This window comes from Gordonia soli NBRC 108243 (assembly GCF_000334455.1).
GTDB classification, from domain to species: domain Bacteria; phylum Actinomycetota; class Actinomycetes; order Mycobacteriales; family Mycobacteriaceae; genus Gordonia; species Gordonia soli.
Window position 1 is genome coordinate 1 of record NZ_BANX01000011.1, and the last position, 55,073, is coordinate 55,073.

At 67.3% G+C, this 55,073-nt stretch carries 62 protein-coding genes and 1 pseudogene (1 of these 63 running past the window's edge); 14 read left to right on the forward strand and 49 right to left on the reverse strand.

Annotation, left to right across the window (positions count from 1 at the left end):
- Both GS4_RS07675 and GS4_RS07680 read right to left on the reverse strand, forming a co-directional pair.
- A pseudogene (locus tag GS4_RS07675) lies at positions 1–323 on the reverse strand (hypothetical protein); the annotation flags it as partial.
- 295 nt (positions 324–618) lie between these two features.
- A complete protein-coding gene (locus GS4_RS07680; RefSeq protein ID WP_007619213.1) occupies positions 619–1,530 on the reverse strand; it encodes a glycosyltransferase family 2 protein in 912 nt (303 codons plus the stop codon).
- 374 nt (positions 1,531–1,904) lie between these two features.
- On the opposite strand from GS4_RS07680, the gene GS4_RS07685 reads away from it, so the two are divergent.
- Positions 1,905–2,261: a GNAT family N-acetyltransferase gene (locus tag GS4_RS07685; protein WP_040509978.1), complete on the forward strand. Its 357-nt coding sequence runs from the start codon at positions 1,905–1,907 to the stop codon at positions 2,259–2,261.
- A gap of 34 nt (positions 2,262–2,295) precedes the next feature.
- Here the strand turns inward: GS4_RS07685 and GS4_RS07690 are convergent, their stop codons facing one another.
- Together GS4_RS07690 and GS4_RS07695 are read right to left on the reverse strand one after the other, a co-directional pair.
- On the reverse strand, positions 2,296–3,387 hold the full coding sequence (locus GS4_RS07690) for a DUF8320 family protein (protein ID WP_007619215.1): 1,092 nt from the start codon (positions 3,385–3,387) through the stop codon (positions 2,296–2,298).
- Positions 3,384–4,643, reverse strand: coding sequence for a sensor histidine kinase (locus tag GS4_RS07695; protein WP_007619216.1), 1,260 nt, complete (start codon positions 4,641–4,643; stop codon positions 3,384–3,386). The genes GS4_RS07690 and GS4_RS07695 overlap by 4 nt, the downstream gene beginning before the upstream one ends.
- 306 nt (positions 4,644–4,949) lie before the next feature.
- On the opposite strand from GS4_RS07695, the gene GS4_RS07700 reads away from it, so the two are divergent.
- Positions 4,950–5,693, forward strand: a complete 744-nt coding sequence (locus GS4_RS07700; protein ID WP_007619217.1) for a glycosyltransferase family protein — start codon at positions 4,950–4,952, stop codon at positions 5,691–5,693.
- A gap of 248 nt (positions 5,694–5,941) precedes the next feature.
- Here GS4_RS07700 and rpsQ read toward each other — a convergent pair whose 3' ends face one another.
- The 12 genes from rpsQ to GS4_RS07760 all read right to left on the reverse strand — a co-directional run bounded on the left by rpsQ (position 5,942) and on the right by GS4_RS07760 (position 12,022).
- On the reverse strand, positions 5,942–6,229 hold the full coding sequence (gene rpsQ / locus GS4_RS07705; protein ID WP_007619218.1) for a 30S ribosomal protein S17: 288 nt from the start codon (positions 6,227–6,229) through the stop codon (positions 5,942–5,944).
- Positions 6,226–6,459 (reverse strand): 50S ribosomal protein L29, encoded by a 234-nt coding sequence (gene rpmC / locus GS4_RS07710; RefSeq protein WP_007619220.1) that lies wholly within the window; start codon positions 6,457–6,459, stop codon positions 6,226–6,228. Before rpmC ends, rpsQ begins: the two co-directional genes overlap by 4 nt.
- On the reverse strand, positions 6,459–6,875 hold the full coding sequence (gene rplP / locus GS4_RS07715) for a 50S ribosomal protein L16 (RefSeq protein ID WP_007619221.1): 417 nt from the start codon (positions 6,873–6,875) through the stop codon (positions 6,459–6,461). Before rplP ends, rpmC begins: the two co-directional genes overlap by 1 nt.
- Positions 6,876–6,878: 3 nt before the next feature.
- Positions 6,879–7,712 (reverse strand): 30S ribosomal protein S3, encoded by an 834-nt coding sequence (rpsC, locus tag GS4_RS07720; protein ID WP_007619223.1) that lies wholly within the window; start codon positions 7,710–7,712, stop codon positions 6,879–6,881.
- Between the two features lie 2 nt (positions 7,713–7,714).
- Entirely contained in the window at positions 7,715–8,122 is a 408-nt protein-coding gene (gene rplV / locus GS4_RS07725; protein WP_007619225.1) for a 50S ribosomal protein L22, read from the reverse strand.
- 2 nt (positions 8,123–8,124) lie between these two features.
- On the reverse strand, positions 8,125–8,406 hold the full coding sequence (gene rpsS, locus GS4_RS07730; protein ID WP_005203946.1) for a 30S ribosomal protein S19: 282 nt from the start codon (positions 8,404–8,406) through the stop codon (positions 8,125–8,127).
- Positions 8,407–8,424: 18 nt separating this feature from the next.
- Entirely contained in the window at positions 8,425–9,261 is an 837-nt protein-coding gene (gene rplB, locus GS4_RS07735) for a 50S ribosomal protein L2 (RefSeq protein WP_007619234.1), read from the reverse strand.
- A 33-nt stretch (positions 9,262–9,294) separates the two neighbouring features.
- Positions 9,295–9,600 (reverse strand): 50S ribosomal protein L23, encoded by a 306-nt coding sequence (gene rplW, locus GS4_RS07740; RefSeq protein WP_007619236.1) that lies wholly within the window; start codon positions 9,598–9,600, stop codon positions 9,295–9,297.
- Positions 9,597–10,259, reverse strand: coding sequence for a 50S ribosomal protein L4 (rplD, locus tag GS4_RS07745; RefSeq protein ID WP_007619238.1), 663 nt, complete (start codon positions 10,257–10,259; stop codon positions 9,597–9,599). The genes rplW and rplD overlap by 4 nt, the downstream gene beginning before the upstream one ends.
- On the reverse strand, positions 10,256–10,930 hold the full coding sequence (gene rplC, locus GS4_RS07750; RefSeq protein ID WP_007619240.1) for a 50S ribosomal protein L3: 675 nt from the start codon (positions 10,928–10,930) through the stop codon (positions 10,256–10,258). Before rplC ends, rplD begins: the two co-directional genes overlap by 4 nt.
- Positions 10,931–10,946: 16 nt before the next feature.
- Positions 10,947–11,252 carry a 30S ribosomal protein S10 gene (rpsJ, locus tag GS4_RS07755; protein ID WP_003938093.1) on the reverse strand — a complete coding sequence of 102 codons (306 nt, stop codon included), beginning with the start codon at positions 11,250–11,252 and terminating at the stop codon, positions 10,947–10,949.
- Positions 11,253–11,764: 512 nt separating this feature from the next.
- The gene (locus GS4_RS07760) at positions 11,765–12,022 is read right to left on the reverse strand and encodes a hypothetical protein (protein WP_040509899.1); all 258 of its coding nucleotides are present in this window, start codon (positions 12,020–12,022) and stop codon (positions 11,765–11,767) included.
- A gap of 275 nt (positions 12,023–12,297) precedes the next feature.
- On the opposite strand from GS4_RS07760, the gene GS4_RS07765 reads away from it, so the two are divergent.
- The 5 genes from GS4_RS07765 (at position 12,298) to GS4_RS07785 (ending at position 17,032) form a co-directional block, all read left to right on the forward strand.
- Entirely contained in the window at positions 12,298–12,786 is a 489-nt protein-coding gene (locus tag GS4_RS07765; protein ID WP_007619246.1) for a hotdog fold domain-containing protein, read from the forward strand.
- A 68-nt stretch (positions 12,787–12,854) separates the two neighbouring features.
- Positions 12,855–13,571: a GntR family transcriptional regulator gene (locus tag GS4_RS07770; RefSeq protein ID WP_245555596.1), complete on the forward strand. Its 717-nt coding sequence runs from the start codon at positions 12,855–12,857 to the stop codon at positions 13,569–13,571.
- 115 nt (positions 13,572–13,686) lie between these two features.
- A complete protein-coding gene (locus GS4_RS07775) occupies positions 13,687–15,258 on the forward strand; it encodes an NCS1 family nucleobase:cation symporter-1 (protein WP_007619250.1) in 1,572 nt (523 codons plus the stop codon).
- Positions 15,259–15,485: 227 nt separating this feature from the next.
- Complete coding sequence (locus tag GS4_RS07780) at positions 15,486–15,890, forward strand: YciI family protein (RefSeq protein WP_007619252.1); 405 nt, start codon at positions 15,486–15,488, stop codon at positions 15,888–15,890.
- Complete coding sequence (locus GS4_RS07785; RefSeq protein WP_007619254.1) at positions 15,887–17,032, forward strand: RNA polymerase sigma factor; 1,146 nt, start codon at positions 15,887–15,889, stop codon at positions 17,030–17,032. The genes GS4_RS07780 and GS4_RS07785 overlap by 4 nt, the downstream gene beginning before the upstream one ends.
- A 63-nt stretch (positions 17,033–17,095) precedes the next feature.
- On the opposite strand, the gene GS4_RS07790 is transcribed toward GS4_RS07785, so the two are convergent.
- From GS4_RS07790 to mftE, 6 genes are all read right to left on the reverse strand, one after another.
- Positions 17,096–18,313 (reverse strand): CynX/NimT family MFS transporter, encoded by a 1,218-nt coding sequence (locus GS4_RS07790; protein WP_007619255.1) that lies wholly within the window; start codon positions 18,311–18,313, stop codon positions 17,096–17,098.
- Positions 18,310–18,987 (reverse strand): FadR/GntR family transcriptional regulator, encoded by a 678-nt coding sequence (locus GS4_RS07795; RefSeq protein WP_007619257.1) that lies wholly within the window; start codon positions 18,985–18,987, stop codon positions 18,310–18,312. The genes GS4_RS07790 and GS4_RS07795 overlap by 4 nt, the downstream gene beginning before the upstream one ends.
- 89 nt (positions 18,988–19,076) lie before the next feature.
- Complete coding sequence (locus GS4_RS07800) at positions 19,077–19,502, reverse strand: PPOX class F420-dependent oxidoreductase (RefSeq protein WP_007619259.1); 426 nt, start codon at positions 19,500–19,502, stop codon at positions 19,077–19,079.
- Positions 19,503–19,526: 24 nt separating this feature from the next.
- Positions 19,527–20,852, reverse strand: coding sequence for a mycofactocin system GMC family oxidoreductase MftG (gene mftG, locus GS4_RS07805; protein WP_007619261.1), 1,326 nt, complete (start codon positions 20,850–20,852; stop codon positions 19,527–19,529).
- Positions 20,852–22,291, reverse strand: coding sequence for a mycofactocin biosynthesis glycosyltransferase MftF (mftF, locus tag GS4_RS07810; RefSeq protein ID WP_007619262.1), 1,440 nt, complete (start codon positions 22,289–22,291; stop codon positions 20,852–20,854). The genes mftG and mftF overlap by 1 nt, the downstream gene beginning before the upstream one ends.
- Entirely contained in the window at positions 22,288–23,046 is a 759-nt protein-coding gene (gene mftE / locus GS4_RS07815; protein ID WP_007619263.1) for a mycofactocin biosynthesis peptidyl-dipeptidase MftE, read from the reverse strand. The genes mftF and mftE overlap by 4 nt, the downstream gene beginning before the upstream one ends.
- A 182-nt stretch (positions 23,047–23,228) precedes the next feature.
- On the opposite strand from mftE, the gene GS4_RS07820 reads away from it, so the two are divergent.
- The gene (locus GS4_RS07820) at positions 23,229–24,353 is read left to right on the forward strand and encodes a CaiB/BaiF CoA transferase family protein (protein WP_007619269.1); all 1,125 of its coding nucleotides are present in this window, start codon (positions 23,229–23,231) and stop codon (positions 24,351–24,353) included.
- A gap of 113 nt (positions 24,354–24,466) precedes the next feature.
- Here the strand turns inward: GS4_RS07820 and GS4_RS07825 are convergent, their stop codons facing one another.
- From GS4_RS07825 to mftA, 6 genes are all read right to left on the reverse strand, one after another.
- Positions 24,467–25,330, reverse strand: coding sequence for a glycosyltransferase family 2 protein (locus GS4_RS07825; RefSeq protein WP_157226553.1), 864 nt, complete (start codon positions 25,328–25,330; stop codon positions 24,467–24,469).
- A 214-nt stretch (positions 25,331–25,544) separates the two neighbouring features.
- Positions 25,545–26,363, reverse strand: coding sequence for a mycofactocin-coupled SDR family oxidoreductase (locus GS4_RS07830; RefSeq protein WP_007619273.1), 819 nt, complete (start codon positions 26,361–26,363; stop codon positions 25,545–25,547).
- A 130-nt stretch (positions 26,364–26,493) separates the two neighbouring features.
- Positions 26,494–27,693, reverse strand: a complete 1,200-nt coding sequence (gene mftD, locus GS4_RS07835) for a pre-mycofactocin synthase MftD (protein WP_007619275.1) — start codon at positions 27,691–27,693, stop codon at positions 26,494–26,496.
- A 121-nt stretch (positions 27,694–27,814) separates the two neighbouring features.
- Positions 27,815–29,125 carry a mycofactocin radical SAM maturase gene (gene mftC, locus GS4_RS07840; RefSeq protein ID WP_007619277.1) on the reverse strand — a complete coding sequence of 437 codons (1,311 nt, stop codon included), beginning with the start codon at positions 29,123–29,125 and terminating at the stop codon, positions 27,815–27,817.
- A gap of 76 nt (positions 29,126–29,201) precedes the next feature.
- On the reverse strand, positions 29,202–29,537 hold the full coding sequence (gene mftB / locus GS4_RS07845; protein ID WP_007619279.1) for a mycofactocin biosynthesis chaperone MftB: 336 nt from the start codon (positions 29,535–29,537) through the stop codon (positions 29,202–29,204).
- The gene (gene mftA, locus GS4_RS25140; RefSeq protein WP_007619281.1) at positions 29,537–29,662 is read right to left on the reverse strand and encodes a mycofactocin precursor MftA; all 126 of its coding nucleotides are present in this window, start codon (positions 29,660–29,662) and stop codon (positions 29,537–29,539) included. The genes mftB and mftA overlap by 1 nt, the downstream gene beginning before the upstream one ends.
- A gap of 118 nt (positions 29,663–29,780) precedes the next feature.
- On the opposite strand from mftA, the gene mftR reads away from it, so the two are divergent.
- From mftR to GS4_RS07860, 3 genes are all read left to right on the forward strand, one after another.
- Positions 29,781–30,416, forward strand: a complete 636-nt coding sequence (gene mftR / locus GS4_RS07850; RefSeq protein ID WP_040509902.1) for a mycofactocin system transcriptional regulator MftR — start codon at positions 29,781–29,783, stop codon at positions 30,414–30,416.
- Between the two features lie 114 nt (positions 30,417–30,530).
- A complete protein-coding gene (locus GS4_RS07855) occupies positions 30,531–31,586 on the forward strand; it encodes a ferredoxin--NADP reductase (RefSeq protein WP_007619289.1) in 1,056 nt (351 codons plus the stop codon).
- A gap of 46 nt (positions 31,587–31,632) precedes the next feature.
- A complete protein-coding gene (locus tag GS4_RS07860; protein ID WP_007619294.1) occupies positions 31,633–32,040 on the forward strand; it encodes a DoxX family protein in 408 nt (135 codons plus the stop codon).
- Here GS4_RS07860 and GS4_RS07865 read toward each other — a convergent pair.
- The 10 genes from GS4_RS07865 to GS4_RS07910 form a co-directional block, all read right to left on the reverse strand.
- Positions 32,022–32,720, reverse strand: coding sequence for a DNA alkylation repair protein (locus GS4_RS07865; protein WP_007619296.1), 699 nt, complete (start codon positions 32,718–32,720; stop codon positions 32,022–32,024). The two genes, GS4_RS07860 and GS4_RS07865, sit on opposite strands and share 19 nt — an antisense overlap.
- Positions 32,721–32,787: 67 nt before the next feature.
- On the reverse strand, positions 32,788–34,035 hold the full coding sequence (locus GS4_RS07870; protein WP_007619298.1) for an NAD(P)/FAD-dependent oxidoreductase: 1,248 nt from the start codon (positions 34,033–34,035) through the stop codon (positions 32,788–32,790).
- Positions 34,036–34,212: 177 nt separating this feature from the next.
- Complete coding sequence (locus tag GS4_RS07875; protein WP_007619299.1) at positions 34,213–34,785, reverse strand: hypothetical protein; 573 nt, start codon at positions 34,783–34,785, stop codon at positions 34,213–34,215.
- Positions 34,782–35,414, reverse strand: coding sequence for a hypothetical protein (locus tag GS4_RS07880; RefSeq protein WP_007619300.1), 633 nt, complete (start codon positions 35,412–35,414; stop codon positions 34,782–34,784). The genes GS4_RS07875 and GS4_RS07880 overlap by 4 nt, the downstream gene beginning before the upstream one ends.
- Positions 35,411–35,941, reverse strand: coding sequence for a hypothetical protein (locus GS4_RS07885; protein ID WP_051989661.1), 531 nt, complete (start codon positions 35,939–35,941; stop codon positions 35,411–35,413). The genes GS4_RS07880 and GS4_RS07885 overlap by 4 nt, the downstream gene beginning before the upstream one ends.
- The gene (locus GS4_RS07890; RefSeq protein WP_007619302.1) at positions 35,938–36,528 is read right to left on the reverse strand and encodes an Rv1363c family protein; all 591 of its coding nucleotides are present in this window, start codon (positions 36,526–36,528) and stop codon (positions 35,938–35,940) included. Before GS4_RS07890 ends, GS4_RS07885 begins: the two co-directional genes overlap by 4 nt.
- Before the next feature lie 203 nt (positions 36,529–36,731).
- Positions 36,732–37,598 carry an SDR family oxidoreductase gene (locus GS4_RS07895; RefSeq protein ID WP_007619304.1) on the reverse strand — a complete coding sequence of 289 codons (867 nt, stop codon included), beginning with the start codon at positions 37,596–37,598 and terminating at the stop codon, positions 36,732–36,734.
- A gap of 68 nt (positions 37,599–37,666) precedes the next feature.
- Positions 37,667–38,275, reverse strand: a complete 609-nt coding sequence (locus tag GS4_RS07900) for a TetR/AcrR family transcriptional regulator (RefSeq protein ID WP_007619310.1) — start codon at positions 38,273–38,275, stop codon at positions 37,667–37,669.
- A complete protein-coding gene (locus GS4_RS07905; RefSeq protein ID WP_007619311.1) occupies positions 38,272–39,612 on the reverse strand; it encodes a cytochrome P450 in 1,341 nt (446 codons plus the stop codon). Before GS4_RS07905 ends, GS4_RS07900 begins: the two co-directional genes overlap by 4 nt.
- A gap of 61 nt (positions 39,613–39,673) precedes the next feature.
- On the reverse strand, positions 39,674–40,702 hold the full coding sequence (locus GS4_RS07910) for an o-succinylbenzoate synthase (protein ID WP_007619312.1): 1,029 nt from the start codon (positions 40,700–40,702) through the stop codon (positions 39,674–39,676).
- A gap of 108 nt (positions 40,703–40,810) precedes the next feature.
- Between GS4_RS07910 and GS4_RS07915 the strand changes: the two genes are divergently transcribed.
- Positions 40,811–41,749, forward strand: coding sequence for an oxygenase MpaB family protein (locus tag GS4_RS07915; protein WP_007619313.1), 939 nt, complete (start codon positions 40,811–40,813; stop codon positions 41,747–41,749).
- A 30-nt stretch (positions 41,750–41,779) separates the two neighbouring features.
- On the opposite strand, the gene GS4_RS07920 is transcribed toward GS4_RS07915, so the two are convergent.
- Both GS4_RS07920 and GS4_RS07925 read right to left on the reverse strand, forming a co-directional pair.
- Entirely contained in the window at positions 41,780–42,547 is a 768-nt protein-coding gene (locus tag GS4_RS07920) for an alpha/beta fold hydrolase (RefSeq protein WP_007619314.1), read from the reverse strand.
- 67 nt (positions 42,548–42,614) lie between these two features.
- A complete protein-coding gene (locus GS4_RS07925) occupies positions 42,615–43,517 on the reverse strand; it encodes an SHOCT domain-containing protein (RefSeq protein ID WP_157226554.1) in 903 nt (300 codons plus the stop codon).
- A 132-nt stretch (positions 43,518–43,649) separates the two neighbouring features.
- On the opposite strand from GS4_RS07925, the gene GS4_RS07930 reads away from it, so the two are divergent.
- Positions 43,650–44,507 (forward strand): CDP-diacylglycerol diphosphatase, encoded by an 858-nt coding sequence (locus GS4_RS07930; RefSeq protein ID WP_040509904.1) that lies wholly within the window; start codon positions 43,650–43,652, stop codon positions 44,505–44,507.
- A 291-nt stretch (positions 44,508–44,798) separates the two neighbouring features.
- On the opposite strand, the gene tuf is transcribed toward GS4_RS07930, so the two are convergent.
- From tuf to GS4_RS07955, 5 genes are all read right to left on the reverse strand, one after another.
- Positions 44,799–45,989: an elongation factor Tu gene (tuf, locus tag GS4_RS07935; protein ID WP_007619320.1), complete on the reverse strand. Its 1,191-nt coding sequence runs from the start codon at positions 45,987–45,989 to the stop codon at positions 44,799–44,801.
- Positions 45,990–46,173: 184 nt separating this feature from the next.
- Positions 46,174–48,279: an elongation factor G gene (gene fusA, locus GS4_RS07940; protein ID WP_007619322.1), complete on the reverse strand. Its 2,106-nt coding sequence runs from the start codon at positions 48,277–48,279 to the stop codon at positions 46,174–46,176.
- An 88-nt stretch (positions 48,280–48,367) separates the two neighbouring features.
- Positions 48,368–48,838, reverse strand: a complete 471-nt coding sequence (gene rpsG / locus GS4_RS07945) for a 30S ribosomal protein S7 (RefSeq protein ID WP_007619324.1) — start codon at positions 48,836–48,838, stop codon at positions 48,368–48,370.
- Between the two features lie 6 nt (positions 48,839–48,844).
- Positions 48,845–49,216 carry a 30S ribosomal protein S12 gene (gene rpsL, locus GS4_RS07950; RefSeq protein ID WP_007619326.1) on the reverse strand — a complete coding sequence of 124 codons (372 nt, stop codon included), beginning with the start codon at positions 49,214–49,216 and terminating at the stop codon, positions 48,845–48,847.
- A 509-nt stretch (positions 49,217–49,725) separates the two neighbouring features.
- Positions 49,726–50,607, reverse strand: coding sequence for an exodeoxyribonuclease III (locus tag GS4_RS07955; protein WP_007619328.1), 882 nt, complete (start codon positions 50,605–50,607; stop codon positions 49,726–49,728).
- Between the two features lie 250 nt (positions 50,608–50,857).
- On the opposite strand from GS4_RS07955, the gene GS4_RS07960 reads away from it, so the two are divergent.
- On the forward strand, positions 50,858–51,862 hold the full coding sequence (locus GS4_RS07960) for an alpha/beta hydrolase (protein ID WP_007619330.1): 1,005 nt from the start codon (positions 50,858–50,860) through the stop codon (positions 51,860–51,862).
- Positions 51,863–51,891: 29 nt separating this feature from the next.
- Here GS4_RS07960 and GS4_RS07965 read toward each other — a convergent pair whose 3' ends face one another.
- The 4 genes in view from GS4_RS07965 to GS4_RS07980 are tightly spaced (at most 13 nt apart) and all read right to left on the reverse strand, a layout consistent with a single transcriptional unit that may run on beyond the window.
- Positions 51,892–52,497 (reverse strand): TetR/AcrR family transcriptional regulator, encoded by a 606-nt coding sequence (locus GS4_RS07965; protein WP_007619332.1) that lies wholly within the window; start codon positions 52,495–52,497, stop codon positions 51,892–51,894.
- Positions 52,494–53,294, reverse strand: a complete 801-nt coding sequence (locus tag GS4_RS07970) for an enoyl-CoA hydratase family protein (RefSeq protein WP_007619335.1) — start codon at positions 53,292–53,294, stop codon at positions 52,494–52,496. Before GS4_RS07970 ends, GS4_RS07965 begins: the two co-directional genes overlap by 4 nt.
- Positions 53,295–53,307: 13 nt before the next feature.
- Complete coding sequence (locus GS4_RS07975) at positions 53,308–54,465, reverse strand: acyl-CoA dehydrogenase family protein (RefSeq protein ID WP_007619337.1); 1,158 nt, start codon at positions 54,463–54,465, stop codon at positions 53,308–53,310.
- Positions 54,462–55,073, reverse strand: the 3' portion of a protein-coding gene (locus GS4_RS07980) for an acetyl/propionyl/methylcrotonyl-CoA carboxylase subunit alpha (protein ID WP_007619350.1). Its footprint extends 1,482 nt past the window's final position; only the last 612 of its 2,094 coding nucleotides appear in the window; the start codon falls outside the window, past its right edge; it ends in the stop codon at positions 54,462–54,464. The genes GS4_RS07975 and GS4_RS07980 overlap by 4 nt, the downstream gene beginning before the upstream one ends.

Genomic DNA, 55,073 nt, shown 5'->3' on the forward strand with positions numbered 1-55,073 from the left:
GGCGGGTGGGCGGCCGGCGGGTGGGCGGCCGGCGGGGCCGGGATCTGCGTGTCTGCGGACTTCTGAGCCGGTGGCCGTGGTTCGGCGACTGCCTCGGCCGGTGGGGAATCGACCTCGGCCGGCTGTGCGTCGACCTCGGCCGACCGGACAGCCGACCCGACGGACTCGTCGTCACCCGCCTGCTCGGTTCCCGACTGCTGGTCTGCCTCGGATTGCCAGCGCTTCAACTTCTCGGCGAAGCGCTCTCCCTCGCCGTCACCGCGCCGTCGATGGCGCGGCTGATATGTGGCATCGCGGGAGGGTTGACCACCAGCCACAGGCATGACTTCCTTCTCATCGGGTGCTTCGTACAGGACCGGACACGGGTGTCGGCACAGGCGCTGCGGGTTCCAGCCTATCGCCGACGACCCTCCGACCACATGACCGTCGGGATTCGAACCGTGTCGAGTTCCGCGACGGGACCGGATATGACATCGCTCGCGAGGCCGGTTTGGTTAGCCCGCACGGCAGAGACATCGCGCACGGCACCGGGCGTGGGACGGGCGTCGACCTGATGGCGACACGCCGGAGCGGCGTCCCACGCACCGACAGCGCCGAGGGACCGCCCGAACCGAGATGTCACCTGTCGGCGTCCTCCACCTCGGGTGCGAGGGAGTGATCGGCCCGCGACTGCTGGGTCGAGAGATGACGTTCGCGGCGCAGCGGGACGAGCAGACGCCACGGCCGCCAGTTCTGCTTCGACTCGTCCCAGGGTCGGAACAGCAACCACATCACCGTGAAGGTGATGTACCGGAACGGCAGTTCGATCCGTAGTGCCTTGACAGCCGCGTCGTTGCCACGACCACGAGCCGTCCGTACCCCCGCGCGGATGTAGTCGCGGTTGGCCCACGGCGAGTGCCGCAGCTGTCGGCACGATGCGGCGACCTCGAGATCGGGGTCGAAGTACATCCGCAACCCGGCCTCCTGCAGGGCGAGACCGAGATCGAGGTCGTCCCAGATCCCGTCGATTTTCTGCAGCGAGTCACGAACCTTGTTCCACTCCGGCCGACGGACCACACAGTTGGGTCCGTGCAGGCTCCCGATCTCACCGCCCTCCTTGAGCGGACCGAGGCCGAAGGTCTGCAGCTTGCGCTGCAGGGCGGGACTGGGTCCGTCCCAGGTGAGGACCAGGCCGGTGAATGCCGCGTAGTCGGCACCTACCGCGCCGTCGAAGAAGTCGACGATGCGCTCGACCCAGTCCGACGGGACCAGGGAGTCGGCATCGGTACGCGCGATGAGGTCGCCGTCGGCCGCGTCATAGCCGCGGCGCCGTGCCGCGATCACCCCGGGCTCTCGTTCGACGATGCGGACCACGCTGGGGTGTGCGAGTGCGAACCGATCGACGATCTCGGCTGTCCCGTCGGTGGAGTTGTTGTCGACGACGATGATCTCGTCGGCCGGCCGGGTCTGGGCGACGAGGCGTTCGAGACACTGCGCGATCGTGGCGGCTTCGTTGTATGCCGGGACCACGACGGAGAGAGTGCTGCTCATACGTCCTCCAGATATCCGATTCTCGATTTTCCGACGCTTCAGCCCGGACGGGACCGATCTCCGAATGATGTCCATCATTCGGTTCGATCCTCATTCCAGTGCACGCCCGGTGCGGATGGCGCGAATACGACTTCTCGACGATTCGCGCCGGGTACCCATGTAGCGGAAATCGTAACAACAACATTCGGTCCCCGATACCGATGTCATCTCCCGAATTCGACAACACGCGTTTCTCTATTGCGAATTCCAGATAAACGAACGTACGCGATTCGACGCTCCGACCACGATGAGCTGCGATTACCGGAATTGCATCGATGGCATCCACCCGGAAATCAACCGATTCCCCAACGATGACAGGCACGTACAGTGAGCCGATGACCACGGACAAGACCGGAGCCGAGACCACCGTTACACGTAATGACGACCTTCAGCGCTACGAGATCGAGGTGATCGGTTCGGGACTCGCGGGGTTCACCGTCTACCGGGAGCGTCAGGTCGACGGCGGGACGCAACGGGTGTTCGTCCACACCGAGGTCGACGAGGACTTCGGCGGTCGCGGACTGGCGACGATCCTGGTGCGCGAAGCGCTGGACGACACTCGGGCTCAGGGCGAGACCATCGTCGGCGTGTGCCCGTTGGTCGCCGCGTTCCTGCGCAAGAACCCCGACTACGCGGCCGACTCGGCTGCCGTGTCCCCCGAGATCCTGTCGTGGCTGGAAGGCCGGGCCTGACCCGACGTTCAGCCGGTCGACACCGCGATCGTCCTCACGCCTTCGGCATGTCCTCGACGTCCCGGTCGACCACCTCGCGACCGTTCACGTCGTAGTCGATCCGACGGCTGTGCCCTGACATCTGCACGACGATCGACGCGTGGGTGTCTCGACCGGGCGGAAGGATGCGCGCGGTGACCGCGCGTGCATCGTCACCAAGCAGCGCGATCAGGTCTGCGTGTGGTCCGGTGAGCGATGCCGGCACCACTGCCCCGTCGGCGCCCACCGCCGTGGGATCGCCGTCGTCGAGCAGTGCGACCTCTGTGCCCCGACTCCGCGCCGACCACACCGCTGCCCTGATCTCCGGCGAATCCCATCCGGGTGCACGGATGCCGTCTCTCAGCTGGGCTTCGAGCAGGCGCGCGATCCTGACCTCTTCGGGGGTGAACTCGTGGCCGTCCACCACGCGTTCCAGGGTGGGACGCGCGCGACGCTCGAAGTCGCGGAAGTGGGTTCGACGCTCGTCGGCTGCCGCTGCCGCCGCCGCCGCGGTGGCCGCGTCGTCCATCGACCGGCGTCGAAGCATGACCACCCGTCGCGCCATCGGGCGCAGGATTATGACGAAGAGCGTCGCCATCACCATCATCGGGTAGGTCCACACCGTGATGACGACTCCGTTGCCGAAACTGAGGCCGAAGCCCACGGCCCAGATGCCTGCGGTGAGACTGACCGCGAGCAGCCCCGCCCAGGCCAACAACGGCCGTCCTCGCAGAGCCACCAAGGTCAACACCACGATCGCGGCGGCCGCCGGCGGGCCGCTCTGCAGGGTCCGATAGGTCTCCTGCGGCAACGACCACCACGCGATGACCACACCCGCGAGCGTGGCACCGACACCGACGAGTGCAGCTGACAGCGGTATCGGGTCCCCGACCCTCGTCGCGACGAGTTGGGTCGCCGCGACGAACACCCCGAACGCCACCGCGATCCCGGTCCAGGCGATCGGTGACCGGATGGTCCAGCCCATGCCGATCTCGACGATCAGGTAGGCGACGCCGAATCCGGCCAGCGCCAGTCCGACCGTGCGCGAGCGGAATCCGAACAGGTCCAGGTCGTTGTCCGGTGTCGACGCACCCTGTCGCGCGGTCATGAACGCTGCCAGCCGAGCACGACCGCGGTCCCCAGACCGACCGAGCTCGACACCGTGGCGGTACCGCCGACGGCCTCCATGCGCCGTCGGATGCCTTGATCGATCCCCAGTCGCCGAACCCCCACGGAGTCCACCTCGAACCCGACCCCGTCGTCGACCACAGCCACCTGCAGATCGTCGACACCGAGCCAGCCGCCGACCACGCGGTCGGCGCCGGGGCCCGCATGTCCGACGCTGTTCCGGAGCGCCTCTCCGAGTGCCGAGGTGACGGCCTGGACCACGTCGGCGGGTATCTCCATGGCGCCGTCCGGCACCGCGATCTCGACCAGTACCTCGTCGTCGATCGCGGTGGCAGTGGCCCTGATCCGGCGCAGCGCCTCGGTGGCGACGAGCACCGTCGGGTCGTCTTCGTCGCCGCGGTGCCAGCGGTCGAGCTCGTCGAGCGTCGCACATGCCTGTCGCATCAGGCGCTCCTCGGGGCGTCCCGCGCGGATGGCGAGCAGCGACGCGATCACGGTGTCGTGGATCAGGGCGTCGTATCGACCACGTTCGGATTCCCGCGCGACCGCCGCGGCGGCCTCGGCCGCCGACTGACGCGCCTCGGTCCGGGTCGCGTCCAAGGTCATCGCAGTTCGGACGGCGACCAGTGCGATGGCGAGGAAGACACCGGCCAGCCCCACGGTCAACACGGAGTTCAGGTACAGCAGCACCTCGACGTGACCTCGCGAGCCGAGTTGGTTGGCGGTCTGCGCCACCACGGTGACCACGACGAGGTGGACGACGGCCATCCGGAAGCGGAGCGCGACCGCCCACACCAGGCTCGTCGCACCGGTCAGTTGCACCACCCATACCGGCCATCCGGACACGGCGTCGGGGACGTCGTGGTCCCACGCGACGAACCAGAGCAGGATCGTCGCGAGATATGCCGTCGCGACGAACACCGCGAGTGCCGTCGCGCGATCGAACCGGGGACGAAAACTCGCGACGATCATGGTGCCGGCCGGAACGACGACGAGGATGATGCTCACCGGCGCCCACCAGGCAGCGGTGAGGTGCGCATACGCGATGGTCCCCGGAGCCATCGCGAGGGCGTAGCCGATCAGCCCCGCGCCGACGAACCGCGACCCGAAGCGTTGCAGTCGCACCAGGTCGGAGCCGTCCTCGGTCGTCTCGGGGACCGACCGGAGACCGTCGGCACGGCCCGCGGCCGCTCGCCGCTGGAGACGCCGGATCAGCGGCCTCGGGATCGTCTGCACGGTGCTCCACCTGTCGCTGCTACTCGTGATCCACCGACGGTATCCGAACAGGGCGCCGTGTGGACCGCACGCCCGATACGCCGGATTGGCCCGATTGATCGTCAAGGAATTCACCGACGCATTCCTGCATGAATACAGGCGATGATCCCCACCCTTCCGACGCTCGGGTATCTCGTGTGTAGATTTCATCCGATACGGCTATTTCTGCCGAAATCCCGCAGCGTGGCAGCCCCCTGTGGACACGGGCTACGGAAACGCGCGAATATCGATTGACGTTCAGTGGAGAACAGAGGAGACGGCGAGACGATGGGCAACAGCCTTCTGGTCGGCGTGCCGGTCTACGGAAATCACGAATTGACGCACGCGATCGTCGACGATCTGCAGCGTGAGGACGCCGACTTCGTGATCATCGACAATCGTGGAGATTACGAACCCATTCGCGGTGAACGCGTGGAGCGGCCGGGCACCAATCTCGGGTGGGCCGGAGGTTCGAATCTCGGATTCCGGATCGCGTTCTCCGAGGGATACGAGAACGCGATGACGCTCAACAACGACACCCGCCTGTCGGTCGGGTATTTCGACGGCCTGCTCGACTCGTCGCTACCGGACGACCGAGGATTGGTCGCCGGGGTGTACGACGACAAAGCCGCCCACGGACAGATGCTCGCCGAGTACGACGGGCCGGCGCAGGAGTACACCCCCGTGAGCAAGTACCGGGACGTGAACTTCGTCGACGGCACCGGGCTCCTCATCACCCGCGACGCCTGGCGCAGTGTCGGCGATCTCGACGAACGCACCTTCGGGCCGTTCGCCTGGGGCGCCGACCTGGATCTGTCCCTCCGCGTCCGGGACGCGGGATACGGCATCTACGTGACCGAGAAGTCGTTCCTCAACCACTTCGGCCGCGCGACGGCCTATCAACTCGCCGGCAAGTTCCGCTACGTCGTCGGCAGTCACCGACACATGGTGCGCGGTATTCGTCGGGCCGGTCTGCACAAGCGCCTGAAGCAGGACGCGAGCATCCCGCACACCGTGCACTACCTGACCTGACCGCCGCACGGCGCCACCCGTTGATCTCGGGCTCGATACCTCGGGTCGCGATCACCGGCTCACCTATCGCTCCCGCTCCGGGCAAAATCTGTACGTGGGGAGGTCGCCGGCGACAATATGTCGATGGCTCGGACCACACGCACAGATTTTGTACCGGCCTGGCAGCGACACGGGCCCACCAACAGCAACACGGCCCGCCCCCTCGAAGGGGAACGGGCCGTGTGCCAGTACGAAGGGGTCGGGCCGACTTACTTGGCCTTCTCCAGCACCTCGACCAGGCGCCACCGCTTGGTCGCCGACAGCGGGCGGGTCTCCATGAGACGCACTCGGTCGCCGACGCCTGCGGTCTCGGCCTCGTCGTGGGCCTTGACCTTGCTCGTGGTCCGGATGATCTTGCCGTAGAGCGGGTGGCTCTTACGATCTTCCAGCTCGACCACGATGGTCTTCTGCATCTTGTCGCTGACCACGTAACCGATCCGCTCCTTGCGGTCGTTACGCACCTGCGCTTCGGTCGTCACTTTCTGGTCCTCACTCATGCGTCATCACCATCCGGTCCCGACGCAAGGCCCAGCTCGCGCTCGCGCATCACCGTGTAGACACGGGCGATCTCGCGACGCACGGTGCGCAACCGTCGGTTGTTGTCCAGCTGCCCGGTGGCCATCTGGAACCGAAGGTTGAAGAGCTCTTCCTTCGACTCGCGCAGGCGCTCGACCAGTTCGGTGTCGTTGAGCTCACGCAGCTCGTTCGCAGCAACTCCGAGTGCCATCAGAACTGCTCCTCTCTGGTCACGATCCGGGTCTTGATCGGCAGCTTGTGCTGCGCGCGGCGCAGGGCCTCGCGAGCGATCTGCTCATTGGGGAAGGTCATCTCGAACAGCACGCGACCCGGCTTGACCGGGGCGACCCACCACTCCGGCGAACCCTTACCGGAACCCATGCGGGTCTCGGCGGGCTTCTTGGTGAGCGGGCGGTCCGGGAAGATGTTGATCCAGACCTTGCCGCCACGCTTGATGTGCCGGTTGATGGCGATACGAGCGGACTCGATCTGACGGTTGGTGATGTACGCGCCTTCCAGAGCCTGGATGCCGTAGTCACCGAACGTCACCTTGGTACCGCCCTTGGCCTGCCCCTTGAGGCTGGGGTGGTGCTGCTTGCGGTGCTTGACCCGACGAGGGATCAACATGGCCTAGCCCTCCTGGTTCCCCTGCGCGGGCGCAGGTTCGGTAGTCGCACCGGCGTCGGCGGGCACCGTCGCGGGTGCGGCGTCTGCCGCGCGGCCCGCATCGGTGCTCGTCGCGGTGGTACCCGAGGCACCACTGCGGCGCGGCCGGCTCGGCCGGCGCGAACGACGATCGTCGGCGGGCGCCGCGGCGGCGGTGAGCTCACGCTTGCCACCGACGATGTCGCCCTTGTAGATCCAGACCTTGACGCCGATCCGACCGAAGGTGGTCTTGGCCTCGTAGAGGCCGTAGTCGATGTCGGCGCGCAGCGTGTGCAGCGGCACACGACCCTCGCGGTAGAACTCGCTACGGCTCATCTCGGCGCCGCCCAGGCGGCCCGAGCACTGGACCCGGATGCCCTTGACGTTCGGCTGACGCATCGCCGACTGGATCGCCTTGCGCATCGCGCGGCGGAAGGCCACACGGTTGCTCAGCTGCTCGGCGACACCCTGGGCCACGAGCTGGGCCTCGGACTCGGCGTTCTTGACCTCGAGGATGTTCAGCTGCACCTGCTTGCCGGTCAGCTTCTCCAGGTCGCCACGGATCCGGTCGGCCTCGGCGCCACGGCGACCGATGACGATGCCCGGACGGGCGGTGTGGATGTCGACGCGGACCCGGTCACGGGTGCGCTCGATCTCCACCTTGGCGATGCCGGCCCGCTCCAGTCCCGTGGACAGGAGCTTGCGGATGGCGACATCCTCTTTGACGTAGTCCGCGTACTGCTTGTCGGCGTACCACCGCGACTTCCAGTCGGTGGTGATGCCCAACCGGAAGCCGTGCGGGTTGATCTTCTGGCCCACTACTAGGCTCCCTTCGTCTTCTGCTGACGCGACCGGCCGCGACCGGTCGCCTTCTCCGGAAGGCTCTCGACGACCACGGTGATGTGGCTGGTGCGCTTGCGGATCCGGAACGCGCGACCCTGCGCACGTGGCTGGAAACGCTTGAGCGTCGGGCCTTCGTCGGCGAATGCGGTGGAGACGACGAGGGTCCGGCGATCCAGATCCTGGTTGTTCTCCGCGTTCGCGACCGCGCTGGCGAGCACCTTGTACACCGGCTCACTCGCCGACTGCGGAGCGAACCGCAGGATGTCCAGTGCCTCGTCGACGTTCTTGCCGCGGATCAGGTCGATCACGCGACGTGCCTTCATGGGCGTGACGCGCACGAAGCGCGCGGTCGCCTTGGCTGTCGGGTTCTGGGTAGGTGTAGTCATGATTACCGGCGCTTCGCTTTCCGGTCGTCCTTGATGTGACCCTTGAAGGTGCGGGTGGGGGCGAACTCGCCCAGCTTGTGCCCGACCATGTTGTCCGAGACGAACACCGGCACGTGCTTGCGACCGTCGTGGACGGCGAAGGTGTGGCCGATGAAGTCCGGGATGATGGTCGAACGACGCGACCAGGTCTTGATGACCTGCTTGGTGCCCTTTTCGTTCTGGGTGTCCACCTTCGCAAGGAGGTGGTCGTCGACGAACGGGCCTTTCTTGAGGCTGCGTGGCATTCTCTCACTCCCTCCTTGTTATCGCTTGTTCTTGCCGGTGCGACGGCGCCGGACGATGAGCTTGTCGCTCGCCTTGTTCTTACGGGTACGACCCTCGGGCTGACCCCACGGGCTGACCGGGTGGCGACCACCGGAGGTCTTGCCCTCACCACCACCGTGCGGGTGGTCGACCGGGTTCATCACGACACCGCGGACGGTCGGGCGCTTGCCCTTCCACCGCATACGGCCGGCCTTGCCCCAGTTGATGTTGCTCTGCTCGGCGTTGCCCACCTCGCCGACGGTTGCGCGGCAGCGCACGTCGACACGACGGATCTCGCCGGAGGGCATACGCAGGGTCGCGTAGGGGCCTTCCTTGCCCAGCAGCTGGATCGACGATCCGGCGCTGCGGGCCAGCTTTGCTCCACCGCCCGGGCGCAACTCCACGGCGTGGATCTGCGTACCGGTCGGGATGTTGCGCAGCGGCAGGTTGTTGCCCGGCTTGATGTCGGCGGTCGGACCCGTCTCCACCACGTCGTGCTGCTTCAGTCCCTTGGGGGCGATGATGTAGCGCTTCTCGCCGTCCACGAAGTGCAGCAACGCGATCCGCGCGGTGCGGTTCGGGTCGTACTCGATGTGGGCGACCTTGGCGTTGATGCCGTCCTTGTCGTTGCGACGGAAGTCGATCAGCCGGTAGGCGCGCTTGTGACCGCCACCCTTGTGCCGGGTGGTGATGCGACCGTGCGCGTTACGACCACCGCGACCGTGCAGCGGGCGAACGAGCGACTTCTCCGGGTGGTCACGGGTGATCTCGGCGAAATCCGAGCCACTCGAGCCGCGGCGACCCGGGGTCGTCGGCTTGTACTTACGAATAGCCATGAGTGTTGAGTCCCTCTACTCTCGAGTCCCCGGTCAGCCGACCGAGCCGCCGAAGATCTCGATGGGCTTGCTGTCCTCGGTGAGCGTCACGATCGCGCGCTTGGTGGCCTTGCGCTGGCCGTACCCGAAGCGGGTGCGCTTGCGCTTGCCCTGCCGGTTCGCGGTGTTCACGCTCGACACCTTGACGTCGAAGATCTTCTCGATCGCGATCTTGATCTGCGTCTTGTTGGAGTCCGGGTGCACCACGAAGGTGTACACGTTGTCCTCGATCAGTCCGTAGGACTTCTCGGAGATCACCGGTGCCAGGATGATGTCGCGCGGATCTGTCTGCACGGTCATGCCGACGCCTCCTTCTTGTTCTGAGCGATGAACGCGTTGAGCGTCTCGACGCTGAACACGACCTCGTCCGAGTCCAGGACGTCGTAGGTGTTGAGCTGATCGGGAGCGATCGGCAGCACGTTCTGCAGGTTCGCGACGCTCTTCCAGCCGGCCTCGTCCTCACGGGTGAGCACGACGAGGAACTTGCGGCGATCGCTGAGCGACTCCAGGAACTGCCGCGCCGACTTGGTCGACGGGGCCTGCCCGGCGACGAGCTCGGTGATCACGTGGATGCGCTCGTTACGGGCCCGGTCCGAGAGGGCACCGCGCAGGGCGGCGGCCTTCATCTTCTTGGGGGTGCGCTGGCTGTAGTCACGCGGCTGCGGGCCGTGGACGGTGCCACCGCCGGCGAACTGCGGGGCGCGGGTCGAACCCTGGCGGGCGCGACCGGTTCCCTTCTGGCGGTACGGCTTCGCGCCACCACCGGACACCGCGCCGCGGGTCTTGGTGGAGTGCGTGCCCTGACGGGCGGCCGCCTGCTGGGCCACCACGACCTGGTGCAGGAGCGCGATGTTGGCCGGTGCGTCGAAGAGTTCGGCCGGCAGGTCGACGGTTCCGTCGGTCTTGCCGTCGGCGGTCTTGACGTCCAGCGTCAGCTTGGTAGTCGTATCGGTGCTCATGCGTCGGCACCACCCTTCACTGCGTTGCTCTTCACGGCGTCGCGGACGACCACGATGCCGCCCTTGCGGCCGGGGATCGCGCCCTTGATCAACAGCAGACCGGCCTCGGCGTCCACCTTGTGGACGGTGAGGTTCTGCGTGGTGACCTTCTCGTTGCCCATCCGGCCTGCCATGCGCATGCCCTTGAACACGCGACCCGGGGTGGCACAGCCACCGATCGAGCCGGGTGCGCGGTGCACGCGGTGCGCGCCGTGGCTGGCACCCAGACCGGAGAAGCCGTGACGCTTCATGACGCCGGCGAAACCCTTGCCCTTGCTGGTGCCGGTCACGTCGACCTGCGAACCCTCGGCGAAGATCTCCGCGGTCAGTTCCTGGCCGATCTCGAAGTCGGCGACATCGCCGACGCGGATCTCGGCGAGGTGCCGACGCGGGGTGACACCCGCCTTGCCGTACTGTCCGGCGACCGGCTTGGTCACCTTGCGCGGATCGATGGCGCCGTACGCGAGCTGGACGGCGGTGTAGCCGTCGCGCTCTGCGGTGCGGAGCTGAGTGATCACGTTGGGACCGGCCTGGACGACGGTGACCGGGACGACCCGGTTGTTCTCGTCGAACACCTGGGTCATACCCAGCTTGGTGCCCAGGATTCCCTTGCTTGCTGCCTGCGAAGTCATGTCTGCAACCCCCGCCCTACTGGATGTTGACGTCGACGCTGGCCGGAAGGTCGATGCGCATGAGCGCGTCGACGGTCTTCGGCGTCGGGTCGAGGATGTCGATGAGTCGCTTGTGCGTGCGCATCTCGAAGTGCTCGCGGCTGTCCTTGTACTTGTGCGGCGAGCGGATGACGCAATACACGTTCTTCTCGGTGGGCAACGGCACCGGGCCGACCACACGTGCCCCGGTACGGGTCACGGTCTCCACGATCTTGCGCGCCGAAGCGTCGATCGCCTCGTGGTCGTAGGCCTTGAGCCTGATGCGGATCTTCTGTCCCGCCACGCTGTGTCCTCTTCCGTCAGTTGTTCTCGACAGACGAACACCGCGTGTCCGATGTCGGCAGCAGAAGCCGACGGGCACATGACCACCCGCGTGAGATTCGGGGATCGACGCTGTTCATCTGTCGTTGTACGTTGGCTCGATCGATGTCGAACCGGATGGTCTGCCGACTGGGCGGACCGTTTCGCTCCGTCCCCCCGCGGTCGGGCGTGTCGTGGCCGTGCTTCGAACCGAAGGCACGCGTTACACGCCCATTCCCGGTGGTGGGTCTGGGAGTCTTCGCCTGAACGATGCCGCAGGACAACCTGCGTCGGCCGGTCAAGGCAACCCGACAAGTATGCACCAGGTCGGGGCCGGTGTCCAAATCGGGCCGGAAGTGCTGATCAGGCACTCTGAGCACGCCGGTGGACCCGACGTCTGCCCCACCGTGACCCGACCGGCCCACCGCAACCGACGACGAGGGCCCCGCACAGTGTGCGAGGCCCTCGTCGAGGCCGGGTCGCGTACGTGATCGATCAGGAACCGAAGGTCGGCGCCCCGAACGGTCCGACCCAACGGTCGGGGTGCTGTCGGCGGTGCGGCTCGCGATACTCCGGCGGCGCGGGCCGGAAGGGGGCGGCGGGCGCGACGCGATGATGCTGCGGTTGATGGTGGGCCGGTCCGGGGTGGTGCGGATCGGCCATCGCCGCACCGGAACCGACCGCGAGGCCACCCAGCACGGCTGCGGCTGCGATGGTCCCGCCGACGGTGCGGCGGATTCGTGACGACCTCATGGCTGGAGTTCCTTCCTCTGTCGACATTTCCCGGACAGGGCGGAAAGGGTGACCGCCCCGTCCGGGTCGTGGTCGCCGACCCGCGCGTCGGGGGTTACCGGGCCTGCGACGTCATCGACGTTATGGCCGACACCGCACGTCAAACCATGGCGAACACCTGCCGATGACCTGTGAACGCGCTGTCAGCGCGTGCCGGACACCGACCGACCCCGAGACCGGGGAGGAGTCCCGACGACGTCTCGTCGACAAAACTTACCGAGTAGTAAGATCCCTCCATGAGCTCCCCTGAGACAACTGCAAGCCCCACCTACGCCCTGCGCCGCCGCCTCCCCGACAACGTTCTCGGCCACACCTTGTTCTCACTCGGCATGGTCGCGCGGGTTCCGTACTTCGGCACCGTGCTGCCGATCGTGGACGAGATGCGCCCCGGGTTCTGTCGCGTGACCGCACCGAAGTGGTTCGGCGTGCATAACCACATCGGCACCTTCCACGCGATCGCGGCGTGCAACCTCGCCGAGGCCGCGATGGGGATGTTGATGGAGGCGACCACCCCACGCAGCCATCGATGGATTCCGAAGGCGATGTCGACGCAGTATCTCGCCAAGGCGACGACGCGACTGACCGCCGAGGCCGAACTGCTGAACCCGATCGACTTCGCCGAGATCACCGAGGGCACCGACGTCGTGGTCTCCGTCCGCATCACCGACCGCGCGGGTACCGAGGTCGTCCACTGCGACATCACCACGTGGGTGACGCCTGCCTGAGGCCACCGGCAGCCCGAGGCCGCCGCCATCGCCCTGCCCTCGGGCGCCGATCGCCCTACGCTGGCCCGATGACTCCATCAGGCCGCCGCGTGACCGACCGCCTGGCGAGTCAGCTCGCGCAGACCCGGTCGGGCGATCCGCGCGCGAACGTGCTCTCCGAACTACGCAGGCTCATGCTCTCCGGCGGCGCACCGCCCGGGGCGCAGATCGCGCCGGGCGAGATCGCCGATGCGTTCGGGGTGAGCCCGATACCGGTCCGCGAAGCGTTGCAGACCCTTGTCGGTGAGGGTCTCGTCGTACATCGGCCGCACGCGGGGTACCGGGTGTGCGAGTTGTCGTTGGCCGAGTTGCGCGAGATCTACTTCGTACGTGGGGTTCTCGAGCAGGCTGCACTGGCGCGAGCGGTGGAGTTGATCCGGTCCGAGGATCTCGAGCTGGCGCGCGCCCAACACCAGGAACTCCTGACCGCCGCGCGGTTCGACGATCGCACCGCATTCCACGCCACCTCGCGGATGTTCCACCGGACCCTGACCGCACCGTGTGACATGCCCCGGTTGATGCACATGTTCGAGGCGACCTGGAACCTGACCGATCCGTTCCAGGTCATGCGAGCGGTCACGGCCGACACCCGACGCCGACTCAACGACGACCACGCCGCGCTCCTCGACGCGTTCGCCGCGCGCGACGTCGATGCCGTCGCGCAGGTAGCCCGCCTGCACCACGGCCGACTCGAGAGCGCCATCGTGGAGACCGCCGAGAGCCTCAGCGTGCGTCACGAGGAGTGACGTCGTCCGGGACACGGACGCGCCCGAATATATCGGTGCGGTGATTCCTCGGTAACACGATCTTCCTAGGTTGCTGTCCATCAGATTTCACTGATCGAGAGCACGGGAGTATTCGATGTCCGAACCAACGGCGGAGACCGTCACCGCGACAGCCCATCACAGCGTCGCCGGAGAGAGCGTCATCAAACCGGGCTACCACCCGAGCCTCACCAACTCGGACCTCGCTCCCCTGCGCGAGCAGAAGTGGACCTGGTACAACATCTTCGCCTTCTGGATGTCGGACGTGCACAGCGTCGGCGGATACGTCTTCGCCGGCAGTCTGTTCGCACTCGGCATCTCCGCATGGCAGGTCCTGGTGGCGTTGCTGATCGGCATCGTCGCCGTCAACCTCCTCTGCAACCTTGTGGCCAAGCCGTCCCAACTCGCCGGCGTCCCGTACCCGGTGACCACCCGGGTCGCCTTCGGTGTGAAGGGTGCGAACATCCCGGCGATCATCCGTGGTCTGATCGCGGTGGCCTGGTACGGGATTCAGACCTACCTTGCATCCGTGGCGTTCGGTCTCCTGGCCCTGAAATTCTGGCCGAGCCTCGAGAAGTACGGCGACGTCGATCAATACGGCTTCCTCGGGCTGAGTCTGTTGGGATGGGCGGGCTTCATCCTGATGTGGGTACTGCAGGCCCTTGTCTTCTGGAACGGCATGGAGACCATCCGCCGGTTCATCGACTTCTGCGGGCCCGCCGTGTATGTCGTGATGGTCGTACTGGCCGGCTATCTGATCTACCGGGCAGGCTGGGACAACGTCAGCTTCGATCTGTCCGCGGGCGAGCCGTTGACGGGCTGGGCGTCGGTGACCTCGATGATCAGTGCGATCGCGCTCGTGGTCTCGTACTTCTCCGGTCCGATGCTCAATTTCGGCGACTTCTCGCGGTACGGCCGGACCTTCGGCGAGGTGAAGAAGGGCAACTTCTGGGGGTTGCCGGTGAACTTCCTGTTCTTCTCGATCCTGGTGGTGTGCACGGTGTCCGCGGGCGCCACGGTCATCGGTACCGACGACGACGGCAACATCATCACCGACCCCGTCCACATCGTCGACCGCATCGACAACACGACCGCCGCGGTCCTCGGCGTGCTCACCTTCGCGATCGCCACCATCGGCATCAACATCGTCGCGAACTTCGTCTCGCCCGCCTTCGATTTCTCGAATGTCGCACCGACCAAGATCAGTTGGCGGACAGGCGGGATGATCGCCGCGGTGGGCTCGGTCCTGATCACGCCGTGGAATCTGTTCAACAACCCCGACGCGATCCACTACACGCTGGACACGTTGGGAGCGGTGATCGGCCCACTGTTCGGCATCCTCATCGTCGACTTCTACCTCGTGAAGAGACAGAAGATCGTCGTCGACGACCTGTTCAGCACCGATCCCGGCAAAACGTATTCCTATCGTAACGGGTGGAACCCCGTCGCCGTCATCGCGGTGATCGTCGGCTCGGTCGTGCCGATCTGCGTGGTCGTGTGGGGTACCGCCTACCAGGCGAGCTTCACCTGGTTCATGGGAGCCGCGGTGGGCGCTGCCGCCTACTGGCTGGGTATGCGATTCGCCCCGACCGGCTTCGTCTACGCCACCGGCGAGGTACCGACCGCGACGCCGACGGCCGACGACACCCTCGAGCCGACGATCGCCTGAGGCTCACTGGTGCCGTACCTCCGCGCATGGTCCTGACCGCAGCGTGAGCGCGAGGCCGCGACGATTATTGTCGTGGCCTCGCGCTCAGCTGTGATCGGTGACCGAGTCCACCGACCCGTCGAAAAGATTTCCGGATTTCTCCCGCCGACATGTCGAGAATGAGATGTCGGCTCCGTCCCAGGGGTACGAGCGGCCGACAGGGTCGCGTGAGTACAAGGGAGATGACCATGAAGTACCTGATGCTGAAGCACTACCGCGGCGCACCGGAGGCGGTCAACGACGTCCCGATGGACCAGTGGGCACCCGACGAGGTCGACGCTCATCTGCAGTACATGGCCGACTTCGCCGACCGTCTGCAGGAGACAGGTGAGTTCGTCGATTCGCAGGCACTGTCGGCCCACGGCGCCTGGGTGCGCCACGACGGCGTCGGACGGCCGCCGGTCACCGACGGTCCGTTCGCCGAGACCAAGGACCTCATCGCCGGCTGGATGATCATCGATGTCGACTCGTGGGACCGCGCAGTCGAACTCGCAGGCGAACTGTCCGCGGCCCCGGGTGCGGGCGGCAAGCCCATCCACGAGTGGCTGGAGGTGCGACCGTTCATGACCGCACCCCCCTTGGTCACCGAGTGAACGACGCCCTGCTGCGGGAACTGGTCCCCGCGGTGATCGGTGTCCTCGTCCGGCGCGGAGCAGATTTCGCGTCGGCCGAGGACGCCGTCCAGGAAGCGCTGATCAGCGCGCTCGAGACGTGGGACGCCGACGGGCCCGACGATCCGAAGGGATGGTTGATCGCGGTCGCATGGCGCAAGTTCGTCGACGCTGCCAGGTCGGCGACGTCACGACGAGGACGCGAGGCCGTCGTCGACGCCGAGCCACCGCCGGGACCGGCACCGGCCACAGACGACACATTGCACCTCTACTTCCTCTGCGCACATCCGACACTGTCACCGAGTGCCGCTGCAGCACTGACGCTCCGGGCCGTGGGAGGCTTGACGACCCGACAGATCGCCGAGGCCTACCTGGTACCCGAGGCGACGATGGCCCAGCGGATCAGTCGGGCGAAACGTCGACTCTCGGGCGAGTCACTCGACCGCCCCGGCGACCTCGACACCGTGCTCCGCGTGCTGTACCTGGTGTTCAACGAGGGCTACGGCGGCGACGTCGACCTCGCCGCCGAGGCGATCAGGCTCACCCGTCAACTGGACTCTGTCACCGATGATCCCGAGGTCGCCGGGCTCCACGCGCTGATGCTCCTGCATCACGCGCGACGGGATGCGCGAACCGGTCCGGGCGGTCGGCTAGTCCCGCTCGACGAACAGGACCGCTCGCGGTGGGACCGGCAGTCGATCGCACAGGGAGTCGGAATACTGCAGGGCGCATTGGCGCGGGATCAACTCGGTGAATACCAGGCACAGGCGGCGATCGCCGCACTCCATGCCGATGCGCCGACGGCGGCGGAGACCGACTGGGTGCAGATCGTCGAATGGTATGACGAGTTGCTGGGGATCACCGGGAGCCCGGTCGTCCGGCTCAATCGCGCGGTCGCGGTGGGTGAGGCGGACGGTGCACGCGCGGGGCTGGCCGCACTGTCCGAGGTCGACGATGACGTCCCACGCCGTGCCGCCGTTGCCGCCCACTTGCACGAACGCGACCAAGATCTCGATCGCGCAGCCGACCTCTACGTGGCGGCAGCGGCAGCGGCCACCGCGAGCGCCGAGCGCGACCACCTCACCCGCCAGGCAGCCCGACTCCGCTCGCGGAACGCGCCATGAACACCCTGTTCACGCACTCCTGCAACCGGTCTCCCCTCCGAGGCCGTCCGCACCGGCTCGATGTCAGTCCGAGATCTTCACGTTGCGCGCCGCCTGCAACGCGGCGATCGCCTGCGGGATGAGAGCCAACCCCAGCACGGCCATCGCGACGGTCCACGATCCCGACACGTCGTGGACCGCGCCGATCAGGATCGGCCCGACTGCTGCGGCAAGGTATCCGATCGACTGCGCCATCCCCGACACCTGGCTGGTCTGTGCGGCGTCCCTGCTGCGCAAGACCATGAAGAGCAGCGACAGGCTGATCGCCGCACCAGGTCCCGACATCACGCATGCGGCCCAGAACCCCGGCCAGACGTCGGTGGCGACCAGACCGATGAAGCCGACCGCACAGACCGCGGTGACGATCAGCGTGACCACCCGCTGATCGGCGAATCGACCCGCGATGATCGGGGTCACCAACGACATCGTCAGCGAGACCACCTGCGCGGTCGCGAGAACTGCTCCCGCATGCAACGACGTCATCCCGTACTCGTCGACGAGGTACTGCGGCAGCCATGCGGTGAAAGTGTAGAAGATCAACGACTGTGCACCCATGAAGATGGTGATCGCCCAGGCGATCCGGTTACGCAGCAACGATTCCGCAGATGCCGGCGCCGTCATCCGGTGCATCCGACGCACCTGCGGCAGCCATACGACGATTCCGACGACCGCGAGCAGCCCCCAGCTCGCCAGCGCGAGGCGCCAGTCCCCGCCGAGTGCGTTCGCAATCGGCACCGTGGCCCCCGACGTGACCGCGGCACCGCCCGACAGCGTCATCGAGTAGAACCCGGTCATCAAGCCGGATCGATGTGCGAAGTCCCGCTTGATCAGCGCCGGCAGGACGACGTTGCAGACGCCGATCGCCGCGCCGATGATCGCCGACCCGACGAAGAGTGGGATCGCCGACGGCACGAGACGCAGCGCGATCCCGCCCACCAGCACGACGAGTGCGCCGAAGATGGTGCGCTCGATGCCGAATCGCGCGGCAAGCCTCGGGGCGACCGGCGCGCTGAGGCCGAAGAACAGCACGGGAAGGGTCGTGAGCAGCCCGGCGACCGCCGAGCTGAAGCCCTCATCCGCGGTGATGTCGCCGATCAGCGGCGCGACCGACACCACCCCGGGCCGGAGATTGGCCGCCACGACCATGATGCCGATGGCCGCCACCACAGCCGCGAGTCCCCGCGGGGCCGTCGTCCCCGGGCCCGGATGGTGTCCGTGGGTCTGCGCTTCTGCCGTGGTCACCGCGCCACCTGTTCTGCGTCGTCGAGATAGTCCTGCACCGCCGCCCGCGCCCGATGCGGATCGTGCGCGGCGATCGCCTCCACCACGTCCCGGTGCCCACGTGGGTGTTCACGCCGATCCAGCGAGAGAGCCAACACCGCCGGGTGTCCGCGCGCGATCACCTCGGAGATCCCGCCGTACAGTTCGATCAGCAACGGGTTGTCCGATGCCGCAACCAATCCGGCGTGAAAGGCGATGTCCGCGCGCCCGTAGCCATCGAGGTCGTCGGCCTCGATGGCGCGTTCCGCCGCAACGAGCAGCTCACGCAGCCCGTCGACGACATCCGCGCTCGCCCGCTCCGCCGCCGCGGCCGCCGCCTCGCCCTCCAAGGCCCGCCGGACCTCGAACAACTGCCGTGCCTCGGTGGGCGGGGCACAGCGCTCGATCATCCCGGCGAGCGCACTCCGGCTGCGGACATAGGTACCGTCACCGCGTCGCGGTACGAGCATGCCTGCGTGTTCGAGTGCACGCACCGCCTCGCGAATCGTGTTGCGGCCCACGCCGAATTCCGCGACCAGCTCCGGTTCGGCCGGGATGCGTCCACCGACCGCCCAGGTCCCGTCCGCGATGAGGCTGCGCATCCGGTCGACGACGAGTTCGCTGGTCCGCGGGGGCGGACTTATCGAGTGCGTCATGAGATTGAACCTAACATCCCATGTTTACCCGGAGAAGTCGCCATGGTTCAGATCACAACCGGTCGCGCCGTCGGTCCGGTTGCTGCGGTCTACGCAGTTGCGTCGAGGGAGGCGATCACCTTGTCGGTCTCGATCCAGATCACCAGTTCGCCGGGAACACCGTTGCGATCGCCGAACTCCTGCGCACGGTCGGCGCCCATGTACCGTGCACCACACAGCGTGGCGATGCGCTTCACCTCGTCGAGGTCCTCCGACACCACCGCGCAACCTTGGACCTGCACGAAGGCATACGGCGGTTCCTGGAGGTCGACGGTGAGCACGATCCGCGGATCACGACCGATCGCACGGCCTTTCGCAGTTGTGGCACCGGTGTTGAACGCGAGGCGATCGCCGTCCAACACGAACCACACGGGCGCGACCAACGGTCGCCCGTCCGACGCCGTGTAACCGAGATGACCGGTCTTGGTACCCGACGTGAGGAAGTCCCTGACCGCTGCGTCATCCAAAGATGCCATGGACCCAGCGTAACGCCGACAGACCTATCCGACAGCGCCGATGAGGCGATCACCGATGAGACAGGCCATCATCATGATCGTGGCATGCGGACCACTGTGCAGGTCGACGGGCAGGATCGAGCCGTCGACCACCCGTAGTCCGGGGACCCCGTCGACCGCACCCGTCGGATCTGTGCGGGTACCCATCGGCAACGTCCCCCAGGCGTGCTGCGATGTCCGGACGACCGGGTCGACCTCCACCGTCGCCGGGTCGACCACGTCGGCCACCGCCGGATCGGCGAGCATGGAGCGGACCCGATCGACCCCACGGTCGAGTTGGTCGAGCACATCGACCGACGGTGCGCCGAGGTGCACGAGGGGTGCTCCACGGTCGAAGCGAACGGTCCCGGAGGCCGCCGGGACCATGGCCGCCACACCCACCGCCGGACCACGTGGCGGTACCGAACGTATGTATTTCGCGAGATCGTCGCTGTAGAAACGGATCTCGCTGCCATCGTCGGTGTGCACCACCGATTGCAGCAGCGGTCGCGGGGACGCGGACACCCTGGGACGATAGTGGACGAGGACCTCGCGGTGCTCCCGCAGCCCCACGCCGGACGCGAACAGATCGGCCAGCGCCGGCACCCGGGAGCGTTCGAGCAATGCGGCGGTTCCCAGCGTCCCCGCACACACGATCACCTCGCCGGCCTCGATCTCGGCGCCGGCGACACGGACACCGACCACACGTCGGTCCCGCATAACGAGCGACTCCACGGCCGCCGATGCCCGGACGGTCAGACCCGGGCGACCGAGAGCCGGCCGTAGATATGCCTCCGCCGCGGTGCGTCGGAGCCCTCCCTCGCGGTTGGACACCACACGATTCACCCCGACGGTCACCTCGCGAGATTCGATGGGTCGGACCGGATAGCTCTTCGCCCAATGGTTTTCGAATGCAAGCGTCGCCTCCGACAGTTCGTCGTCGGCAAATGGACTCGCCGACATCGTCCCGCCGGGGCGATCGAGTTCGTCGTAGGCTCCGGCGACACGCTCGGCCGTCCACCCGCTCGACCACCCGGCGAGGTCGTCGGCGTGGGCACGCAGGAAGTAGCCGCCGTTGACCACCGACGAGCCCCCAAGGGCACGGCCGCGGACCATCGCGAGACCGGAGTCCTCGACGATGTGGGTGGCGATCGGCGAATCCCGATCGATCGGCAGGCTGCGCAGATCACGCTCGTAACCCGTCGGCCATCGGTCCGGACCGGCCTCGAGGACCAGGACCTCGCGATCCTCCTCGCGTGAGAGACGCTCGGCCACAACACAGCCGGCGCTGCCCGCACCGACCACTATGACGTCGGCCGTCCGGGCCGACATCAGTGTGAGGTCAGGACGGGACGAAGTGCCCCGATGTCGCGGTTGCTCAGGGCACCCTGCCAGAGGCCGGCACCGTAGGCGAGATCGTCGAGCCGGCGGAACACCACGTAGGTCAGCGGCCCCATGGGTGGACTGGCCGACGGTTCGGATATCACGTGCCGTACCCAGGCGACGAGCCCCTCCGCGAGGGCCATCTGCAGCACCAGTCGTCGGAATCGCGCTGAGAACAGCGCGATTCCGACGGTAACCGGCCAGTAGTGCCGGCACACGGCACCACCTGCCTGCAGCATCCCGAAGCCGACGGCGCGTCCGGTCATCTGGGTGGCCACCACGGGTGCCCCGGGTAGGTCGCCGAGCCGCTGCGCGAGTCGGACGCCCACGCGGGCCAGGACCAGTGCGGCGATCACCACGCCGATGCGGGTACGGGTCAGCAGAGCGGCGACGGCGACCGCCATGGGCACGGACATCACGATCGGGGCCGCCAACCCGCCGTGCCGATCGGCGAGGTGGGCCGCGCCGGTGCCGTAATACCGCCGACGACCCAGAACCGATCGGAGGTCGGAGCGGTGGTCGTGGGCGACCTCGGCGACCGGGTCGTAGCGGAGTCGCCATCCGGAGCCGTGCAGACGCCAGCAGAGGTCGACATCTTCGGCGACCCTGGTGGACTCGTCGAATTCACAGAAAGCGCTGCGCCGCACCACCATCGCCGCACTCGGGACATACGGTACCTTCGTGCCGGGCACCACCGAGCACTCGTCGGGCCCCATGTCCAGCGACGAATAGCCGTTCTCGTACCGCTCGGCGGGTGTGCGGCCGCGGCCGGAACGGCTGAGCCCGACGATCCGCGGGGCGACGACCGCGACCGTCGGATCGGAGAAGTGCCCGAGCAGCATCGTGAGCCAGTCCCGCGGCGGCACGACGTCGGAGTCGAGAAAGGCGACGAATGGGGTGGTCGCCTTTGCCGAGCCAGCGTTGCGTGCCGCGGAGGGTCCGCGGTTCTCGTCGAACCGGATGAGATCCACGTCCGGCCCCGAGACCGTGATGGGCACCGGCGAACCGTCGTCGACGACGATCACTGCCACACCGGAGAGCGCGGCGAGCAGCCGGTCGACGCCGGATTGGTTGTCGCGCACCGGGATCACCACGGTGACTTCGTCCACCCTGGGCCCGAACATCGGGCGTGGGTTGGCGATGCCGGCGTCCAGCAGGCGTCGGGCGAGGGATCGCGTCGGGCCGTCGCACACCTCGATCCGGCCGTCGCCGGACATCATGCCCAGCGCGGTGTCGGACAGACGCAGCATCCGTGTCGGCGACCCCCCGACCAGATGCCGGAGATCGCCACGGTGAGCACAGCGCATGTCGATCTGGACCTGGAACCCGTCGGGCAGATCCGTCGGTGCCGCGGCGGCGGTCGGGCGTTCCCGATCGACGGTCGTCATACCAATCGCCCCTGCGCGTCCACCGACCACTCCCCGACGGCTGCGACCAGAGCGTCGATCGACGACTCGAGGAGCGTTCGCCCCTCGGCAGCGGTCGCGCCGGTCGGGTCACCGAGGACACCGTTGGGACTGACCGCGGCCACGCCCCCCGCGCGGAGTTCGGGCAGCAGCTGCGCGACCGGCTGTCGGTTACCCGCGGCGGCGTGGGACGACCGCACCAATTCCGGTGAGATGTGCATCAGGACAGAGGTTTCGGTGTGCCCCGCATGTGCATCGCGTCCGCCGAGCACGCAGGGGAACCATGCCACGTCCCGACTCTCGCCGCGGAGTCGGCCGACCGCGTCCACCAGTGGCCGACCGTTGCCACCGTGTCCGTTGACGAACACGATCCGGTCGGCCCAGCGGCAGGCGCTACGTCCATACTCCAGCAGCAGGAGTCCGAGGGCCTCGGCGCCCAGCGAGACCGTGCCCGCGAAGGCCTCGTGTTCGCCGCTGGCGCCGTAGTGCAGCGGTGGCGCGACGAGGAACCGCGGCGGCGTGATCATCGCATCCGACGAGCCGCCGGCCGAACGCCCGAACGACGGGAGGAGCCGATCGTGCGCGCCCTCGGCGACGGCGGTGGCGATACGGCTGTCGGTGTCGAGCGGGAGGTGCGGACCGTGCTGCTCGACCGCTCCGAGAGGCACCAGCAGGGTGACCGTGGATCCGTCCAGCTCTGGCCAGCTCAACTGCCCCAACGCTGCCGGACGTGTCATTCGGTCAACTCTAGCGACGACGACGCCGTCGGGTAACCGGGACGGCAGCAATTCCTCCCTCGGATCTGATCCTCGCGGCGATGGCCCACGACCTCCCACACGAGCGCTCGATCGGTTGTGCGATGCTGGACGCCTAGCGTGACGCCCGACACAACGGGGCGGCCGGGATCGGGAGGATCGAGATGACGTCGTCGAATGGGCAGGCAGTGACGCCCGACAGTGGAAAGAGTGGGCCGCTCAAGGCCATCCGCGTGATCGAGTTCGCCGGTATCGGACCCGGTCCGCACGCCGCGATGCTCCTGGCCGACCTGGGGGCCGACGTCGTCCGCGTCCAGCGTCCCGGCTCGCTGCCCAGTCCGGACCGCAATGCCGACGCCCTGCTGCGCGGCCGGCGCGTCGTCGAGGCGAATCTCAAGGACCCCGCCGACCGGGAGACGATCCTCGGACTCGTCGCCAAGGCGGATGTGGTGCTCGAGGGTTTTCGGCCGGGCGTGATGGAACGGCTCGGGTTCGGCCCCGACGACCTCGAGAAGGTCAACGCAGGACTCGTCTACGGCCGCATGACCGGTTGGGGCCAGGAGGGCCCACGCGCGAACCTGGCCGGGCACGACATCAACTACATCTCGCTGACCGGGATGCTGCACGCCATCGGGCGCAGCGAGGATCGTCCGACCCCGCCGCTGAACCTGGTGGGCGACTTCGGCGGTGGATCGATGTTCCTCGTCGTCGGGGTCCTCGCCGCGCTGCAGGAACGACAGACCTCCGGCCGCGGCCAGGTCATCGACGCCGCCATGGTCGACGGTGCCTCGGTCCTCGGACAGATGATGTGGGCGTTCCGCGGCACGGGCCTGTGGAGTGACCGACGCGGGGCGAACCTGCTCGACACCGGCGCCCCGTACTACGAGGTGTACGAGACCTCCGACGGCAAATGGATGGCCGTCGGCGCCATCGAACCGCAGTTCTACGCCGAGTTGCTCAAGGGACTCGAGCTCACCGACGCCGATCTGCCCGACCAGAACGACGTCACCGGGTGGCCGACCCTCAAGGACACCTTCACCCGGACGTTCGCGACGCGCACCCGGGACGAGTGGGCAAAGGTCTTCGACGGCACAGATGCCTGCACCTCACCGGTGCTCGATTTCGTGGAGGCAGGCGAGGATCCGCACATGAGCGCCCGGCAGAACCTCGTCGAGATCGACGGCGTACAACAGGCCCAGGTGGCCCCGCGCTTCTCCCGGACCGCTCCGGGCACCCCGACCGGGCCGGCCCGCGAGGCGACCGATCCGGCCACTGTCTGGGTCGACTGAGACTCCGTCGGCACCGACTCGGGTCACCGGCCCGCGGACGGTCGACACTCCGGGGCACCACGTACACGGACGGCCCTCACCTCTCCGGAGGTACGGGCCGTCCGTCGGTCGGATCAGGTGACCGGCGAGACCCGGTCCACAGCCGCGCGACGGAAGGGGCGCCACTTTCCGGTCGTGGGATCGTACGGGCGGAAGACGAGTCCAGACACGGCGATCTGGACGATGTTGAGCGGCAACAACACCGTCTGGACGGTCGCGGTCCGGTGATCTCCGTGTGCGCGTTGGGTACGTACCGTCGCAGTGAGATAGCCCCAGTTCGACCGGATCGACGCCTCGTAGCGTCGGGTCGAGATCGCGGCGACCAGAGCGGGCACCCGCCGGAGTCGAGCACCGGCGACCCCCAGCGCATAGGTGAAGTCGACATCCTCGTGGGTTCCCGGCAGATTCTTCATGTGGCGCTTCGACGAGTGCCAGACCTCACGGCGAAATGCTGAATTCCCACCGGACAGCGCGGTGTGACCGACATCTCGCAAACCATGCTCCTCGGCCGCCGACAATGCATTTCTGCGACCGCGCTCAGCGAAGGGGGAATCGTGGAAATAGAACGGCCCGGAGATACCGTCGATCTCGGGATTGTCGGTCAGATATCGCTCGATCACTTCGGTCCAACCGGGCTCGACGAGCGTGTCGGCATCGATCACGCCGATCACATCGCCTGTCGCGGAGTCATTTCCGGTCCGCCGGGCCCACGTAGCACCCTGCCGTGACTCGCGGATGACCCTGATCGGCAACCGATCTGTGAACTCGTCGACGATGTCAACCGTCCGATCGGTCGAATTGTTGTCGACGATGATGCATTCGTCTATGGGCCGACGTTGAGCGGCCAAACTGTCGAGCGAGTCACCGATCGATGACTCCTCGTTGAACACCGGTATCACCACGCTGATACGTACGACGCCTCCCGAGCCGTTCTCCACAAGGACAGGAGAAAGCGTAACCAGAGGAATGCATCTTATGAAGAATTAAATATGGCGAAACCGATTCAGGGCAATTCAGATGTCGGCTCGACCGAGGGGAACCGCGCACGATCGACGGTTCACAGAGCACGATCGACGGTTCCGAGCGCACGATCGACGGTTCCGAGCGCACGATCGACGTCGACGGAAGTCGCTGGTCGCCGGATCGATCCGGTCAGACCTTGGTGGCGCCCATGTCGATCTGGAACGTCGCGCCGGTGACCGCACGCGAGGAGTCCGATGCCAGATACAGCACCGCGTCGGAGATGTCGTCCAGGGTGGCGACCGGGTAGTAGTCGAGGATCGACACGAAATGCGCGTTGTACCAGGGCATGTTCGCGAAGACATCGTGCGCGGATGTGTCCTCCACCCCCATCGGGGTGTCGACCGCGTACGGGTGCACGGTGTTGACCCGGATCTTGTGATGCCCGAGTTCCTTGGCCGCGGTCTGAGCCAGGCCGACCAGGCCGTGCTTGGACGCCGAGTACGACGCCTGGACCGGCATCGCCTTGAGCCCGGCAGACGAGCTGATCACCACGATCGAACCGCCGTTGCCCGCATCGAGCATCGCGGGAATGGTGGCCCGCAACGTCTTCCACGTACCCACCAGGTTGATGTCGATCACGTCGGTGAACTGCTCCTCGGAGAGTTCCCACACCTTGCCCCAGGTGAGGATGCCGGCGTTGGCGACCACATAGTCCAGGCGACCGCCGAACTGCTCGACTCCCTCGGCCACCAACTGCTGCTGGAATGCCAGGTCGCGGATGTCGCCCTGACGCGCGATGATCTTGCCGCCGGCCTCCTCGACCAGCCGCACCGTCTCGGTCAGGTCATCGGTACCCGCAGGTCGGTAGGTGATGTGATCGGCGACCTTCTCGGCGATGTCCAGGCCGATGATCGACGCACCCTCACGGGCGAACCGGATCGCATGGTTGCGCCCCTGACCGCGTGCGATACCGGTGATGTAGACGACCTTGCCGTCGAACTGTCCCATGCCAGCGCTCCATCTCGAACCAACTGATCGCCTGAACCGACCCGACCGGGTGTGCACGAGGTGTCACGCCAGGTCCGTCCGGCAAACTGTAACACGTTCTAGTTTGCCGGACGGGCCCGATACGTCGAGATCAGATGTGGCCGAAGGACCGCTCGAAGTTCTCCGGCAGCACCAGATCGTCGCGGGACAGTTCGTGGACGCTCTTGCGCCCCAAGCCCATCAGCGACGAGTCCAGCCCCATACGGAGGAGGTCGAGGACGTTCTCGACACCGGTCTGACCGTTTGCGGCGAGACCCCACAGGTACGCGCGACCGATCATCACCGCGCGGGCTCCCAGCGCCAGCGCCTTGGTGACGTCGCTACCGCGACGGATGCCACCGTCGAGCAGCACCTCGACGTCGTGCCCGACGGCGTCCGCGATCGGCCCGAGCACCCGGATGGTCGCAGGTGTGCCGTCCAGGTTGTTGCCACCGTGGTTGGAGACCGAGATGGCCGAGGCGCCGATGTCGACGGCACGCTTGGCGTCGTCGAGTCGGGTGATGCCCTTGACCATGAACGGACCACCCCATTGCTCACGCAACCACTGGAGGTCTTCCCACGTGGGCGGAGGGGTGTTCATCCACTGGCCGTAGACACCGAAGAAGGTCGGCCCGGGCTGACCGGGCGCGCTGACGTTGGGCGCGGTGAGGTCGGGGATGATGACCTTGCCGCCACGCACCCAGTCCAGTGCGTAACGCGGCTTGAGCGCGATCTCCGGGGCGAGCTTCAGCAGCGCCTGGAAGTCGACCTTCTCCGGGATCTCCGGGCTTCCCCAGTCACGTCCGACGTTGAACACCCAGTCGGTTGTGACGATGAGCCCCTTGGCACCTGCGGCCCGCGCCCGCTCCACGCGCTCGAGGATCTCGTCCCGCGACCCCAGCCAGTAGATCTGGAAGAAGATCTTGTCGTTGACCTCGGTGACCTCTTCGACCGGGTGGGATGCGAAGCTGGACAACCCCATCGCGGTCCCGCGAGCGGCCGCGGCGCGTGCGACCGCGACCTCACCGTCGGGGTCGACGGCCTGCACGCCGGTCGGGCTGATGATGACCGGGAACGAGATGTCCTGGCCCATCACCGACGTCGCGAGCTCGCGGTCGGGCTGCACACCGATCACGTGTGGCGCGAAACCGATCTCGTTGAACGCCTGCGTGTTGTCGGTCACGGTGACGCCGGCCTGCGTTCCCGCGACCAGCGACGAATAGACCGACTTCGGCAGTCGCTTCTTCGCCCGACGCTGGGCCTCACCTACCGTCTCGAACCACGGATTGCGTGCCCAGGGATTCTTGGCCATCGTCACTTTCCTTCATAGAGCGCGGTCGCGGCGATGCGACCGACCAGATGGGGCGCCCGAGTCGTAGCGGGCTGGGGGGATCCGACGCCGGCGGTCGGGTGCCGGTATCGGTGGGCGGCGATCAGGTCGTCTGTGGCCGCAACCCGGCGAGCGGGTTCTCGTCACAGCCTTTGACCGGAGCGCTGAAGCCTGCAAGCGGGTTCTCGTCACAGCTCTTCGCGGGCGGACCGGCGACGACGAGGTCCCCGTCGGGCCGTCGGGTCATCAGCGTCAGCGGGGTGCCACGCGAATGATCCTTGTTCGCCGTCGGTTTGGTCCGATCGCCGGCGAGCAGTTCCTCGCCGTAACCCTGGACACACTCGGGGTCCGGACCGGCGAGCGGGAGCCCGGTGAAGAACTTGGCTGCCATGCAGCCACCGCGGCAGGCGTCGAAATGGGCGCACTTGGTGCACGCACCCGCGTTCTGCGGCTCACGCAACTCGGTGAACAGATCCGAGCGCTGCCAGATCTCCTGGAAGCCACCGCCGGTGACGATGTTGCCCGCGAGAAAGTTCTCGTGGATCGCGAACGGGCAGGCGTAGACGTCGCCCACCGGATCGATCAGGCAGACCACACGTCCGGCGCCGCAGAGGTTCAGGCCGGGCAGTGCCCCAGCGCCGTTGCTGCCACCGAAGGCCGACAGGTGAAAGAACGAGTCACCGGTGAGGACACCGTCGCCGTGCGCGACGAGCCAGTCGTAGAGCTCACGCTGCTGCTCGGGGAGCGGGTGCAGGTCGTCCCAGACGTCGGCGCCACGACCGGACGGACGAAGCCGGGTGATGCGCAGGGTCGCGTTGTAGCGGTCGGCCAGCGCCTTGAACTCGTCGAGCTGGGCAACGTTCTGCCGCGTCATCACGACACTGATCTTCGCGTCGGCGAAACCCGCCTCGTGCAGGTTCTCGAGCGCGCGCACGGCCATGTCGAAGGAGCCTGGACCGCGCACCGCGTCGTTGACCTCCGCGGTCGCACCGTCGAGCGAGATCTGCACGTCGACGTAGTCCGACGCCGCCAGACGCGCGGCGACCTTCTTGTCGATGCGCAGACCGTTGGTCGAGAACTTCACGCCGACCTGATGGCTAGTCGCGTAGTCGACGAGTTCCCAGAAGTCCGGTCGCACAGTCGGTTCGCCGCCACCGATGTTGACGTAGAACACCTGCATCCGCTGCAGCTCGTCGATGATCGACTTGCACTGCTCGGTCGAGAGCTCCCGCGGGTCACGCTTGCCCGACGAGGACAGGCAGTGCACGCACGCCAGGTTGCAGGCGTAGGTCAGCTCCCAGGTCAGACAGATCGGAGCGTCGAGCCCCTTCTCGAACTGGTCGACGAGGCGACCGACCGGAGCCGGCCGCGGCGCCGCCGACGTGGCGGTCGGCGGCATCTCGAGTGTGGTCATGGGTGTTCTCCTCGGGCTGGGCTGTGTGGGGCGGTGCGCATCACCCGCGGGCAGACGGGCGAGGCGGGGTGCACCGTCAGCGGCGGATGATCATCCCGGACTCGGCGAGCGCCGTGAGCGCCTGCAGGTACAGGCCGCGCGACGCGGGATCGATTCCGGCGGTCAGCAGGGCCGCCTCGGCATTGGGGTGGTCGGCGAGGGACGCGACGATGTCGACGACGACCAGGTTCTTGAGGAACGAGAGCTTGCGGGTTCCGAAGTGGTACAGCAACGCACCGAACGGCTCTGGTCGTAGTGCGACCTTGGGGTTGAGCTGCCAGGCGTCGAGCAGGTCGAAGGTCGGGGACGGCCGGTGTCCGGCGGTCGCGTCGCCGCGACCGCCGTCCACCGTCGTGGTTGTCGGGGTCGACATCAGTAGACCCCGCACATCCCGTCGATCGACACCTCTTCGACGAGGGACTCGCCCACCAGGTCGGTGTCCACGTCGGCCGGGGCCGAGGTGAGTTCCTGAGCGGACGGGGCTGTCTGATCAGACATGATCCATACCTCCTGTGTTATCGATAGTGATGCGGATCACCAGTGACTATAAATGGCACCGGGTGCACAAATCCAGCCCCCGCGAAAAACCATCCGAACGGACAGGTGAGATGGACCGATGACGCCCTCGAGAAGAAGCGGGTCCACGGTCGGAGATCCGGCGCCCCCCGGGGCCTCCGCGGGCCGCCGTCCGATCACGACGCGAGCGCAGATCAGCGCCGTGGCGATCGACCTGTTCAGCACTCGCGGGTTCGACGAGACCAGCGTCGACGACGTCGCCGACGCAGTCGGTATCGCGCGCCGCACGCTGTTCCGCTACTACCCCTCCAAGAACGCGATCCCGTGGGGCGATTTCGACTCACACCTCGCCGAGATGCGCGGACTGCTCGCCGCGATCCCCGACGACCTCCCGATCGCCGACGCTCTCGAACGCGCACTGATCTCGTTCAACGACGTGCCGCCCGCCGAACTGCCCGGACATCGCAGCCGGATGGCCCTGCTGCTCGGCGTGCCCGCGCTGCAGGCGCATTCGATGCTCATGTACGCCGACTGGCGGCAGGTCATCGCCGAGTTCAGCGCACACCGCCTGGGGATGGCCGAGTCCGACCACCTACCGCAGACCATCGGCTGGCTGTGCCTCGGCGTGGCACTGGCCGCCTATGACCAGTGGCTCGCCGACGATGCGACCGACCTCCGGGCGCTCCTGGTGTCGGGCAGTCGTACCCTGGCCCAGGGAGTCGCGGCACTGTCCTGACCAGCGACTGGCCTGCTAAGCTGAGAACTAGAACGTGTTCTAATTCCGTCCGGTCCGATGCCACACAGCAGCGTGGGCACCCGGACCGGCACGAACTCCTCGAGAGCCGGTGAGATGACCGAACTGACCCCACACAGCTCGCGCAGCGTGATCCTCACGGTCGCCGAGATCGTGGACGAGACCTCCGACGCGCGGTCGGTGGTGTTCGAGGTGCCCGAGACCGCACCCGATCGCTTCACCGACTACCGGCCTGGCCAGTTCCTGACGCTTCGCATCCCGAGCGATCAGACCGGTTCGGTCGCACGGTGCTACTCGCTGGCCTCCTCCCCCGACACCGACGACCGGCCCAAGGTCACCGTCAAACGGACCGCCGACGGGTACGGCTCGAACTGGGTCTGCGACAACCTCGCTGCGGGCTCCACCATCGAGGTCCTCCCCCCGTCCGGGGTGTTCACCCCCAAGGACTACGACACCCCGCTGCTGTTGATCGCCGCGGGAAGCGGTGTGACACCGGTGATGTCGATCCTCAAGGCGGCACTGCACCGCGGGTCGGATCCGGTGATCTTCTTCTACGCCAACCGCTCTGCCGACGATGTCATCTTCGCGTCGGAGCTCCGCGACCTGCAGCAGGCCCATGCCGATCGCCTCACCGTGATCCACTGGTTGGAGAACCTCCAGGGCCTGCCGACCTTCCAGGCGCTGGCCACCCTCTTCCGGCCGTTCACCGCCCATGCGGCGTACATGTGCGGTCCCGGCCCGTTCATGGATGCGGTGCACAAGGCGTTGGCGGATGCCGGCTTCCCCCATCACAACGTGCACACCGAGGTGTACAACTCGCTGACCGGCGATCCGTTCGCCGACGTCGAACGCGAAGAGGTGAGCGCCGAGGACGCCGCCGATGCGGCGACCGTCGAGGTCGAGCTCGACGGTGAGACGCACACGTTGTCATGGCCACGGAAACGGTCGCTGGTCGACATCATGCTGGACGCGGGTCTCGACGCGCCGTACTCCTGCCAGGAGGGCGAATGCGGCTCATGTGCCTGCACGCTGACCGACGGTACGGTCGAGATGGACAACACCGGGGCGCTAGATCCGGAGGACATCGCCGATGGCTACATCCTGGGTTGCCAGGCACACCCGACCTCCGATTCACTGAAGATCGAGTTCTGAAGGCCGGCCGCGCGCCGGCACACCACGACCGAGGGGATGGGTGCGGATGAGCACGGATCGACTGGCGCGACAGATGGGCACCGGGCTGATCGGCATGGGCGTAGCGCATTTCGTCGTGCCGAAGCCGTTCGACGGAATCGTCCCGAAGGAGATACCAGCCGACGCCCGAACCCTGACCTACGCGTCGGGGGTCGCGGAGATCGGCCTGGGCGCCGGACTGCTCGCGCCCCGCACCCGACGGCTCGCCGCCGCACTGTCGGTGTTGCTCTTCATCGCCGTCTACCCGGCGAACGTCAACATGGTGCGGCTCTGGTGGGACAAGCCGCTCGCCTACAAGATCATCGCGCTCGGCCGGTTGCCGTTCCAGTTCCCGATGATCTGGGCGGCCCTCAAGGTCTACCGGGCCGAGACCGCGAAGCAGCGCGGGCTGACCGCTCAACGCAGTCCGCGGTAGTACGAACGCTGCTCCGGAGTGAGGTGTTCGACGGCGTAACCCAGTGCCGTCCTGCCCATCTCGGCCGACCGTTCCTCGAGGAAGTCGGTGAGGAGGGTGCGATCGACGCGTTTGCCGACCTCGCGCAGCATCCACCCGATCGCCTTCTGGATCAGGTCCCGCCGATCGTCGAGCACGATGGGTGCGACCGCCAACGTCGCGGTGGCATCACCACGGCGCAGGTAGGCGAAGGTCCCGATGATGCCGACCCGACGCGTCCAGAGGTCGGTGCGGCGGGCGTGGTCGACGAGGACGGAGTGGTCGCCCTGCTCGAACGCCCAGGAACCCAGAATCGCGTCGGCGGAGGCGTCCACCAGGTCCCAGTTGTTCACGCGTCCACGGTCGACCGCGGCCCGGTACTCTGCCACCCACGCGGCCTTGCGATGCGGGTCCGTCTCCCGATCGAACTCGGTGCGCAACAGCACGAGTGCGATGAGTCGGTGCTCGTGGACCGGTGACTCGAGGATGTCACGCACCTCTCCGGCGGCGATCCCGCGGAAGGACCGCGCGATCCGACGAGTCACCGGGACGGGCACACCGGCGAACACGTCACCCTCGCCGTACTCCCCCGGCCCGGTCTTGAAGAACCGGGCCGACGACGTAGCTCGTTCAGGGTCGGCGACCGCATCGACGGCGGCCATCACCTCGGCAGCTGTCGGTGATGCGGCTGTCGGTGATGCGGCAGATGGTGATGCGGGCATGGCCAGGTCAGAGCAGTTCGGCGATCGGTGTGGGAGCCTGCAGTTTCGGACGCGTCTTCATCACGGCACCGACCTTGCCCGCGCCGATCACGCCCGTGAGGATTCCATCGCGGCTGTAGTACGCCAGGAACTTCCGGCCATCGTCGTCGACGATGTGCACGGTGTCGGTGGGTCGGGGATCGCCGAGCATCTGGATCTTCAGCCCGAACTGATCGCTCCAGAAGTAGGGGACGTTGGCCGTCATCGGGTCGCCGCCGGCGATCCGATGCGCCACCACCGCGGCCTGATCGACCGTGTGGTTCCAGTGCTCGACACGGCGTTGCACGCCGTCGTCGTCTCGCCAGGAGGCGACGTCGCCGAGCGCGTAGACATCGGCCGCCGACGTCAGACCATGCCCGTCGCAGGCGATCCCGCCGCCGGCCTCGCGCGGTGCGAGCTCGACGCCGGAGCCCTCCAGATACTCCGTGACCGGGACCGAACCGATCCCGACGACCACGAGATCCGCCTGCAGTTCGCGACCGTCGTCCAGACGGACCCCGGTCACCCGCGTCCCGTCGTCGACGACCTCGGTGACACCGACACCGGTGGCCACGGTGACGCCGTTGTCGGAGAGCAGCCGGCCGACCAACGCACCGATCTCGGTGCCCAGCGCCGCGGCCAGTGGCGTGGGCGCGGGCTCGACCAACGTGACCGCGATGTCGTGTCCGGTGAGGGTCGCGGCCACCTCGCAGCCGATGAACCCGGCACCGATCACCACGGCGGTGCTCGCGGCTGCGAGCTCGGACCGCAGCGTGAGGGCGTCGTCGATGGTGCGGACGACGTGAAGTCCCGCGAGGTCGTCGGCGACCCCGGGCAGCAGGCGCGGTCGCAGCCCGGTGGCCAGGACGGCGGTGTCGTAGCGGATCGTCTCGTGGACGTCGTCGGGTGAGTCGACGGCCACGACGGTCACCGTGTGCTGTTCTGGATCGATCGCGACGACCCGCCGCCCCAGTCGCAGGTCGATGGTCGATTCGCCGTAGAACTCAGCAGGTTTGAGATCCACCCGGTCGTCTTTGCCCACCAAGACCGACTTGGAGAGCGGCGGGCGGTCGTAGGGCGGATGGGGTTCCACCCCGATCAAGGTCACCGGGGCCTGGTAACCGTTGGATCGGAGACCTTCGGCCACCCGGATACCCCCGAGTCCGGCGCCCACGATCACCGTGCCGGCCACCCCCTGTGCCGCGCCACCCGACTCGGTATCCGTCGCGCCTGCCACCGTTGCGTTCGTATCCGTTGCGCCCGTATCCGTCGCACCCGCATCAGTCGCACCCGCATCAGTCGCACCCGTACCAGTCATAGCCCACCACTCTTTCGCAGGGTGCCCACGCGCGGATTCCGCGCGGTGCGACACCGTCCATCCGACCGACCGGTCGGCGCGAGGATCTCGTGTTCCTCAGCGTGTCGCGTCACCGACCGGAGACAGGTCGGACAGACGCCAATTCCCGTCGACCTTACTCATGGTTGCCCACCGTGCGACAGGGGTTCGTTCCACTGATTCGGATACGGCCACACCCGGTCTGGGCACCCGCACCTGTTGGTCGGCCGTCACCAACACAAGGGCCCGCGCGGACTCGAATCCGCCGACACCCGATGCCACGATCGTGACCGTCATACTCGCTCGCGCAGCGACTGCACCGGGGAGCACGACGTCGGGCCCCTGCGTCGCGAAATCCGATGCCAGGCGGCCGGTGAGCAGCCGTGCGGTCGCCTGCCGCTGCATCGGCGGCTCGGCCGGACCGAAGGTCATGAGCGCGGTGACGGATGCATCGGCTGCGGCGAGTATCGCTCGGCGGGTGTCGTCGTCAGGCCGGGGGCGGGCGCGATCCGCACCCAAGGCTGCGACGACCGCGACGACCAGTGCGACCACGATGACGCAGAGTCCGGCCGCCCAGACACGGCGGCGAGTCGTCGACCAGCGGCCCACACCGTCCCGCACGCCGTTGCGCCGTCCACGAAGGGGATTCACGGCAACCTCGCCTGACCGACCAGCCACCGGCCGTCTGCGCGGACCATCGTCACCTCGACGGTGACCCGGCGCGCCGACAGGTCACCGCCCACCAGTTCGGGGTTGGTCGCCTCGGCCACCAGCAGAACCCGCGCGGTGGCGCCGTCATCGGGTTCGACCGGCGGGTCGTCGACCGAACCGGCATCGACGACCCTGCCGGTACTGGGGGCGGCCTGCCTGCTGATCTCGGCTGCCAATTCGGTGCGTACCGCGGTCAATCGGCTGCGCTGGTCTCCGACGCTCACGGAGATCACACGGTCCAAGTAGGCCTCCGGATCGGTCGGGTCCGCGGTCAGCATCGTGGTCATCGCGGCCGATGCAGCGATGAGGACCTCGGCACGTGCGGCCCGGGCCCGTTCGGCAGCGGCGGCGTCCGAACCGGCCAGGCCACCGACGACGCCCGCCGCGGTCAGCACGACGAGGAGAGCGGCGAGGGCGGCGTACAGGAGTCGGGTACGGCGCACGGCGCGCTGCCGGATGAGATCAGCGGCGGCGACCCGGGCATCGCGGTGTGCGCGGACGGCCTCGCCGTGGCGTCGTTCTGCGCGTTCGATGGTCGGTGCGTCCCCGATGGTCGAGCGGTCGGTCATCCGATCACGTCCAGACGGTCGAGGAGCCAACGTCCATCACGCAGTGTGAATCCGGCGTCGACGGTCTGTTCGTCGCGGGTCTCCGTACCGGTCACCGGTCGCGTGACCACCTCGGCCCGCGCGACCACCGCACCCTCGGCGTCGTCGACATCGGTGATGCCGACGACGAGGGGGGTCCATCTCACCGCCGCGATCCCGGCGGCAGGGGGCCTGGTCAGCTCCGCGGCGTATCGCACTGCGAACTCACCGGCGATGGCCGATCGCGCACGTGCGCGATCGGCTTCCCAATGGGCGCGGTCCACCGAGAACACCTGCGCGAGTATCGGTCCGGCCTGCTCACGGAGGGAGTCCCGGTTGTCCGTCGCTCGGTCGGCCGACCGAGCGGACGATACCGCGACGGCTGTCACCACGCCGACCACGATCGTGACGACCACGGCGACCACACAGACCGCCACCGCCGTCCGCGCGGTGATCGCGCGTGATGTGCTGGACGCTCGCCGAGCGGCGGCCGGTGCTCTCGAGGTCATGGGAGGTACTGCACCGCTGCGAGTTTCAACACGCCGCCCTCCGGGGTGACGACCACGCGTAACCGGAATCGGCGGTCGCCGCGCGCCGCGTCGCCGGCGGTCGGCCCGCCGCCGCTGAATCGCACGTCGGCGACGACGATGACCTCCGCCGACTCGCCTGCTCGCGCTGCGACACCGGTCCCGGTGACCGCGCCGGCGGCGACGGTGCCGTTCTGCCGGACGAATTCGGTGTAACCGTCGGCGGACTGGGCGAACTCGTCGGCGAAGCTGCCGGTCGCCCCGGCAAGCACCCGGCGAGCCCGATCAGGCCGTCCGACATCGGGACTCAACAGCAACGAGACCCGGTCCGCAGCGGCCCGTCGATAATCGGCATCGGAATAGGCGGACCGCGCGCCCAGCCATCCGGCGACCACCACCACCGCCAGCGCCAACGCCGCGCAGATCGCGACGGCCAGCAGGATCGTGGGGGCACGCCCGGGAGCCGGCATCCGCCCCTCGGCGATCCGCGCGGATCGGAGCTCGTCGGTGGCGTCGCGCAGTTCCCTGCGCGACGCACGCAACTGCGACCATCGCGGGTCCCGCGCCATCACCGACCTCCCGTACATCCGCAGTCGACGATACGTCGATCCGATGGGCCCACCCTAGCGACGCGGCGCCACCGGTCGGTGCATCATGCGACGCGGCGCCACCGGTCGGTGCATCATGCGACGCGGCGCCACCGGTCGGTGCATCATGCGACGCGGCGCCACCGGTCGGTGCATCATGCGACGCGGCGCCGCCGGTCGGTGCATCATGCGTCCCCGCGAATCCGATCGGCGTACTCCGATCGCTGCGCGATGTCGTAGTCGAGGAACATCGTGTCCAGCTTGGTGATCCTCCGCGTGGATCGCTTCATCGCCTGCGGCAACATCGGATTCGCATGCACCCAGGCCATCGAGCGAGGCGCCGTCACCCTCGTACGCGGCCGGGCGATGACCGCCAGGACCTGGCCGGACACCTCCTCGGGACCGACCGTCTGGATGAAGACATTGGTCCGGATCCCGGAGATCAGACCGGTCCGGGTGAAGGTCGGGAGGACCGTCGACACGCGGACGCCGGTGCCCGCGAGTTCGGCGTCCACCGCCTCGGAGAACTCGATCGCACCGGCCTTGGCCGCGTTGTAGATCGTGAGTCCGGGCATGGGCAGTCGGCCGGCGACCGAAGCGATGTTCACCACCTGACCGTGTCCGCGTGCGACCATGCGTCGCGCGGCGAGTTGGGTGCCGAGGACGACACTCACCAGATCGATGTCGACCGTGCGCCGGATGATCGTGTCGTCGTAGTCCAGGAATGCCCCGACCGGCATGATCCCGGCGTTGTTGATCAGCACGTCGATCGGACCGAGCCGCTCCTCGACGTCGTCGAGGAAGGTGCTGAAGGACCTTCGGTCGGTGACGTCCAGGCCGAATCCGTCGACACCGAGATCGGCGGCCGCCTTGCCGACCGCATCCTGGTCGACATCGCCGATGGCGACGCGCGCACCGGCCGCCAAGAGGTCGGTCGCGGTGTGCAGACCGATCCCCCGCGCTCCGCCGGTCACGGCGACGACTTTGTCGCGCAACGCATCTCTCACTGCAGCGCGATCCGGTGTACGGCTCAACCTGGTGCGCAGACCCATCTCGACTCCTTCGACATATGACCGGCGACCGCGACCCCTCGATCACGCGCTCGCCGGCGGTGGTACGGCTACCAGATCATCGGAGCCAGGAACTTGGTGGCGAAGGCCCGCACCACCTCGGGACGTTGTCGCTCGGGGTCCGACGCCGGCACCTCGAGGAACGAGATGACCAGCCGCACATGGACCTCCACAGCCTCGAGCAGGTCCTCCGCCGGCATCTCGGCACCTGCCGCACGCAGTGTCGCGGCCACGCGATCGGTGACCATGTCGATGAACAGTGCGGTCACCGAGGACGTGATGCCCTTCATCTCTGCATCGGTCAGCACCAGGCGACGCATCAGGGGGTCCTCGGAGACCATCTCGGCACCCGTCGCGAACGCCTCGACCAGCGCCTCCCGCGGGCCCAGCCCCTGCGCAGCCTGCTCGAGCCGCTTCATCCCGCGCTCGTAGAGCTGGTTGGCGACGGCGAGCAGCAGCGCCTCCTTGTTCGGGAAGCGTCGGTACAGGGTGCTGCGGCTCACCCCGGCCCGGGCCGCCACCTCGTCGACATTGGCGCGCCGTACGCCGGCCGCGGTGAACTCGACCGCGGCCGCGGCGAGGATCGCCGCTTCCTGATCCTCCGGACTGGCGGTGTTGCGAGCCTTGCGCGGTGCGCGCGCGAGCCTGTTGGTGCTCACAATCGCCGAACCGTCACGGGCAGTTTGTCCTTCGGGACCGGCAGCGAGCTGTAGTCCATCGGGACCTCGTAGTCGTCGGGAACCGACCACTCGTATGAGCGCACCAGGTGGTGCATGATCGTCTTGATCTCCATCTGGCCAAAATACAACCCGATGCACTTGTGGACCCCGCCGCCGAAGGGCATCCACGCCATCCGGTGGCCCTTGTCCTCGGCACGCTCTTTCGTGAAGCGCTCCGGATCGAAGACATCGGGATGGGTGTAGAACTCCGGATCGCGATGGTTCGCGAGCTGCGGCACCGCCACCATGCTGCCCTTGGGGACGTAAAAACCCTGCACCTGAGTGTCCTTGATCGCCATCCTCGGTTGGGCTGGGACCGGCGGACACATCCGCAGCGATTCCTTCATGATGAGGTCGACGGCCTCGAGTCTGCCCAGATCGTCGTACCCCAGTTCGGGATTCAGCGTCGACGACTCGTCGCGAGCGCGCTGCTGCCACTCAGGGGCCTTGGCCATGCGATAGGCCATCTGGGTCATCGTGATCGTCGAGGTGTCGTGCGCGGCCATCAGGACGAAGATCATGTGGTTCACCACGTCCTCGTCGGTGAACCGATGCCCCTCCTCGCTCGCGGCATGGCACAGCACCGAGAACAGGTCCGGTGTCTCGCGCGCCCGCTTCGCGGGGATGTTCGCGTAGAAGAACTCCTCGAGGACTGCGCGCGCACGGAGCCCCTTGCGCCACCGGCCGCCGGGAACCGGCTTGCGGACATAGGCGGTCCCGGCACGCACGGTGTCCATGAAGGCCCGGTTCAGCTTGTCCGCCTCCGCTTTCGGCAGCTCGACACCGAGGAACACCTCGAGGGCGACGTCCAGGGTGAGGGCCTTGAACTCGTCGAACATCGTCACGCGGCCGGTCGGGAAGCGCGTTCGGACCTGCTCGGCGATCATCGGCTGCATCGCTTGCATGTAGCCCTTGAGGACCGTCGGCGTGAAGGCCTGTTGCAGGATGTGCCGGTGGTGCCGGTGCTCCTCGAAGTCGAGGAGCATCACACCGCGATTGAAGAACGGCCCGATGAGATATGTCCACGCGGGACCGTTGGCGAAGGCCCGGTCCTTGTTCATCAGGATCTCGTTCGCCGCGCGGGGACCTTGCGCGATGACCATCTGGACACCGAGTGCGTTGAGTCCGGACACCTTGCCGAAACGTGCCAGCCGCTCGTCGGCGAAGGCGAACGGATCACGGCGCATCGACATCATCTCGAGGATGCCGTTGCGGTCGGCGCACGGTACGTCGCGCAGTCCACTGTCCGCCGGTGCATGAGCAACCACTGAGGTCATCGGGGTCTCCTTCGCGTGCTCCGGCAGCGCGCCGGAGGTGTGATCCCGGTCGCAGCCGACTCTATTGGAACAGATTCTGCAAAATGTTTCTAGATGCGGGCTCGGACAGTACCGCATGCACGCGGGTGAGGCGATCGCGCCACCACCGGTCACGATCCGGATCGACCGTCGGCAGATCGTCGTGGACGGCGTCGCCGCCGTCGGCGAACCAGCGGGGCGCAAGAGAGCCGTCGACGGGTGACACCGGATCGGCGACATCGCGTACGAACAGCGAGCCGGTCCCCAGACCACAGGCGTGGTCGAGTGTCGGGAGTGCCGCCGCGGCAGCGAGTCCGGCCGCGATCCCCACTGCGGAGTCGAGCGCGCTCGACACCACCACCGGCAGGCCGATCTGGTCGGCGAGGCGCAGCGTCGCCCGCATCCCTCCGAGCGGAGCAACCTTCAGCACCGCGACGTCGGCGGCGTCCGCGGCCACCACGCGGAGCGGATCCTCGGCCTTTCGAATCGACTCGTCCGCCGCGATCGGGACGTCGACGGCCCGGCGGACGGCGGCCAGCTCCGCCACGGTCGCGCACGGCTGTTCGACGTACTCCACCTCGCCGATCGCCCGAATCGCGGCGATCGCGTCGTCGACCGACCACCCACCGTTCGCGTCCACCCGCACCCGCGGGATCAACTCTCGCGCCGCGGCGACCCGCGCCACGTCGTCGTCGAGCGACTGACCGCGTTCGGCGACCTTGACCTTGGCGGTGTCGGCACCCGGGTAACGAGCCAGCACCGCGGCGACCTCGGACGCCGGGACAGCGGGAACAGTCGCGTTGATGCGGACCGAATCCCGTCGCGCGGGTGGCGGTCCGAGGTGTGCTGCCTCGATGCCGGCCGCGAGCCAGGCCGCGGCCTCGAAATCGCCGTACTCGACGAACGGCCCGAACTCCCCCCACCCGGCCGGTCCGCGGATGATCATCGTCTCGCGCTCGGTGAGCCCACGGAACCTGGTGCGCATCGGCAATCGCACCACCACGGCCGCGTCCAGCAACTCGGCGACGGTGGGCAGTTCGGGTCGGGACGGTTCAGGTCGGGACATGGGCATCCGGGCTCCTCGGTCTCGTCGTGGGTGCGGCCTGCGGGTGTCGGACCAGCGGTCATCGAGTTTGGAACAAATGTTTCGTTTCGTTCCAAACTCGGTTACGCTGCCCACATGTCAGTGAACCAGGGTTACGACCAGGGCATTCGCGAGGCGCAGCCGATAGTCGTCGACGACGATCCGGACACCGCGGCAGATTTACCCTCGCCGCGACTCGGCGCCGACTCGCTGGTGTGGAAGTTCTACGGCGACAGCCGCGGACTGCTGGGGTTCCAGCGTCTGGCCGGCACCGAGAACTGCATCGAGCAGCTCGGCCAGGGCGTGCTCGACCACTCGATCATCTTCGACGACTTCATCGGCCGGGCCAGGCGCACCGGCCCGCCGGTGATGCGCACGGTCTACAGCGCCGAACCGCAGAAGTGGGGTCGGACCGTCCGAGACTTCCATCGGGACATCAAGGGCACGATCAGTGACGGCTCGCGCTACCACGCCCTCAACCCGGAGTTGTTCTACTGGGCGCACGCGACCTTCGTCGACCAGGTCCTCTACGTGACCGACACCTTCATCCGACGGCTGAGCCACTCCGAGAAGGAACAGATCTTCGAGGAGAGCAAGGTCTGGTACGAGCTCTACGGTGTGTCGGCGCGCAGTCAGCCACAGACCTACGACGAGTTCGTCGCCTATTGGGACGACATGCTCGACCGCTTCGTCCCACACAAGACGATCGTCTACGCCACCGGTTACATCCGGAAGGGCGTGCCCCGCCCGAAGAAGGTCCCCGCTCCGGTGTGGAAGGTACTCTCGGTACCGCTCGACGCCTTCATCCGCACCGTGGTCGTCGGCACCCTGCCACAGCAGATGCGCGACGTGTGCGACCTCGAGTGGGATGACCGCAAGGAGAAGAACTTCCAGCGGTTCGCGGCGTTTATGCGCACGCTCAATCCGGTGATCAACCGGCTCCCGCTGAAGTGGTTGTATGTCCCGTGGGCGTATCAGGCCTGGCGGGAGGTCGGCGTCGATCCGCGGCCGCTGCACAACAAGGCCGCGAGCTGACGACTGCGCCTTTCCACCGAACCGCTGCCGCTAACGCGTGGCCTGCCCGAGGAACCCACTCACCAGCTCGGCGAACCGCGTCGACCGGTCACGGTGCACGCTGTGCCCGGCGTCGACGACCTCGAGACGACCGTCGGGCAACTCCTCGGCGAGGATCTGTAGTACCTCGACCGGCAGGAAGCTCCGACGCCCGCCGGAGATGATCAACGTCGGCGCCGCCACGCCGGACAGCGACATCCACCACGCCGGGTCGGCGACGTCGAACTGTCGGGTCACCAGCTCTGCCATCGCGCGATCGAACCGGAGGAACGGGGCCGGATCGCCGATGAGCGCGGCGACACCCCTCAGGCGCTCGAGCACCCCGGCGCCGATGGTCACCGGGTCGGCGAGGTCCGCGGCGTCCCGCGGCATCGGCGGTATCTCTTCGAGCACCATGCGCCGCACTCGGGTCGGCCGAGCGGCCGCCATCCGTAACGCCGCGTGCGCGCCGAGCGAGTGCGCGACGACGTCGACCGGTCCGTCGGCGATCTCGTCGACGACGTGGCCGAGGTCGGCGGCGAACTCGTCGAGAAAGTATGTGGGGGTCCGAGCGCTGCGTCCGTGGCCGCGGAGATCCACCGCGATCAGCGCGCGGTCCTGGGCGCGCAGTCGTGCGGCGGTCCGACGCCAGGTGGTGTGATCACCACCCATGCCGTGGACCAGCAGGATCGAGGGCAGGCCGTCCGGAGTCGGCGTACCCGACGTCCGGACGGCGATGTCGATGTCGCCGCCGTCGGTGGGGCGACGGTGGATCTGCACCCTCTGACGGTAGGCCGCAGTCCTGGGCCGGTGCCGCTCGACCCCGAGTCCGGCTTCGCGGGGCCCGTCAGATCGAATCGAGGATGCGCTGTCGGGCGGCCGCGTACTCCACGTCGGAGATCGACCCTGCGATCCGCAGGTCCTCGAGTTCGGCCAGGCGCACCCCGAGAGACCGGTTGTCGGCGGTCGAGGTGGGCGGACCGGTAGGTGTGGACGTGACGGAGTTCGAAGGCGGTGGCGTCTGGGCCGGGCCGGCCGCGGCGCCTCGTGCCGACGCGTACGACCGCACCACGTTCATCACCGCGGCGCGCGCTTCCGGGTTGGAGCGCAGGTCGACCGTCCCGAGGTTCTCCGACACCCCGTGCGCACGCAGGATCTCCAGGATCTTGGACAGCGGCTCGGCCTGGCCCGTCAGGTCGTAGGTACGACCGTCCTCGCTCGAGGTGAACTGCGCCGGGACCGATCCGGAGAGCAGAGCCGTTCCCTGCCAGTCGATCTCGAAGTCGTTCGAGTCGGGGTCGACGAGGACCGACAGACGTCGCGAGTGCAGCAGGGGCTGCTGGAAGATCGGGACGACCATCCGCTTCTCGGTCTCGAACGCGACGATCTCGTCACCGTGGATGCGCAGACGCAATTTCATCAGCGGCTGGTCGTTGATCTGGATGTTCGTCTGCTCGATTCCGAGGACGTCGGCGACGCCGACCCTCCCGACAGCCCTCAGGCGAGACGTCTTCACCTGTCCCGAGTATCCGGCGAACGCGATGCCGAACGCGATGACCACATCGAGGAGAGTGATACCGAGACCGGTCCAGAGCATCCACTCGATGCCCGGCTGGTCGACCACGAAGTACGCGACCAGGAAGATCGGTCCGACGATCCCGCACAGCATCACGAACGCGAACGTCTTGAGGAACGACCACAGGAACCCGGGCGTCCGCGGTCCCGTACCCGCCTCGCCGAACATCGTCATGAGCAGTGATGATAGATCGCCGCCGGTGAACGGCACAGGTCGAATCGGTGGTTCGGATGCCGACCCCGGTGCACAGTGGCACACTCTCGCTTCATACGAGCACGTCGAGGCTCACCTGCGAGAGGCACGGCCATGGACGAGATCGCCCACCGGCAGCCAAGGATGGCGCGCACGTTGCTGGCGCTCGCGACCGTCGGCGTCGTGGCGCTGACGGGTGGTGGCGTGGTCGCGGGCGTTGCGGCCGCGGCGCCCGGGACCGGTTCACTGGACTTGGGCGCACCCCTCGGGACACCACAGGTCACCGAACCCTGTGGGCTCGACACCGACTCGGACGGCCTGTGGCTCAAGGTGAAGGATGCGACTGTCAAGACCCCCAAGGCAGGCAATCGGGTGGAGCCGGTCCCCACCCAACCCACGAGGCTGTACGCGGTCCGCAACGGCAACGACCCCGGCGGTCCGGAGGACAAACTGCTGCTGCCCGTCGATCGTGTGGCCGGAATCGAATGCCACCTTGCGTGGAGCACGTCGTTTCCGAATCTGTGGTCGGTCGCATGGACCGAGGCGAAGAAGGAACTACCGGCCAATGCCGACGTCGTGCTGGGCATCAATTCTCAGACCACCCGGCGACTGCATCAGATGCACATCCACATGACGCGCGTCTACGCACCGGCACGACAGGCGATCATCGCCGCCGACAAGGCGGGCAAGGTCGGTTCGGGCATCTCGGCGTGGAAGACGCACGATCCGATCGCGATCCCGGTCAAGAAGGACCCGACTCTGAAGGAACGACTGTTCCGGGTCGCGCGGGTGTCGAGTCTGCCGAACCTCTTCGAGTCACTCGAGAAGACGGTCGGCGCAGCAGCGATGCCGAACCAGATGATCGCGGTCATCGGAGCACCGGGCGGCGGCTACTACGTGCTGAGCAGCGACTCCGGGATTCCCCACGGGGGAACGTCGACGACGGATCACCTGTTCGCATTCGCCAGGTGACCCTGCCCCGATTCCGTAGTACGAACCGTCTCTCTCGGTCGATTCGTACCACCGAATCGGGCGGGGCAACAACGAAGGCGCCCGGCCACTTTCGTGACCGGGCGCCTGTGGTATTCGTCTAGATCAACTGACTACTTGTTGATCCGTGACGCAGGCCCGCACCCGAAGGACAACGCTCGCGCGCTCCTCCCGCGGGTGCGGGAAATCGTCACTACTTGTTGATCCGTGACGCAGGCCCGCACCCGAAGGACAACGCTCGCGCGCTCCTCCCGCGGGTGCGGGAAATCGTCACTACTTGTTGATCTTCGTGACGCGGCCGGCACCGACGGTGCGGCCACCCTCGCGGATGGCGAAGCGCAGACCCTCGTCCATGGCGACCGGCTGGATGAGCTTGACGCTCATCTCGGTGTTGTCGCCCGGAAGGACCATCTCGGTTCCCTCGGGGAGGGTCACGACGCCGGTCACGTCCGTGGTACGGAAGTAGAACTGCGGACGGTAGTTGTTGAAGAACGGGGTGTGACGACCACCCTCGTCCTTGCTCAGGATGTATGCCTGGCCCTCGAACTCCGTGTGCGGAGTCGTGGTGCCCGGCTTCACGATGACCTGACCACGCTCGACGTCCTCACGCTTGAGGCCGCGCAGCAGCAGACCGGCGTTGTCGCCCGCCTGTGCCGAGTCGAGCAGCTTGTGGAACATCTCGATACCGGTGACGGTGGTCTTGCTGCTCTTCTCGCGGATGCCGACGATCTCGACTTCCTCGTTCACGTTGACCTCGCCGCGCTCCACACGACCGGTGACCACGGTGCCGCGGCCGGTGATGGTGAAGACGTCCTCGACGGGCATCAGGAACGGCTTGTCGGTCTCGCGGACCGGGTCCGGGATCGACTCGTCGACGGCAGCCATGAGCTCCTCGACCGACTTGGTCCACTCGGGGTCACCCTCGAGGGCCTTCAGCGCCGAGACCTTGACGACCGGGGCATCCTCGTCGAACTCCTGGCCGGCCAGCAGTTCGCGGACCTCCATCTCGACGAGCTCGATGATCTCCTCGTCGTCGACCATGTCGGCCTTGTTCAGTGCGACCAGGATGTAGGGCACACCGACCTGACGAGCGAGCAGCACGTGCTCGCGGGTCTGCGGCATCGGACCGTCGGTGGCGGCGACCACGAGGATCGCGCCGTCCATCTGAGCCGCACCGGTGATCATGTTCTTGATGTAGTCGGCGTGACCGGGGGCATCGACGTGCGCGTAGTGGCGCTTGTCGGTCTCGTACTCCACGTGCGAGATGTTGATCGTGATGCCACGAGCCTTCTCTTCAGGAGCCTTGTCGATCTGATCGAACGCGAAGCTCTTGTTGAGTTCCGGGTACTTGTCGTGCAGCACCTTGGTGATCGCCGCGGTCAGGGTGGTCTTGCCGTGGTCGACGTGACCGATGGTGCCGATGTTCACGTGCGGCTTGGTCCGCTCGAACTTCGCCTTCGCCACTTTCCTTGTCCTCCTGGACTGTTGTTGCTCTACTGGGCGGATCCCAGCAGTGTTTTCTTCTTACGTTGCTGCGCCGAAGCGCCCCGCGAAAGCGGTCGACTATTCGCCAGTCGCCTTCGCGATGATCACGATTTCTCGACTCCGGATTCGCTCCGCTCCTCGGGCGCTGCGCGCCCTGCGATGCTCACTCACCCGTCGCCTTCGCGATGATCTCCTTCGACACGTTCGCGGGAACTTCCGCGTACGAGTCGAAGACCATGGAGTAGTTGGCTCGGCCCTGGGTCTTCGACCGGAGGTCTCCGATGTAGCCGAACATCTCCGACAGCGGCACCTGCGCCTTGACGACACGTGCACCACTGCGCTCCTCCATGGCCTGGATCTGGCCACGGCGGGAGTTCAAATCGCCGATCACGTCACCCATGTAGTCCTCCGGAGTCGTGACCTCGACGGCCATGATCGGCTCCAGGATGACCGGGCTGGCGATCCGGGCGGCTTCCTTGAGGGCCTGCGAGCCGGCGATCTTGAAGGCCATCTCCGAGGAGTCGACGTCGTGGTACTGACCGTCGAGCAGGGTGACCTTCAGGTTCACCAGCGGGTAGCCCGCCAGGACGCCGTACTGCATCGCGTCCTGCGCACCGGCATCCACCGAAGGGATGTACTCGCGCGGGACACGGCCACCGGTGACGGCATTGGCGAATTCGTAGGTCGCACCATCCTCGGCGTCCACGAGGGGCTCGAGCTTGATGATGACCTTGGCGAACTGGCCGGAACCACCGGTCTGCTTCTTGTGGGTGAACTCGTGCTTCTCGACCGTCTTTTTTATGGTCTCGCGGTACGCGACCTGCGGCTTGCCGACGTTGGCCTCGACCTTGAACTCGCGCTTCATGCGGTCGACCAGGATGTCGAGATGCAGCTCGCCCATGCCGCCGATGACGGTCTGGCCGGTCTCGTCGTCCAGTTGGACCGAGAAGGTCGGATCCTCTTCGGCCAGCTTCTGGATCGCGGTGCCCAGCTTCTCCTGGTCGGACTTGGTCTTCGGCTCGATCGAGACGTTGATGACCGGGTCCGGGAAGCTCATCGACTCCAGGACGATGGGGGCACTCGAGTCGCACAGGGTGTCACCGGTGGTGGTGTCCTTCAGTCCGATCATCGCGTAGATGTGGCCCGCGGTCGCGTCCTCGACCGGCATCTCCTTGTTGGCGTGCATCTGGAAGAGCTTTCCGATGCGCTCCTTCTTGCCCTTGGTCGCGTTGAGGACCTGGGTACCCGCGGTGATGTGCCCCGAGTAGACGCGGACGAAGGTCAGCTTGCCGAAGAACGGATGCGCGGCGATCTTGAACGCGAGAGCCGAGAACGGCTCGTCGGCGGACGGCTTGCGGGAGAGGATCTCCTCCTCGTTGCCGACCGCGTGACCCTCGACGGACGGGACGTCCAGCGGCGACGGCAGGTACGCGATGACCGCGTCCAGCATCGGCTGCACACCCTTGTTCTTGAACGCCGAGCCGCAGATCACCGGGTAGTACTCCCGGGCGATCGTGAGCTTGCGGATGGCGCCCTTGATCTCGTCGACGGAGAGCTCTTCGCCACCGAAGTACTTCTCCAGCAGGGCTTCATCGCTCTCGGCGACGGTCTCGAGCAGCTTCTCGCGGTACTCGGCGGCCTGATCGGCGAGATCGGCGGGGATCTCCTCGATCGTCGGCTCGGCACCGATCTGCACGGTGCCGCGCCACGTGATCGCCTTCTGCTCGATCAGGTCGACGACGCCGTCGAAATCGTCCTCTGCGCCGATCGGCAGCTGGAGGACCAGCGGCTTGGCACCGAGGCGCTCGGAGATGGTGCGCACGGTGAAGAAGAAGTCCGCACCGAGCTTGTCCATCTTGTTGACGAAGCAGATGCGCGGGACGTCGTACTTCTCCGCCTGGCGCCAGACCTGCTCGGACTGCGGCTCGACGCCTTCCTTGCCGTCGAAGACGGCGACGGCACCGTCGAGCACGCGGAGGCTGCGCTCCACCTCGACGGTGAAGTCGACGTGACCCGGGGTGTCGATGATGTTGATCTGGTTCTTGTTCCAGAAGCAGGTCACCGCAGCGGAGGTGATGGTGATGCCCCGCTCCTTCTCCTGCTCCATCCAGTCGGTGGTCGAGGCACCGTCGTGGGTTTCACCGATCTTGTAGTTCACACCGGTGTAGAAGAGGATTCGCTCGGTAGCGGTGGTCTTTCCGGCATCGATGTGCGCCATGATGCCGATGTTGCGAACCTGTCTCAGGTCGCTGAGCACTTCCTGTGCCACTTAATCGCCTCGCAATTTCGCTAGAGCTTGATGTTGATGATGATGGCGGGCCGGCCGGAGCACCGTTGCCCCGACCGACCCGTACAGGTCACCAGCGGTAGTGCGCGAACGCCCGGTTGGCCTCGGCCATCTTGTGGGTGTCCTCGCGACGCTTGACCGACGCGCCGAGGCCGTTGGAGGCATCGAGCAGCTCGTTGGCCAGGCGCTCGACCATGGTCTTCTCGCGGCGCTGACGGCTGAACGTCACCAGCCAGCGGAGTGCCAGCGTGTTGGCGCGACCGGGCTTGACCTCGATCGGCACCTGGTAGGTGGCGCCACCGACACGGCGGCTCTTGACCTCGAGCGTCGGCCGGACGTTGTCCAGTGCGCGCTTCAGGGTCACGACGGGATCGGTACCGGTCTTCTCACGAGCCTGCTCGAGAGCCTGGTAGACGATGCGCTCGGCGGTCGACTTCTTGCCGTCGAGCAGGATCTTGTTCACCAGCTGGGTGACGACGGGCGAACCGTAGACCGGGTCGCTGATCAGGGGGCGCTTGGGAGCGGGTCCTTTACGTGGCATGACTTATCAGTTCCCCTTCTTGGCGCCGTAGCGGCTGCGAGCCTGCTTGCGGTCCTTGACACCCTGGGTGTCCAGCGAGCCGCGGATGACCTTGTAGCGGACACCGGGGAGGTCCTTCACTCGACCACCGCGGACGAGCACCATCGAGTGCTCCTGCAGGTTGTGGCCTTCACCCGGGATGTAAGCGGTGACCTCGACGGAGCTGGTCAGGCGGACACGGGCCACCTTGCGCAGCGCGGAGTTCGGCTTCTTCGGGGTGGTGGTGTAGACGCGGGTGCACACGCCACGGCGCTGCGGGCTGCCCTTGAGGGCCGCGGTCTTGGTCTTCGCGGCCTTGTCGTGACGGCCCTTGCGGACCAGCTGGTTGATCGTTGGCACGTAAGTGTTTCTTCCTTTGTCGGCATGATGCCGTTCACGCCCGGTCCCTGGAGACCGCGTCGCGGCGGCGTCTTCTCTTGTTGTGTTGCGGTTGGTGCTCCGGGCAAGCGCCCAGGAACGGTCGAGCCGTTCCCAGTTGCTTCCACAACTCGCCCCACCAGCACGTAAGCGCCGGTCAGTACATATTTCGCTACCCCGAGGTCGGGTGTGTCGCATACCCGACGGCGGTATCGTCTGTCAGTCCGAATGCCTCGCTACGTGGCGAGGATTGCGAGAATCCTGCTTCACGAACACCGCGCGGGGCGATACCGAGGGCACGCGGACTGGCCCAGCATGTGCCGGGCACCGACGATCAACTCTACCGATCGAGTTTCTACAGGTCAAAAAACGGATCCCGAGGCAGTCGGGTCGGTGTCTGCCGGGTGAACCGACGATGAGCAGATGTGGTGTCAACGTCCCGGCGCCGCAATGTGTTCCCAGGTCGGAGGGCGGAAAAGAAGGCCTCGGGATCACTCCGGCGTCTGCGGCAGCTTCACAGTGACACTCCCCCGTGTGGCGGGATTCGACGGCGGTGGGACCACCGGACCGATGTCGCCGTCGGGCGCTTCGTCGAGGTCGACGATGACCGGGGCATGATCGCTGGGCTTGCTGCCCTTGCGTGCCTGCCGGTCGACCCACGCGGCCCGCGTCCGCTCGGCGACGGGCCCGCCGGCGAGGATGAGATCGATCCGCATCCCGAGGTCCTTGTGGAACATCCCCGCTCGGTAGTCCCAGTAGCTGAAGACCCGGTCGTCGGGCCAGCGCTCCCGCACGACGTCATGGAGGCCGAGGTCGATGAGTCCGGCGAGTGCCGCACGCTCGGGACCGGTCACGTGGGTGTGCCCGACGTAGGCGGCGGGGTCGAACACGTCGGCGTCGGCCGGAGCGATGTTCACGTCGCCGCAGAGCATCGTCGAGTCGGCGTCGGGCGCCACGACCTGCCGCAGTCGCTCGAGCCAGGCCAGTTTGTAGGTGTAGTGATCGGAGTCCGGTTCCCGACCGTTGGGGACGTACAGCGAGTGCACCCGCACCCCGCCGCAGATCGCCGAGACCGCCCGCGCCTCCGCCGGGGCATCGGGCTCGGGATAGCCGGGCGCGCCGTCGAATCCGCGGATCACGTCGTCGAGGCCGACGCGCGAGAGCAACGCCACGCCGTTCCACTGTCCCTGCCCGACGTGCACCGTCTCGTACCCGCGCTCGGCGAGGTCGGCGCCGAGCGCCTCCTCGAACGCCTCGTCCGACAGCTTCGTCTCCTGCAGACAGACGACGTCGGGTGCCCGCTGATCCAGCCAGGGCAGCAGCCGAGGGATACGTTGCTTGACCGAGTTCACGTTCCAGGTCGCGACGCGCATGGAATCAACCGTAGTCGGCGGGTCCGGCACACCGGCGCCATGACCACACGGCCCCACCAGTCCCACCGTCGGGCGTGGACACCTGCAGTTCGGCCTGTGCGGTTCCTTTTCGGCCGAACTCATGATTCACTCTGGTTGATTGACCTGGGTGACGTCTGGCTGGGGGGCCACGTCGCGTCGACGCTTCGGGGGGATCCGGAACGGCGATGACGCAGGTGAGCAGACCATCTCGCTGTGGGGGAAAAGAACAATGTCACGGTGTCGTCGCATCGTCATGTCCGCATTGGCCACCGTCCTGGCCGTCGCCGGAACCGTGTCGGCCGCGGGGGTCGCCGCTGCCGAGCCGTCGACCGACAGCGCCCGGGTCGCCGCCTCCGCGCGCATCCTCGCCGTGTCACACAGCACGCCCACCCGCGCCAAGCTCACCGTCTTCTCGGCGGCGATGGGCCGACCGGTGAACGTGAGCGTGCTGCTTCCCCGCGACCGCAGCAGGCCGCGGCCGACCCTGTATCTCCTCGATGGAATCGACGGCGGCGTCTACACCAACTACACGCAGAGCGGCTGGACCTACCAGACCGACATCGTGAAGTTCATGGCCGGGAAGAACGTCAACGTGGTGCTCCCGATCGGCGGCACGGCGTCGTACTACACCGACTGGCGCACCAAGGACCGCGTACTCGGCCTCAACCGCTGGGAGACGTTCCTGACCAAGGAACTGCCGCCCCTGATCGACAAGCGCTTCAACGGCAACGGGGTCAACGCGATCGGCGGCCTCTCGATGGGTGCGCTCGGCGCGATGTCCATCGCAGTCCGGCACCCGTCGCTGTACCGCGGGGTCGCGGCCTTCAGCGGCTGCCTCGATCAGGGCAACAGGGAGTTCCGCCAGGCGACCGCGTCATCGGTGGCGACCCGTGGCGGCAACCCCGACAACATGTGGGGCCCGCTGGGTGACGACCGATGGAATTCGCACGACCCTGCCTCGAGGGTCGCCGCCCTGCGCGGCAAGTCGGTCTACGTCGCGGTCGGTGACGGACTGCCCGACCCGGCACTCGGACTCGCGGGGCTGGCGTCCCCGGTCGGCGGAGTCCTGGAGGGTGTCGTGCTGCAGTGCACCCACGCCTTCAAGCGGCAGGCCGATCAGGCGGGCGTGAAGGTCACCTACGACTTCCGCAAGGGTCTGCACTCGTGGGGCTACTGGAACCAGGATCTCCACCGCGCCTGGCCGACTCTGGCCCGGGCCCTGAAGATCAGCTGATCCCGACCACCGGTGCGTCGGCCGCGCGGTCAGCGATCCCCGAGCACCTCGACGAGCTGATCTGACCAGGTGGCGACCACCAGTGCGCGTCGAGCGGAGTCGTCGGACAGTGTGTCGGCGAGCCCCAGTCCGCGCGCGAGGTCCAGTGTCACCTGGGCGAGGCGGTGGACCCGTTCGTCCTCGCCGGTCGGATCGAGTGCGAGCACCGTCATGCGGTGCGCCGCGCGCGCGAACTTCTCCTCCATCGGCAGGATCAGTTCGCGCAGAGTCGGGTCCGATGCCGCCGCGGCCCAGACCTGCAACGCGGCCTTGAACTCGGTGCCCGTGTAGATCGCCACGGCACGCTCGACCACCGCCCGGATCCGGTCCGGTCCGGGAGCCGGGAGGCCGCCGGGCCGCGCCGATGCCGACGTCGTCAACTCATCGAACATCTGCTCCAGGGCGGCCGTGATCAGGGCTTCCCGCGTCGGGAAGTGGTGTTGTGCTGCCCCGCGGGAGACACCGGCGTTCTCGGCCACCGCGGCAACGGTCGCCGCAGCCCACCCGTCGCGCGCCAGCACGTCGATGCACGACGACAACAGACGCTCACGGGTCAGTCGGGAACGCTCCTGCTGGGGTGCGCGGGCGATGGTCACGACGACGCATTCTGCGTGATGTCCCAGCGCGGCGCACGTTTGGCCAGAAAGGCCGACATCCCCTCTCGCGCCTCGTCCGAGGCGAACAACTCGGCCGACTCACCCGCACGCTGTTTCGCGTACCGCGTGAAGTCGGCCAGCACGTCGGCGGTGGTGAGCGCCTTCGACGCGGCCAGTCCCTGCGGTGACGCCTTTCGGATTCCGGCCAACGCCTGCTCGACCGCTGCGTCGACGGCTCCGCTGTCGCCGACCGCCTCACTCAGCAGACCGGACTCCACCGCGGTGAGCGGACCGAAGGTCTCCCCGGTGATGAAGTACCGGCCGACTGCCCGCGAGCCGAGCTTCGGCAACAACACCAGTGAGATCACCGACGGCGCCAGCCCGAGCCGGGCCTCGGTCAGCGCAAAGGTGCACGCCGGACCGCCGATGGCGATGTCCGCGGCACCGAGCAGTCCGAAACCTCCGGCCCGGACGTGACCGTCGACCTTGGCGATCACCGGCTTCGGCAACTCCAAGATGGTCCGCATCAGGTCGAGCATGGCCGTGGTGCCCGCGGCCGAGGCCTCCTCGACGCTCGCGCCGCGGCGCAGCGCCTCGCCGAGATCGGCACCTGCACAGAATGTCCCACCTGCGTGGGTGAGGACCACCGCCCGCACGTCGGGGTCGGACTCGGCTCGCCGGAGCCCAGCCAACAGCTGGGCGACGAGAGCCTCACCGAGCGCATTTCGGTTGTTCGGGGAGTCGAGGGTCAGGGTGAGGACCCCCGCCTCGGCGTCGACGTGGACGACTTCGGTCATCGGCGCGGCCCGATCAGTACGACTTCGGCAGGCCGAGACTGGTCTGCGCGACGAAGTTGAGGATCATCTCCCGGCTCACCGGCGCGATGCGCGCGATGCGCGCGAGACTCAGCATCGGGGCGAGGCCGTACTCGCTCGTCAGACCGTTGCCGCCGAGGGAATGCACCGCGTGGTCGACGATCTTCACAGCTGCCTCCGCGGCAGCGTACTTCGCCATGTTGGCCGGCTCCGCCGCACCCCAGTCGTCGCCCGCGTCGTACAGTGTCGCAGCCTTCTGCATCATCAGCTTGGCCATCTCGAGCTCGATCTTGCCTTGCGCCAACGGATGCGCGATGGCCTGATGAGCTCCGATCGGCGTCTTCCACACGGTCCGGTCGTTGACGTAGGAGACGGCTTTGCCGAGCGCGAACCGTGCCATGCCGACCGCGGAGGCGGCGGCCATGATGCGCTCGGGGTTGAGTCCGGCGAAGAGCTGGCTCAGGGCCGCGTCCTCGGAGCCGACGAGGGCGTCGGCCGGCAGTCGCACGTCGTCGAGGTAGAGCAGGAACTGCTTCTCCGGGTTCTGCAGCTCCATCTCGATCTGCTTGTACTCGAAGTTCTCCGCGTCGGTGGGCACGATGAACAGGGCCGGCTTGAGCTTGCCGGTCTTGGAGTCCTCGGTCCGCGCGACGATCAGCACGGCCTGTGCCTGATCGACACCGGAGATGTAGATCTTGCGGCCGGTCAGCAACCAGTCGGAACCGTCGCGCTTCGCGGTCGTGGTGATCTGATGCGAGTTCGACCCGGCATCGGGTTCGGTGATGCCGAACGCCATCGTGATCGAACCGTCGGCCAACCCCGGGATCCACCGCTGCTTCTGCTCGTCGGTGCCGAATCGCGCGATGATGTTGCCGCAGATGGCCGGCGACACCACCAGCATCAACAATCCGGTGCCCGCGGCGGCGATCTCCTCCATCACGATGGAGAGCTCGTACATGCCCGCCCCGCCACCGCCGTACTCCTCGGGCAGGTTGACGCCGATGAAGCCGAGCTTTCCGGCCTCACTCCACATCTCGTCGGTCTTGCGGCCCTCGCGGGCACACTCGCGGAAGTACTCCTGTCCGTACTTCGCGGCGAACGCGGCCACCGACGCTCGCAGGTCGGCACGCTCATCGGTCTCGGTGAAGGTCATCTGACGGCCTCTTCCTGTTGGTCCTGAGTGGGTGTGGGGGTGTCGTCGTCGGTGATCACGGCCAGCACATCACCGACCGAGAGTTGTTGTCCTGCCGCCACGGCCAAGGTGCTCACGACCCCGTCGGCCGGTGCCGAAACCGTGTGTTCCATCTTCATCGCCTCGAGCCAGAGCAGCGGCTGGCCCGCGACGACCCGGTCGCCCTGTGCGACCGCGACCCGGATCACCGATCCCGGCATCGGGGCCAGCAGCGATCCGGGACGCTGCACCGCCGCCGGGTCGACGAAGCGGGGTTCGCGGCGTAGGGCGACCGCACCGGACGGACCGTCGACGAAGATGTCGTCGCCGTGGCCGGTGACCACGAATGCGGACCGCACCCCGCGGATCTCGAGGTCGACGAGGCCTTCGGTGACCCCGACGACGGAGATGTCGGGATCATCGACGAGTGCGAACCCGTTGCGTCCGTGTCGGTAGCGCACCTCGAGTGGATCGGCATCGACGCCCACCCGGCGGTACCGCTTGACCTGCGGAGCGGAGAACAGGTTGCGCCACCCGGACGGCAGACCGCCCTGGACGCGAGCAGTTCGCCGGGCGGCCAACGCATCCGA

What these genes read in the sequence shown, in the direction of transcription:
- GS4_RS07680 (WP_007619213.1), bottom strand. Translation starts at nt 1,530, where the DNA reads ATGAGCAGCACTCTCTCCGTCGTGGTCCCGGCATACAACGAAGCCGCC.
- GS4_RS07685 (WP_040509978.1), top strand. Translation starts at nt 1,905, where the DNA reads ATGACCACGGACAAGACCGGAGCCGAGACCACCGTTACACGTAATGAC.
- GS4_RS07690 (WP_007619215.1), bottom strand. Translation starts at nt 3,387, where the DNA reads ATGACCGCGCGACAGGGTGCGTCGACACCGGACAACGACCTGGACCTG.
- GS4_RS07700 (WP_007619217.1), top strand. Translation starts at nt 4,950, where the DNA reads ATGGGCAACAGCCTTCTGGTCGGCGTGCCGGTCTACGGAAATCACGAA.
- rpsQ (WP_007619218.1), bottom strand. Translation starts at nt 6,229, where the DNA reads ATGAGTGAGGACCAGAAAGTGACGACCGAAGCGCAGGTGCGTAACGAC.
- rpmC (WP_007619220.1), bottom strand. Translation starts at nt 6,459, where the DNA reads ATGGCACTCGGAGTTGCTGCGAACGAGCTGCGTGAGCTCAACGACACC.
- rplP (WP_007619221.1), bottom strand. Translation starts at nt 6,875, where the DNA reads ATGTTGATCCCTCGTCGGGTCAAGCACCGCAAGCAGCACCACCCCAGC.
- rplV (WP_007619225.1), bottom strand. Translation starts at nt 8,122, where the DNA reads ATGACTACACCTACCCAGAACCCGACAGCCAAGGCGACCGCGCGCTTC.
- rpsS (WP_005203946.1), bottom strand. Translation starts at nt 8,406, where the DNA reads ATGCCACGCAGCCTCAAGAAAGGCCCGTTCGTCGACGACCACCTCCTT.
- rplB (WP_007619234.1), bottom strand. Translation starts at nt 9,261, where the DNA reads ATGGCTATTCGTAAGTACAAGCCGACGACCCCGGGTCGCCGCGGCTCG.
- rplW (WP_007619236.1), bottom strand. Translation starts at nt 9,600, where the DNA reads ATGACCGTGCAGACAGATCCGCGCGACATCATCCTGGCACCGGTGATC.
- rplD (WP_007619238.1), bottom strand. Translation starts at nt 10,259, where the DNA reads ATGAGCACCGATACGACTACCAAGCTGACGCTGGACGTCAAGACCGCC.
- rplC (WP_007619240.1), bottom strand. Translation starts at nt 10,930, where the DNA reads ATGACTTCGCAGGCAGCAAGCAAGGGAATCCTGGGCACCAAGCTGGGT.
- GS4_RS07760 (WP_040509899.1), bottom strand. Translation starts at nt 12,022, where the DNA reads ATGAGGTCGTCACGAATCCGCCGCACCGTCGGCGGGACCATCGCAGCC.
- GS4_RS07765 (WP_007619246.1), top strand. Translation starts at nt 12,298, where the DNA reads ATGAGCTCCCCTGAGACAACTGCAAGCCCCACCTACGCCCTGCGCCGC.
- GS4_RS07770 (WP_245555596.1), top strand. Translation starts at nt 12,855, where the DNA reads ATGACTCCATCAGGCCGCCGCGTGACCGACCGCCTGGCGAGTCAGCTC.
- GS4_RS07775 (WP_007619250.1), top strand. Translation starts at nt 13,687, where the DNA reads ATGTCCGAACCAACGGCGGAGACCGTCACCGCGACAGCCCATCACAGC.
- GS4_RS07780 (WP_007619252.1), top strand. Translation starts at nt 15,486, where the DNA reads ATGAAGTACCTGATGCTGAAGCACTACCGCGGCGCACCGGAGGCGGTC.
- GS4_RS07795 (WP_007619257.1), bottom strand. Translation starts at nt 18,987, where the DNA reads ATGACGCACTCGATAAGTCCGCCCCCGCGGACCAGCGAACTCGTCGTC.
- GS4_RS07800 (WP_007619259.1), bottom strand. Translation starts at nt 19,502, where the DNA reads ATGGCATCTTTGGATGACGCAGCGGTCAGGGACTTCCTCACGTCGGGT.
- mftG (WP_007619261.1), bottom strand. Translation starts at nt 20,852, where the DNA reads ATGTCGGCCCGGACGGCCGACGTCATAGTGGTCGGTGCGGGCAGCGCC.
- mftF (WP_007619262.1), bottom strand. Translation starts at nt 22,291, where the DNA reads ATGACGACCGTCGATCGGGAACGCCCGACCGCCGCCGCGGCACCGACG.
- mftE (WP_007619263.1), bottom strand. Translation starts at nt 23,046, where the DNA reads ATGACACGTCCGGCAGCGTTGGGGCAGTTGAGCTGGCCAGAGCTGGAC.
- GS4_RS07820 (WP_007619269.1), top strand. Translation starts at nt 23,229, where the DNA reads ATGACGTCGTCGAATGGGCAGGCAGTGACGCCCGACAGTGGAAAGAGT.
- GS4_RS07830 (WP_007619273.1), bottom strand. Translation starts at nt 26,363, where the DNA reads ATGGGACAGTTCGACGGCAAGGTCGTCTACATCACCGGTATCGCACGC.
- mftD (WP_007619275.1), bottom strand. Translation starts at nt 27,693, where the DNA reads ATGGCCAAGAATCCCTGGGCACGCAATCCGTGGTTCGAGACGGTAGGT.
- mftC (WP_007619277.1), bottom strand. Translation starts at nt 29,125, where the DNA reads ATGACCACACTCGAGATGCCGCCGACCGCCACGTCGGCGGCGCCGCGG.
- mftB (WP_007619279.1), bottom strand. Translation starts at nt 29,537, where the DNA reads ATGTCGACCCCGACAACCACGACGGTGGACGGCGGTCGCGGCGACGCG.
- mftA (WP_007619281.1), bottom strand. Translation starts at nt 29,662, where the DNA reads ATGTCTGATCAGACAGCCCCGTCCGCTCAGGAACTCACCTCGGCCCCG.
- mftR (WP_040509902.1), top strand. Translation starts at nt 29,781, where the DNA reads ATGACGCCCTCGAGAAGAAGCGGGTCCACGGTCGGAGATCCGGCGCCC.
- GS4_RS07855 (WP_007619289.1), top strand. Translation starts at nt 30,531, where the DNA reads ATGACCGAACTGACCCCACACAGCTCGCGCAGCGTGATCCTCACGGTC.
- GS4_RS07860 (WP_007619294.1), top strand. Translation starts at nt 31,633, where the DNA reads ATGAGCACGGATCGACTGGCGCGACAGATGGGCACCGGGCTGATCGGC.
- GS4_RS07865 (WP_007619296.1), bottom strand. Translation starts at nt 32,720, where the DNA reads ATGGCCGCCGTCGATGCGGTCGCCGACCCTGAACGAGCTACGTCGTCG.
- GS4_RS07880 (WP_007619300.1), bottom strand. Translation starts at nt 35,414, where the DNA reads ATGACCGACCGCTCGACCATCGGGGACGCACCGACCATCGAACGCGCA.
- GS4_RS07885 (WP_051989661.1), bottom strand. Translation starts at nt 35,941, where the DNA reads ATGACCTCGAGAGCACCGGCCGCCGCTCGGCGAGCGTCCAGCACATCA.
- GS4_RS07890 (WP_007619302.1), bottom strand. Translation starts at nt 36,528, where the DNA reads ATGGCGCGGGACCCGCGATGGTCGCAGTTGCGTGCGTCGCGCAGGGAA.
- GS4_RS07895 (WP_007619304.1), bottom strand. Translation starts at nt 37,598, where the DNA reads ATGGGTCTGCGCACCAGGTTGAGCCGTACACCGGATCGCGCTGCAGTG.
- GS4_RS07905 (WP_007619311.1), bottom strand. Translation starts at nt 39,612, where the DNA reads ATGACCTCAGTGGTTGCTCATGCACCGGCGGACAGTGGACTGCGCGAC.
- GS4_RS07910 (WP_007619312.1), bottom strand. Translation starts at nt 40,702, where the DNA reads ATGCCCATGTCCCGACCTGAACCGTCCCGACCCGAACTGCCCACCGTC.
- GS4_RS07915 (WP_007619313.1), top strand. Translation starts at nt 40,811, where the DNA reads ATGTCAGTGAACCAGGGTTACGACCAGGGCATTCGCGAGGCGCAGCCG.
- GS4_RS07925 (WP_157226554.1), bottom strand. Translation starts at nt 43,517, where the DNA reads ATGACGATGTTCGGCGAGGCGGGTACGGGACCGCGGACGCCCGGGTTC.
- GS4_RS07930 (WP_040509904.1), top strand. Translation starts at nt 43,650, where the DNA reads ATGGACGAGATCGCCCACCGGCAGCCAAGGATGGCGCGCACGTTGCTG.
- rpsG (WP_007619324.1), bottom strand. Translation starts at nt 48,838, where the DNA reads ATGCCACGTAAAGGACCCGCTCCCAAGCGCCCCCTGATCAGCGACCCG.
- GS4_RS07955 (WP_007619328.1), bottom strand. Translation starts at nt 50,607, where the DNA reads ATGCGCGTCGCGACCTGGAACGTGAACTCGGTCAAGCAACGTATCCCT.
- GS4_RS07960 (WP_007619330.1), top strand. Translation starts at nt 50,858, where the DNA reads ATGTCACGGTGTCGTCGCATCGTCATGTCCGCATTGGCCACCGTCCTG.
- GS4_RS07970 (WP_007619335.1), bottom strand. Translation starts at nt 53,294, where the DNA reads ATGACCGAAGTCGTCCACGTCGACGCCGAGGCGGGGGTCCTCACCCTG.
- GS4_RS07975 (WP_007619337.1), bottom strand. Translation starts at nt 54,465, where the DNA reads ATGACCTTCACCGAGACCGATGAGCGTGCCGACCTGCGAGCGTCGGTG.